This window comes from Janthinobacterium sp. YR213 (genome assembly GCF_900099875.1).
GTDB classification, from domain to species: Bacteria; Pseudomonadota; Gammaproteobacteria; order Burkholderiales; family Burkholderiaceae_D; genus Janthinobacterium; species Janthinobacterium lividum.
Map to the genome: position 1 here is coordinate 225,469 of NZ_FNDA01000007.1, position 45,124 is coordinate 270,592.

The following is a 45,124-nucleotide window of genomic DNA, read 5'->3' on the forward strand; positions in this document are numbered from 1 at the left end:
CGGCACCCCCACCATGGGCGGTGTGCTGATCCTCATCGCCATCGGCATTTCCACCTTGCTGTGGGCTGACCTGTCGAACCGCTTCATCTGGCCCGTGCTGATCGTCACCTTGGGCTTTGGCGCAGTCGGCTGGGCCGACGACTACCGCAAGGTGGTGCACCAGGATCCGGAAGGCATGCGCTCGCGCGAGAAATACTTCTGGCAGTCGCTGATCGGCATCGCCGCCGCGTTTTACCTGGCGTTTTCCGTCTCCATCTCCGAGCCCAATGCTGGCCAGGTATGGAATCTGATCTACGCCTGGGTGCAATCGGGCTTCGCCATGGACTTGCCGCCGAAGGCCGACCTGATCGTCCCGTTCTTCAAGACCATCAGCTATCCGCTGGGCGTATGGGGCTTTATCGCGCTGACCTATTGCGTCATCGTCGGCACCAGCAATGCCGTCAATTTCACCGATGGCCTTGACGGCCTGGCCATCATGCCGACCGTGATGGTGGGCACGGCCCTGGGCCTGTTCGCCTACCTGACGGGTAACGCCACGTATGCGCGCTACCTGTTCATCCCGCACATCCCGGGCGCCGGCGAACTGGTGATCTTCTGCGGCGCGCTGGCCGGGTCCGGCCTGGCCTTCCTCTGGTATAACACGCACCCCGCGAAAGTGTTCATGGGCGACGTGGGCGCGCTGGCACTGGGCGGCGCACTGGGCACCATCGCCGTCATCGTGCGCCAGGAAATCGTCCTGTTCATCATGGGCGGCATCTTCGTCGTCGAAACGCTGTCCGTGATCATCCAGGTCGTCTGGTTCAAGTACACCAAGAAGCGCTATGGCGCGGGCCGCCGCGTCTTCCTGATGGCGCCGTTGCATCACCATTTTGAACAAAAAGGCTGGAAGGAGACGCAGGTTGTCGTGCGTTTCTGGATCATCACCATGATGCTGGTGCTGCTCGGCCTGACCACCTTGAAGCTGCGCTGATGATGTACGACGCTAAAACCGCACTGGTACTGGGCCTCGGCGAGTCGGGGCTGGCCATGGCCCTGTGGCTGGCCCGCAGCGGTGCCTGCGTGCGCGTGGCCGATACGCGCCAGGCGCCCGAGCGCCTGGCAGCGTTGCAGGCCGCCGTGCCGCAGGCGCAGTTTATCGCCGGCGCCTTCACGGCCGAATTGCTCGATGGCGTCGATTTCGTCGCCGTCAGCCCTGGCCTGGCGCCGGGCCGCGAACTGGCGCAGATTTCGCCTGCCGCACTTGAGAAAAATATCCCCGTGTGGGGCGAGATCGAACTGTTCGCGCAGGCCCTGGCCGCGCTCAAGGCGGAACGCGGCTATGCGCCGAAAGTCATCGCCATCACGGGCACGAATGGCAAGACGACCGTCACCAGCCTGGTAGGTTTGCTGTGCGAACGCGCGGGCCTGGCCACGCGCGTGGCTGGCAATATCAGTCCCGCTGCGCTGGACGTGCTGCGCGAAGTGCTCGATGCGGAGCCTGCGCCGCAGCCTGTGGATGCGGAAGCTGAAGTGGCGGAACCCGTCGCCAGCACCCTGCCGCAGGCGTGGATCCTGGAATTGTCCAGCTTCCAGCTGCACACGACGTTCAGCCTGCAGGCCGACGCGGCCACGGTCCTGAATCTGTCGCAGGATCACCTCGACTGGCATGGCGACATGGCTGCCTACGCTGCCGACAAGGCGCGCATCTTCGGCGAGCAGACCGTGCGCATATTGAACCGCGACGATGCGGCCGTGATGCACATGGCCGACCCGCTGACCGAAACGATCACCTTCGGCACGGGCGAACCCGTGGAAGTGGATAGCTTTGGCCTGGTCAATGAACGGGGCATCTTCTGGCTGGCGCAAGCCGTGCCCAGCGAAGAAGTGATCGAGAAAAAACGCAGGAAGAATGATCCGGCGCCGGAACCGGTACCGACGATGGCCAAGAAACTGATGCCGGCCGACGCGCTGAAAATCCGCGGCCAGCACAATGCCTCGAATGCGCTGGCGGCGCTGGCCCTATGCCGCGCCATCGGCTTGCCGTTCGCGCCGCTGCTGCACGGCTTGCGCGAATACCAGGGCGAGCCGCACCGCGTGGAATTGATCACGGCCGTCAATGAAGTCGAGTACTACGACGACAGCAAGGGCACGAATGTGGGTGCGACGGTAGCCGCCCTGTTCGGCCTGGGCAAGGCGTTCGGCGGCGCGGAACAGCGCCTGGTGCTGATCGCCGGCGGCGACGGCAAGGGGCAGGATTTCTCGCCGCTGGCCGAACCCGTGTCGCGCTATGTGCGCGCCGTGGTGCTGATCGGCCGCGATGCGCCGGCCTTGCGCGCGGCGCTCGAGCCGGCCGGCGTGGATATCATCGATTGCGCCACCTTGCCGGAAGCCGTCAAGCGCGCCAGCGGCCTGGCGCTGGCCGGCGATGCCGTGCTGTTGTCGCCTGCGTGCGCCAGCCTGGACATGTTCAAGAACTATGCGCACCGCGCGCAGGTGTTTGTCGGCGCCGTGCGCGACATCGCCCTGGAAAACGGACAGGATATCTGATGGCCTTCCAACTGCCCTTCAGCTTTGGTTCCGGCTCGGCTGCCAAGCCGCTGGATAGCCGCGCGCGGCAGTCGAAGATGATGGACTATGACAAGCCGCTGGTGTGGGTCGTCCTGCTGCTCATGTTGCTGGGCATGGTGATGGTGTATTCGGCGTCGATCTCGCTGTCGGATGCGCGCAAGTTCGCCGCCTACACGAACAATTATTTTGTCGTGCGCCAGGCGCTGTTCATCGGTATTTCGATCGTCGTTGGCGCGCTGGTATTTCGCATCCCCGTCGCCACCTGGCAAAAGATGGCGCCGTGGCTGTTCATTGGCACCCTGGTGCTGCTGGTGATGGTCTTGATACCGGGCCTGGGCGTGTCGGTCAATGGCGGCCGCCGCTGGCTGAACCTGCCGGGCCTGCGGCCGCAGCCGTCCGAGCTGATGAAGGTGGTGATGGTGCTGTACGCGGCCGATTACACGGTGCGCAAGCAGGAGTACATGCACAAGCTGACCAAGGGCTTCATGCCGATGGCGCTGGCTGTCAGCTTCGTCGGCTTGCTGCTGCTGATGGAGCCCGATCTTGGCGCCTTCGGCGTGATCGTCTGCATCGCCATGGGCATCCTGTTTTTGGGCGGCGTGAACGCCATCTGGTTCGGCGGCATCGGCGCCATGCTGACGGCGATCTTCGTCACCATCATCGCCTTGTCGAAATTCCGCCGCGAGCGGTTTTTTGCGTATCTCGATCCGTGGCAGGAAGACAATGCGCTGAACAAGGCTTACCAGCTGACGCATTCGCTGATCGCCTTCGGACGCGGTGAACTGTTTGGCGTGGGACTGGGCGGCAGCGTGGAAAAACTGCATTATCTGCCCGAAGCGCATACGGACTTTTTGCTGGCCGTGATCGGCGAGGAGCTGGGCCTGGTGGGCGTGCTGATCGTGATCGGCATGTTCTATTGGATTATCAAGCGGGCATTTGACATCGGCCGCCAGGCGATCGCCATCGACCAGACCTTTGCCGGCCTGACGGCGAAAGGCATCGCCATCTGGATCGGCGTGCAGACCTTCATCAACATGGGCGTGAACCTGGGCCTGCTGCCGACCAAGGGCCTGACCTTGCCCTTGATGAGTTATGGCGGCACGGGCGTACTGATTAACTGTATCGGCCTGGCGATTTTGCTGCGCATCGATTATGAAAACCGGATCCTGATGCGGGGAGGCCGGCTATGAACAGCGTGACGAACTTGAAAACGACGAAAAGACTGATGATCATGGCGGCCGGCACCGGCGGCCATATTTTCCCGGGCCTGGCGATTGCGCAGACCATGCGCGCGCGTGGCTGGGAAGTGAGCTGGCTGGGCACGACCCACGGCATGGAGCAGGAACTGGTGCCGAAAAGCGGCATTCCCATGGATGCCATCGCGTTCTCCGGCATGCGCGGCAAGGGCCTGGCGCACACGGTCAAAGGCGGCTTCAAGATGCTGGCCAGCTTTTTTGCCATCCGCCGTTTCATCGCCAGCCGCAAGCCGGACGTGGTGATGGGCATGGGCGGCTACGTCACCGTGCCGGGCGGCCTGATGGCGCGCCTGAAGGGCGTGCCGCTGGTGCTGGTCAATGCCGACGCGGCGCTGCTGCTGTCGAACAAGACCCTGGTGCCGCTGGCGCAGCAGGTGTGCTTCGGCTTTCCCGCCGATTTCGGCAGCGCCGCCGGCAAGGCCGTCGTCACGGGCAATCCCGTGCGCGCCGAGATCCTCGCCATGGCGCCGCCAGCCACGCGTTTCGCGGGCCGCAGCGGACCGTTGCGCATCCTGGTGGTGGGCGGCAGCCTGGGCGCGAAAGCGCTGAACGACAATCTGCCCGCCGCGCTGGCGCTGATGCCGGAGGGCGAACGCCCGCTGGTGACGCACCAGTCGGGCAAGAAGAATATCGACGCCCTGCATGCCGCATATGCGCAGGCGGGCGTGCAAGCCAATGTGGTCGACTTCATCGACGACATGGCCAGGGCGTATACCGAGGCCGATCTGGTGATTTGCCGTGCGGGCGCCATCACCCTGTCGGAATTGACGGCGGCCGGCGTGGCCAGTGTGCTCGTGCCGCTGGTGGCGTCGACCACCAGCCATCAGCGCGACAACGCGCAATGGATGGCAAAACAAGGCGCGGCGATTCATCTGCCGCAGACGGAAATGAGTGCGGTGTCGCTGAGCACTCTGCTGGCATCGCTGAGCCGCGATACCTGCCAGCATATGGCGCAAGCGGCACTGGCAGCAGGCAAGCGCGACGCCAATGAGGCGATCGCACACGTATTGGAAAAACTGGCATGAGGTTAGCTCTGTGAAGCATAAAGTAAACAATATCCACTTTGTCGGCATTGGCGGCAGCGGCATGAGCGGCATCGCCGAAGTGCTGGTCAACCTCGGCTACAAGGTGTCGGGCTCCGACCTGGGCAGCAATGCGGCGACGCAGCGCCTGGCGAGCCTGGGCGCGACCGTCATGCTGGGCCACGCGGCCGAGAACATCGGCGACGCCGATGCGGTGGTGACGTCGGGCGCCGTCCCGCAAGACAATCCTGAAGTGGCGGCCGCGCGCGCGCGCAAGATTCCGCTGGTGCCGCGCGCCGTGATGCTCGGTGAATTGATGCGCCTGAAGCGCGGTATCGCCATCGCCGGCACGCACGGCAAGACGACGACCACCAGCCTGGTCGCTTCCGTGCTGGCGCAGGGCGGTCTCGATCCGACTTTCGTTATCGGCGGCCGCCTGACCAGCGCCGGCGCGAACGCCAAGCTGGGCTCGGGCGACTACCTGGTAGCCGAAGCCGATGAATCGGATGCCTCGTTCCTGAACCTGACGCCGATGATCGAAGTGATCACGAATATCGACGCCGATCACATGGACACCTACGAGCACGATTTTGAAAAGCTCAAGCAGGCTTTCGTGCAGTTCACGCACCGCTTGCCTTTCTATGGCCGCGCCATGCTGTGCATCGACGATCCGCACGTGCGCGCCATCATCCCGTCCGTCACCAAGCCCGTCACCACCTACGGTTTCGCGGAAGACGCGCAAGTGCGCGCCATCAACGCGCGCGCCGTGGGCCTGGAAATGCATTTCACCGTGCTGCAGGAAGGCTATCCGGATCTGGACGTGGTGCTGAATCAGCCCGGCATGCACAATGTGCAGAATGCCTGCTCGGCGATCGCCATCGCGCGCGAAATCGGCATCGCCGACAGCGCCACGCAGCAGGGCCTGGCCGAGTTTTCCGGCGTGGGCCGGCGTTTCACGCGTTACGGCGACGTGGCGCTGCCGAACGGCGGCACTTTTGCGCTGGTCGACGATTTTGGCCACCATCCGGTGGAAACGGAAGTGACCCTGGCCGCCGCGCGCGCCGCCTATCCTGGCCGCCGCCTGGTGCTGGCATTCCAGCCGCACCGCTACAGCCGCACGCGCGATCTGTTCGAGGATTTCGTGAAAGTGCTGGGCGCGCCCGACGTGCTGCTGCTGTCCGAAGTGTATGCGGCGGGCGAAGCGCCCATCGTCGCCGCCGACGGCCGCGCACTGGCGCATGCGCTGCGCGCGCGCGGCAAGATCGAACCGATTTTCGTCGAGTCCATGAAAGACATGGCCGACACCATCATGAGCGTGGCGCGCGACGGCGACGTCGTGCTGACCATGGGTGCCGGCTCGATCAGCGGCATCCCGCAACAACTGACAACGTATCCATCCAACACTGTAAAGGCCTGATGTGAACCAAGCTTCAGCTATCGACGTAAAACAATTGGGCAAGGTCGGCGTCCTGTTCGGCGGCAGCTCGGCCGAGCGCGAAGTGTCGCTGATGTCCGGCACGGGCGTGCTGGCCGCTTTGACAAGCCGCGGCGTGGACGCGCACGCGTTCGACACGGGCGAACGCAGCCTGGCCGAACTGGCCGCTGAACAATTCGACCGCGTCTTCATCGCGCTGCACGGCCGCTTCGGCGAAGACGGCAGCCTGCAGGGCGCGCTGGAGCAGCTGGGCATTCCCTACACGGGCAGCGGCGTGATGGCCTGTGCGGTGGGCATGGACAAGGTTTACACCAAGATGATCTGGCTGATGCACCAGCTGCCAACGCCAAAGTACGCGGTGCTCGATGACAGCTCTGACCTGGCCAAGGTCGCCGCGGAACTGGGCTTGCCGCTGATCGTCAAGCCGCCGCATGAAGGCTCGAGCATCGGCATCACGACGGTCAACCAAGCATCGGCCTTCCAGGCGGCCTACGACATCGCCGCCGGCCTCGATGATTCGGTGCTGGCCGAGGAGTTCATCAAGGGCCGCGAGTTCACCGTCGCGATACTGGGCAAGGGCGCCACTGCGCGCGCGCTGCCGCCGATCGAGATCGTCGCGCCGCAAGGCAATTACGATTACCAGAACAAGTACTTCACGGACGATACGCAGTATTTCTGCCCGCCGCAGCTGGACCCGGCGATCGTGGCGGAGATGGAGCGCATCGCCGTGGCAGCCTACCGCGCCCTCGGCTGCGAAGGCTGGGGACGTGTGGACGTGCTGATGCGCGCGGCCGACAGCAAGCTGTTTTTGCTGGAAGTGAATACCTCGCCCGGCATGACGGGCCACTCGCTCGTGCCGATGGCGGCGCGCGCGGTGGGCATCAGCTATGAAGACCTGTGCCTGGAAATCGTCGCTGGCGCGCGTCTGAAAATGCACAAGGGACAGCGCTGATATGTGGCATGACGCTAAAAGCCTCAATACGACTGCCAACGGCTTGCTGGCCGCGGTTCTGGTCGTGTGCGTGGCCGCCGGCGTCTGGTGGGTGTCGCAGCGTCCCATGTTCGACCTGCGCACGATCAAGGTGGAAAGCGCGGACGACAAGGGCCTGCGCCACGTGAATTACCTGACCCTGCGTAGCGGCACTTTGGGCCGCATCAAGGGCAATTTCTTCACGACCAACCTGGAAAGCGTGCGCGGCGTGTTCGAATCGGTGCCCTGGGTACGCCGTGCCAGCGTGCGGCGCGAGTGGCCGAACCAGCTGATCGTGGCGCTGGAAGAACACGAAGCGCTGGGCACCTGGGGCGAGGATGGACGCCTGCTGTCGGTCAAGGGCGACGTGTTTACGGCGAATGTGGCCGAAGCCGAAGACGACCATGAGTTGCCTGCGTTTGCCGGCCCCGATGGCAGCGAAAAAGAAGTACTGGCTACCTACGTGCAGCTGGCAAAGTGGTTTGCGCCGCTGAAGATGGTGCCGGAAACCCTGTCGCTGTCGAGCCGCTATGCGTGGACGGTGAAACTGGATAACGGCATGAGCGTGGCACTGGGACGCGAACAGAATCACACGACGCTGAAGGCGCGGGTCGACCGGCTGGTGGGTATTTATCCGCAGCTGGCGAGCCGGCTGGAAAATATCGACACGATCGATATGCGCTACCAGAATGGCCTGGCGCTCAGTTCCGCCGGCCTGGTGATACCGGCCGAAGGCAAGGATGGAAAGCCAGTCATGAAGAAGAAAAACAGCAGTCCGATTAAAAAACCGACTTAACCCAATAATTTTAATTTATAGCCCATACAGTAGGCGACAGAAATGACAAAAGACGCGAAAAACCTGATCGTCGGCCTCGACATCGGCACCTCGAAAGTGGTGGCGGTGGTAGCCGAAGTGATGTCCGACGGGCGCCACGAAGTGATCGGGCTGGGCCAGCACGAATCGAAGGGCCTGAAAAAAGGCGTGGTGGTCAATATCGAGGCCACGGTGGAGTCCATCCAGCGCGCGCTGGAAGAGGCCGAGCTGATGGCCGACTGCAAGATCCGCAATGTGTACGCGGGCATTGCGGGCAGCCATATCCGCAGCTTCAATTCCAGCGGCATGGTGGCCATCAAGGACAAGGAAGTGACGGCGACCGACGTGGCGCGCGTCATCGAGACGGCAAAAGCGGTTAACATTCCGACCGATCAGCAATTGCTGCACACGGTGCCGCAAGAGTTCATCGTCGACAGCCAGGAAGATGTGCGCGAGCCTATCGGCATGAGCGGCATCCGCCTGGAGGTGAAGGTGCATATCGTCACCGGTGCCGTGTCGGCGGTGCAGAACATCGTCAAGTGCGTGCGCCGCTGCGGCCTGGAAGTGTCGGACCTGATCCTGCAGCCGATGGCGTCCGCCGATGCGGTGCTTACGCCCGACGAGAAGGAACTGGGCGTGGTACTGATCGACATCGGTGGCGGCACGACCGATGTGGCGGTATTTTCCGATGGCGCGATCCGCCATACGGCAGTCATCCCCATCGCCGGCGACCAGATCACCAACGACATCGCCATGGCCTTGCGCACCCCGACCGCGGAAGCGGAAGAAATCAAGATCCGCTATGGCGTGGCCAAGCAGGTCCTGGCCGACCCCGGCGAATCGCTGGAAGTGCCTGGCCTGGGAGACCGCGGCCCGCGCAACCTGTCGCGCCAGGCGCTGGCGGCAGTGATCGAGCCGCGCGTCGAGGAGTTGTTCGCCATGGTGCACCAGGTGGTGCGCGAATCCGGTTACGAAGGCGTGCTGTCGTCGGGCATCGTGCTCACGGGCGGCACCTCCATCATGCCCGGCATGGTGGAAATGGCGGAAGATATTTTCCTGAAACCGGCGCGCCTGGGCACGCCCGAGTATCGGGGACAGCTGGCCGACGTGGTGCGCAGTCCGCGCTATGCCACGGTGTTGGGCCTGCTGCTGGAAGCGAAGAAGCAATACCTGCGCGGCCACATCGTGACGCGTCAGGACGGCTCGGTGAAGGCAGTCTGGCAGCGCATGAAGGAATGGTTTTTAGGGAATTTTTAAGGGCGTACTTCAGGCCCGGCAGGACAGGTTTTTTGGCAGCATCGCAGGTACACACATAACTTTATTTTATATTTAACCGCAGTTTTCAATCTCCAGTTCTCCTACCAATATGAGGCCTGGCGCTTGGAAACCGCATCTGATAGGAGCACATCATGGAGTTCGATATGGTCGATAACACAGCTTTAGGTACCGTCATCAAGGTCGTCGGCGTCGGCGGTGCGGGTGGCAATGCAGTCCAACACATGATCAACAAAGGCATGTCGGGCGTGGAGTTCATTGCCGCCAACACCGACGCACAGGCCCTGTCGACATCGAAGGCCCACAACATCATCCAGATCGGCGATACCGGTCTGGGCGCCGGCATGAAGCCTGCCGTCGGCCGCCAACTGGCGGAAGAATCGCGCGCGCGCATCGCCGATTCGCTGCGCGGCGCGCACATGGTCTTCATCGCTGCCGGCATGGGCGGCGGTACGGGCACGGGCGCCGCTCCTATCGTGGCCGAAGTGGCCAAGGAACTGGGCGCGCTGACGGTGGCCGTGGTCTCCAAGCCATTCTCGTACGAAGGCCAGAAGTGCATGGACATCGCCGACGAAGGCCTGGAGCAGCTGTCCCTGCACGTCGATTCGCTGATCATCATCCTGAACGAAAAGCTGGAAGAGATCTACGAAGATGAAAGCATGCTGGAATGGATGCAGCACGCCGATGATGTGCTCAACAACGCGGTGGCCGGCATTGCCGAGATCATCAACGTGCCTGGCCATATCAACGTCGACTTCAACGACGTGAAAACCATCATGGGCGAGCAGGGCAAGGCCATGATGGGCACGGCGACGGCTTCCGGCGTCGACCGCGCGCGCATCGCCGCCGAACAGGCTGTCGCTTCGCCGCTGTTGGATGGCATCGATCTGTCCGGCGCGCGCGGCGTGCTGGTCAACGTCACGGCCAGCCGTGGCTTGAAAGGCAAGGAGATCAAGGAAGTCATGGCTGCCGTGCGCGCGTTTGCCGCGCCGGACGCGTCGATCGCGCAAGGTATCGCCTACGACGACGCCATGGGCGACGACATCCGCGTTACCGTGGTGGCCACGGGCCTGGGCCGCGCCAAGAAAAACATCCAGCTGGTACCGCAGCAAGTGCTGCGCACCGGCACCCACAACAGCCCGCTGACCCCGTCGGCTGCCATGGGTAGCGCGCAAGCGGCGACGACGACGGTTGGCGTGGCCACGCCGGCAGCCGGTTTCGACGGCATGAAGGCGCCGGCGGTATGGCGTCGCGAATCGGCTTCCGAGCAAGTGCGCGCGATGGAAAAGAATGGCATGGAGACGTATGACATTCCTGCCTTCCTGCGCAAACAGGCCGACTAATCACAGTGAAAAAAGCCCATGGGGGCGTTGCATAGCCTTGCCGTACAGTCGGTACTGTCTTCGGCCATGCGCCTTGCCCTGCGCATTTTTCATGTGATTAGGTGACCGGAGGTGATCTGATGTCAGCAAACATGACGGCGGCCTGAGGGCCGCCGTTTTTTTTTTGCCGGTTTTTGACTTTTGACTTTGCCTTTCCGGCCATTTTCTGCACAAATACGGCAAGTCAGGCATACTATCGCGCTGAGCCAGCATCATGCTAGCCGAACCAGAATACACGCGTTTTCCGCCCGGCCGGGCGGCGAGCGTTTTCCACCGACAGCACACAAGGAGTCAACATGACCATCAAGATCGGCGACACCCTGCCAGAAGGCACCCTGGCCGAATTCATCGAAAGCGAAACCGAAGGTTGCGCACTGGGCCCGAACACGTTCAACGTGCAAGACCTGGTCAAGGGCAAGAAGATCGCCATCTTCGGCCTGCCAGGCGCGTACACCCCGACCTGCTCCGCACAGCACGTGCCAGGCTACGTCAAGCACGCTGCCGACCTGAAAGCCAAGGGCGTCGATGAAATCTGGTGTATCTCCGTCAACGACGCGTTCGTGATGGGTGCCTGGGGCCGTGACCAGAAAGCTACCGGCGTGGTACGCATGATGGCTGACGGCAACGCCGCCTACAGCAAGGCCCTGGGCCTGGACGCCGATTTTTCCAAGCATGGCATGGGCACGCGCTCGCAGCGCTACTCGATGCTGGTCGACAATGGCGTCGTGACGCAATTGAACATCGAGCAAGGCGGCAAGTTTGAAGTGTCGAATGCCGAGACGCTGCTGGGCCAGCTGGCTTAAGCGCTTCCTGTCCGCATGAAAACGGCGCCATCGGCGCCGTTTTTACGTTTACTGTACTGAGGGTTTCGTCGCCTCGAACATGGCCGCATCGATGCTGAACGAATAATCGTCCTGCAGCGCGAAATACCGGCGCGCTTCCTCTGGAGCGCCATCGAACAGGTTGCGGATGGCCGCCACTCTTTCGATCGGCGTGCGCATGCGCGCCACCCACTCGTCGAACTGCATCGTCAGTTTCCACACGCTGCGCAAGCTGTGCGTAAAGCCCGCGTTATCGAACTTGGCGCCCCATTCGCAGGTGCGGTAGTCGCGTACGTGCGAAGCGTCGCGCAGCATTTCCACCGCCTGCAGCGTGCTGTCGTACAGGGCCGTTTTCGGCGCGACGATGTCGACCACTAATAAGGTGCCGTTCGGGCGCAGCACGCGCCACGCTTCGGCCAGGGCTCCCGCCACATCGTTCCAGTGATGCGCGGAAAAGCGCGTGACGACCATGTCGAAGCTGGCGTCGGCAAACGGCAGGCGGGCCACATCGCCCTGCTGCGTGCTAATGTTGTGCAAGCCGCGCTGCGCCCTGGCGTGCTCGACCACGTCGAGCATGGGCTGCGCCAGGTCGTAGGCGACGACGGAAGCTGCCACGGGGGCGACGGCAAAGCTGGCGTGGCCTGCGCCGCAGCCCAGGTCCAGGACGACGGGCTTGCCGTGGCGGCGCGCGCATTCCTGCATCAGCACCAGGTCGGCGCCTTGCGCATGTACGGCGCTGCTCAGGTAGGCATTGGCCGTCTTGCCAAACTGTTCGGTAACGACATCGTGCTGCTGCATGGTTTTCTCCTGTGGATGGGTGAGTTCCTGCAGAATAGGGATAAAATTATCCTGTAACAAGACCATAACTTATACTGGTATATCTACTACCATGCATCGCTGTCATGTCGAACAAACTTGCTGAATTCATCCGCGCCCGGCGCGAAGCCGTCACCCCCGCCATGGCTGGCTTGCCCGGCGGCGGGCGGCGGCGCACGCCGGGATTGCGGCGCGAAGAGCTGGCACAGCTGTGCGATGTCAGTCCCACCTGGCTGACGTGGCTGGAGCAGGGGCGGCCCGTGTCGGCATCGGCCAGGATGCTGGCCCGCCTGGCGCAGGTGCTGCAGCTGAGCACGGCCGAGCGCGCCTATCTGTTCGAGGTGGCCGACAAGCATGACCCCAGCCACGGGACGGGCGAAGGCAGTGGTCCTGCGGTCGCCGAGCTGGCCGCCATCGTTGCCGCCATCGACGCGCCCGCGTACATCCTCGACCGCGCATGGAATGCCGTGGCGTGGAACGGGGCGGCATCCACCTTGTTTGCCGGCTGGCTGCACGACGATGCATCCGCACCGAACCAGCTGCGCTTCATGTTCCTGGACGCGGGGGCGCGCGACCTGGTCATCGGCTGGCCCGAACGGGCGCAGCGCCTGGTGGCGGAGTTCCGCGCCGATATCGGCCGGCAGGCGGACCAGGTGCCGCTGGCCGGCCTGATCGCGGAACTGGCTGACGCCAGCTTTGAATTTCGCCTATGGTGGGGCGCGCAGCAGGTGCAGGGCCGCGATGGCGGCTTGCGCCAGTTCCAGCATGCGCAACTGGGACTGCTGGCGTTCAATCAGGTGACCCTGCACCTGGCGCGCCAGCATGAACTGAAACTGGTGATGCTGTTGCCTGTGTCATAAGGTAAAACGGCCGCGCTTGTTATAATCTGGCTGACCGCCTGGCCCTGCCTTTCCAGACCATGCTGTCCTGGCTCCGGCCGTCGCCATGATGACGGTCCCGCTCTTTCGCCAGGAGTCTGTCCTGATACCCCGCAATCAAAACCTGCGCAGCATCTATGTGATGCTGATCGCCGTCGCCATGTTTTCCCTGATGGACACGGCCATGAAGCTGTTGTCCGCCCATTATCCTCCCATGCAGGTGACGGCCTTGCGCGCCCTGTCGTCGTTGCCGCTCGTCTGCCTGTACCTGCTGTACCGCGGCGCCTTCAAGAACGTGCTGAAGGTGCGCTGGCCGCTGCACTTGCTGCGCGGCGCCCTGGGTGTGCTGATGATCACGCTGTTCGCCTACGGCTTGAAGCGCATGTCGCTGGCCGAGACATATGCGCTGTTTTTTGTTGCCCCCTTGTTCATCACCGTCCTGTCGGTGTTTATCCTCAAGGAAAAAGTCGACTTCGCGCGCTGGTGCGCCATCGCCGTGGGCCTGCTGGGCGTGCTGGTGGCGCTGCGCCCCGACGGTTCGGGATTCTTTTCGCTGGCCGGGCTGGCCGTGCTGGGCTCGGCCGCCTGTTACGCCATTTCCGCCGTGACGGGACGCATCCTGAGCCGCACGGACGCCAGCGAAAGCATGGTCTTCTGGCTGATGGTGATGATGGCCCTCGGCGGCGTGGCCCTGTCGGCGCATGAGTGGGTGGGTATCCGCCGCGAAGACTGGTGGCTGCTGGCGGGCTTGTCACTGAGTGGCTTCCTGGGCCAGCTGGCCATCACGGAAGCATTTCGCCATGGCAAGGCGTCCAGCGTGGCGCCGTTCGAATACTCGGCCCTGGCATGGGGCATGGCCTTGGACTGGATGCTGTGGCGTGCCTTGCCCGACGAATACACCTTGATCGGCGCGGCCATCATCATCGGCAGCGGCATTTATCTGGTACGCCGCGAAGCCGTGCATGCGGAAAGCGAACATCCGTGATGAGCCGTTGTGGTATTTCTGGCGTGGGCCATGCCGCGCCGCAACGAAAATCCGGCAAATAGATATAATCGACAGATGTTAAAACAACGCACTATCAAACAACAGGTCCGCACCATCGGTGTCGGTTTGCACTCTGGCACCAAGGTCGAGCTGATCTTGCGTCCTGCCGCGATCGATACGGGCATCGTGTTTCGCCGCATCGACCTCGATCCCATCGTCGAGTTTCCCGCCAGCGCCATGGCCGTGGGCGATACGCGCATGGCTTCCGTGCTGATCAAGGATGGCGCCAGGGTTTCCACCGTGGAACATCTGATGTCGGCGGCGGCCGGCCTGGGTGTCGACAATATGTACATCGACGTGAATGCGGAAGAAATTCCCATTATGGACGGTTCCGCCTCGTCCTTCGTCTACCTGCTGCAGCAGGCGGGCGTGGAAGAGCAGCAGGCGCCAAAGAAATTCATCAAGGTCATCAAGCCCGTGGAAGTGCGTCACGGCAAGGGCGACGCGGAAAAATGGGCGCGCTTGTCGCCGTACGATGGCTTCAAGCTCGATTTCTTCATCGAATTCAACCATCCTGCCGTCGATGGCACGATGCAGCGCGCTTCCGTGGATTTTGGCGACGTGTCGTATGTGCACGACGTGGCGCGCGCGCGCACCTTCGGTTTCATGCAGGACGTGGAAAGCTTGCGCGGCATGGGCCTGGCCCGTGGGGGGTCGCTGGAAAACGCCATCGTCATGGACGAGTACCGCATCCTCAACGCCGATGGCTTGCGCTATGAAGACGAGTTCGTGCGCCACAAGATCCTCGACGCCATCGGCGACCTGTACCTGGTGGGCCATCCCCTGCTCGCGTACTACACGGCGCACAAGTCAGGCCACGCGCTGAACAATCAGCTGCTGCTGGCGCTGCTGGAGCAGCCGGAAGCGTATGAAATCGTGTCGTTCGCCACGAATGAGTCGGCGCCGCAATCCTACCTGCGCCAGATGGAACGCGAGTGGTCCTTGACTTGACGGCCGTTGCTGTTTTTAAATAATTTTAGGGCTAGGGAGCACCTGAAAAATGTTCAGGGCAAGGCGCATTGCCGCAGGCAGTACGAATAGTACGGCCAGGCAATGCAACGCCGCCATGGACTTTTTCTCAGGTGTTCCCAGGTTCGCGGTGGTGGCGGACCATATTGCGCAGCGCGGCGATCAATTGCTCGTTCTGTTTCGACGCGGGCAGGGCCGTGCTCAGCTCTTCCAGGGCCGACATGGCTTTTTCCGGCAAGACCAGCGCCCGCGTATGCACGATGGGCGCGATGCTCTTGATGACTTGCACTTTCAGCTTGATGCCTGAAATCTGCCAGCCCTTTCTTTCCAGTTCCCCTTGCAGTTTCGGCAATTGCTGCTTGAGCTTGGCCGCCAGCGCCGCGTTCGGCGTGGCCAGCACGAGCTGGCCGCCCTCGAATTGCAGGATGTCGCAATGCTCGAACATGGCCGGCAAGGCCTTGGCGCAATCTTTTTGCAGGGCGGCCAGGCGCGTGACGGTGGGCATCAGGGAGGCCATCGTTGCATTGCCGCGCAGAAAATCGGTTGCGCCCGTGACGGCCGGGCCTGAACGGGCAAAGCCGTAGCCGCGGCGCGGTGCCGGAGAATAAGTGGGAGTTCGCATGGCCGAAACATAGCACACTCGCCCGCGCATGACGAGTGCGGCGGCGGGTGCGGCGCAGGCGGGCGGGCCGTATTGCCTTACAGTATGGAAAATGTCCGCAATTTCTGCCATTTGTTTGTCATTAAGCTATTGTTATATGGCGCATTACCCCAACCATGTCGGGAACGCATGATAAAATCATCGTCTTTTGCCATAGTCGAACTCCGTGCGGTGACGCGATTACTACCTCGTTGTTCCCTACCGAGCTTTTTTTAACGGCGTTTTTTCAAGAATTCAAGCATGTCATTACTGACCCAGATTTTCGGTAGCCGCAACCAGCGGCTGCTCAAGCAATACCAAAAAACGGTACGCGAGATCAATGCGCTCGAGCCGGCCATCGAAAAGCTGTCGGATGCCGAGCTGCAAGCGAAGACGCCTGCCTTCAAGGAACGCATCGCCGCTGGCGAATCGCTCGATGCCTTGTTGCCGGAAGCATTTGCCGTCTGCCGCGAGGCCAGCAAGCGCGTCCTGCGCATGCGCCATTTCGATGTGCAGATGATCGGCGGCATGGTCTTGCATTTCGGTAAGATCGCGGAGATGGGCACGGGCGAGGGCAAGACCCTGATGGCAACCTTGCCAGCCTACCTGAATGCCTTGTCGGGCAAGGGCGTGCATATCGTCACCGTCAATGATTACCTGGCACAGCGCGATGCCGAGACCATGGGTCGCCTGTATGCATGGCTGGGCCTGTCGACGGGCGTGAACATGTCGCAGATGGAGCACAGCGCCAAGCAGCAGGCGTACAACTCCGACATCACGTATGGCACCAACAATGAATTCGGTTTCGACTTCTTGCGCGACAACATGGTCTACGAAGCGCGCGAGCGCGTGCAGCGCAGCCTGAACTTCGGCATCGTCGATGAAGTCGACTCGATCCTGATCGATGAAGCGCGTACGCCGCTGATCATTTCGGGCCAGGCCGAGAACCATACGGACCTGTATCACAAGATCAATGAAGTGCCTGCGCGCCTGACGTTGCAGATCGGCGAAGAAACGCCGGACGGCAAGGGCAAGGTTGACGTGCCGGGCGACTATACCAAGGATGAAAAAGCGCACCAGGTGCTGCTGACGGAAGCCGGCCATGAAAAGGCGGAAGGCATCCTGATGGAAATGGGCCTGCTGCCGGAAGGCGCTTCGCTGTACGATTCGGCGAACATCACCCTCGTGCACCACCTGTATGCGGCCCTGCGCGCGCATGCGCTGTACTTCAAGGATCAGCACTATGTGGTGCAGAACAATGAAGTGGTGATCGTCGATGAATTCACGGGCCGTCTGATGACGGGCCGCCGCTGGTCCGATGGCTTGCACCAGGCCGTCGAAGCGAAAGAAGGCGTCAAGATCCAGAACGAGAACCAGACCCTGGCCTCGATCACCTTCCAGAACTACTTCCGCATGTACGCCAAGCTGGCCGGCATGACCGGCACGGCCGATACCGAAGCATACGAATTCCAGGAAATCTACGGCCTGGAAACGGTCGTGATCCCGCAAAACCGTCCGCTGCAGCGCAAGGACCGCCAGGATCAGGTCTACAAATCGTCGGCGGAAAAATACAACGCGATGTTGAACGACATCCGCGACTGCTACGAGCGCGGCCAGCCCGTGCTGGTGGGCACGACCTCGATCGAGAACTCGGAACTGCTGTCGGGCATCCTGACCAAGGCCGGTTTGCCGCACAACGTGCTGAACGCGAAGCAGCATGCCCGCGAAGCGGAAATCATCGCCCAGGCAGGCCGTCCGAAAGCCATCACCATCGCCACCAACATGGCAGGTCGCGGTACCGATATCGTGTTGGGCGGTAACGTCGAAAACCAGATCAAGTTCATCGAAGCCAATGCTGAACTGAGCGATGCCGACAAGGCAGCCCAGTCGCAGACCTTGCGCGATGAATGGCAATCCCTGCACGACCACGTGGTCAATGCGGGCGGCTTGCACATCATCGGCACCGAACGCCACGAATCGCGCCGCGTCGACAATCAGCTGCGTGGCCGTGCCGGCCGCCAGGGTGATCCGGGTTCGTCGCGCTTCTACCTGTCGCTCGACGACGCGCTGCTGCGCATCTTCGCCGGCGACCGCGTGCGCGCCGTGATGGACCGTTTGAAAATGCCGGAGGGCGAACCGATCGAGGCAGGCATCGTCTCGCGTTCGATCGAATCGGCCCAGCGCAAGGTTGAAGCGCGCAACTTCGACATCCGCAAGCAATTGCTGGAATACGATGACGTCGCCAACGACCAGCGCAAGGTCATCTACCAGCAGCGTAACGAGCTGCTGGAAACGACCGACATCTCGGAAATGATCGGCTCGCTGCGCCACGGCGTGTTCACCGACCTCGTGCACGAGTACGTGCCGCACGAATCGGTGGAAGAGCAGTGGGATATCAAGGGCCTGGAAAACACCCTGGCCAGCGAATGGCAGCTCGACTTGCCGCTGCAGCAAATGCTGGAAGCCGATTCGACCCTGACGGACGACGAGATCCTGGAAAAAGTGCTGGCCGCGGCCGATGCCGTGTACCAGTCGAAGATCGATATCGTCGGCAAGGAATCGTTTGGCGGCTTCGAACGCAATGTCATGCTGCAAAGCGTGGACAGCCACTGGCGCGAACATCTGGCGGCGCTCGATCACCTGCGCCAGGGTATTCACCTGCGCGGTTATGCGCAGAAGAACCCGAAACAGGAATACAAGCGCGAAGCGTTTGAACTGTTTGGCCAGATGCTCGACATGATCAAGAACGACGTCACGAAACACGTGATGACGGTACGCATCCAGTCGCGCGAAGAAGTCGATGCAGCCGAACAGGCAATGCAGCAGTCGCACGTGGAAAACGTGCACTACCAGCACGCTGAATTCGACCCGAACGCTGCGCCGGAAGAGCTGCTGGCGCCTGTGGCCGGCGGCAACATGGACAACGTCGACGACATGAGCGTGAGCATGGGCGTCAAGGTTGGCCGTAACGACCCATGCCCTTGCGGCAGCGGCAAGAAGTACAAAGCCTGTCATGGAAAATTGGCGTAAAGCCGGTTTGACAGCTTGAACAAGAACGGAGACCACGGTCTCCGTTTTTTTATGCCCGGATGTCTTGCGCGGTCCCGGCTCAGGGAAAGGCCCAGTATTGCGGCGCCTGAGCTGGAATGCCTTTCAATCCGCCACGGTTCCTTGCCCGTTGCCCCGTCTTGATCATGGTGGCGATATCGGTCAGCAAGACGCGGTTGCTGGCGAAGTAATCGTGCCCCATGAAGTTCATGATGACGGCCGAGGCATCGACGAGCTCCATGCCGGGGATGCTGACGATGGGGCCGCGGATGTCGCCTATCCTGTCCCAGTCGGCAAAATTGTAGGAAGCGCGGATGGCCTTGTCGTTCGCGGAAGCGTACAGGGTGGCAGGGAGTTTGAGGCTGGCAAAACGGGGGGCGATCTGGTCGCGGAAGACATCGGCATTGATGTCCGGCGCTGCCAGCACCACCTGCTTGAACAGGGGCAGCAGTTCGGGGCGTTTTTCCAGCAGGTTGGCCAGGGCCACGGTCATCGGGCGGTTGCCCATGCTGTGGGCGATGAGGTAGATATCGGTGGCGGACGAGTGCGCCGCGAAGTCGGCCAGGAAGGCTTGCAGGTGCACCTGCGTCCATTCGGCCGAATTCTGGTCGTATTCATAGCCGGCCAAGGTGCCTTTCGATGGCCAGCTGTAGAACACGGGCAGGGCGCCGATATCGAGGTCGACCGCCATCTGCGCCGTGCGCCGCGCGGCGTCGTCAAAGGAGTTGCTGTAGCCATGGATGTAGATGAAGGCGGCGTGCCGTTCCGGGGCGGTCTGTATCCTGGCCTTGACGGTGGCGAGAAAATCCGCGCGCGACAGGCGCGTGGCTTCCTTGATCAGCACATATTTTTGCGCATTGTCGCCGGACAGGATGGCGTACCAGGGCGGCAGCGGCAGTTCGCCCGGCGCTCTTTTTTCCGGGATACTGACGAGGACGCTGCCGTAGCTCAGGTGGGGCGCGGCGCGGTTGGGCTGCCAGCCATAGCTGTGGCTGCTGGCCTGGTATTGCCTGTCGGTGGCGTAGTACACGGTGACGTGCACGGCGCCGGCCGGCGGTGGATCGTTGCCAGGCTTGGCCATGCCGCTACTGCCCGTGAGCATGCCGCTGCTGCCGGTCAGGTTACCCAGGTTGCCGACCAAGCCGCCGATGCCTGACCATGAGCTGCTCCATGGAAAGGTTGGCGGTGGCCGTCGCACCCCGGTCGTGGGTGGAAATTCTGCGACTGGCGGCGTTTCAGCGGCCGGCGGCGCTGTGGATGCCAGATCGGTGGCGTGGCCAATGGCATGATCGGCCGCTTCACCTGGCAGCGTACAGGCCGTCAACGAGGCCAGCAGGCAAAACAGGAAGCATAAACACCATAGACGTAACGGGCGTGCCGAGCCTGAATCGCTGCGATGCATGCGGTGGGGTTTTCCGTGCGCCATGACATCCCCTCCCCGGGCGCTTGTGCGAGACGCGTGATCGTCGGTTCTTACACCTTAGCGCCGCCAGGCGGCGGCGTTCTGATAAATCGCAAGCCTGGTCATGTTGCCGACCGGCTTCGCGACTGCCCTGGCCGCCGCGACGATTCCCTTGCCGCATGTTCACCCGAGCCGCGAAGGCGCTACAATAGCGCTTCCCTTTTCCCTCGCAGAAGAAATCACCATGGCCGTCAATTCTCCCAAGCCCGTCGCCGCCGACTTGAAAGCCGTCGCCGGCATTGAAATCGGTGTTGCCGAAGCCGGCATCAAGAAACCCAACCGCAAGGATTTGCTGGTATTGAAACTGGCGCCGACGGCCACCGTGGCTGGCGTGTTCACCTTGAACCGCTTCTGCGCCGCGCCCGTGCAAATCTCGAAAGCCAACCTGGCCGCCGTGACGGCTGGCGCCGCGCCGATCCGCGCGCTGCTGGTCAACACGGGCAACGCGAATGCGGGAACGGGCGAATCGGGCCTGGCCGACGCGCAGGCCAGCTGCGCCGCGCTGGCCGAGCTGCTGGGCTGCACGCCGCAGCAAATCCTGCCGTTTTCCACCGGCGTGATCCTCGAACCCTTGCCTGTGCAGCGCCTGGTCGCCGGCTTGCCGCAAGCCGTGGCCGCGCTGACATCGGACAACTGGTTCTCGGCCGCCGAAGCCATCATGACTACCGACACGCAGCCGAAAGCCGGTTCGCGCACGGTCACCATCGGTGGCCACGCGGTCACCCTGACGGGCATCAGCAAGGGCGCCGGCATGATCAAGCCGAACATGGCCACCATGCTGGGTTTTCTCGCGTTTGACGCCACCGTGGCGCAACCGGTGCTGGACCAGCTGGTGAAACAGGCGGCCGACAAATCGTTCAACTGCATCACCATCGACGGCGACACGTCCACCAATGACTCGTTCATGCTGGTTGCCACGGGCGCAGGCAGCCTGGTGATCGATTCCATCGATTCGCCGCACTATGCTGAACTGGCCGCTGCCGTGACCGAACTGTCTACTTTTCTCGCGCAAGCCATCGTGCGCGACGGCGAAGGCGCGACCAAGTTCATGACCGTGAAGGTGGAAGATGGCCGCAACGTGGAAGAGTGCCGCAAGATCGCCTATTCCATCGCCCATTCGCCGCTGGTGAAAACGGCCTTCTTCGCCTCCGACCCGAACCTGGGCCGGATCCTGGCCGCCATCGGCTATGCGGGCGTGGACGACCTGGACGTGGGCCAATTGAACCTGTACCTGGACGACGTGTGGGTGGCCAAGAATGGCGGCCGCAACCCGGACTACCAGGAGCAGGATGGCCAGCGCGTGATGCAGCAAAGCGAAATCACCATCCGCGTCAAGCTGGCACGCGGCGATGCCACGGCCACCCTGTGGACGTGCGACCTGTCGCATGATTACGTGTCGATCAACGCCGACTACCGCTCATGACCAGCCTCGATCAATTCCTGATCCGCGCCGAGCGGGTGCTGGCGCGCCTCGAGTCGATCTTGCCGCCGGCCTTGCCGGCCACCGACTGGAACAGCTTTGCCTTCCGCTGGCGCCGGCGCCAGGGCGCGGCCAGCCATCTGCAGGCAGTGGCGCACGTATCGTCCATCGCTCTGGATGACTTGCACAATATCGGCACGCAAAAGGCGCAGATCGAGCAGAACACGCGCCAGTTCGTGGCCAGCCGTCCGGCCAACAACGTGCTGCTGACGGGCGCGCGCGGCACGGGCAAGTCCTCGCTGATCAAGGCTTGTCTGAACCAGTTCGCCGACCAGGGCCTGCGCCTGATCGAGGTGGACAAGGCGGACCTGGCCGACCTGCCCGACATCGTCGACCTGGTGGCGGCGCGCCCCGAGCGCTTCATCATCTTTTGCGACGACCTGTCGTTCGAGGAGGGCGAGAGCGGCTACAAGGCGCTGAAAGTGGCGCTCGACGGCAGCATCGCCGCGCAATCGGACAATGTGCTGATCTACGCCACCTCGAACCGCCGTCACCTGATGCCGGAACGGATGTCGGACAACACCAGCTACAAGACGGACGATGATGGCGACCTGCATCCGGGCGAGACGGTGGAAGAGAAAATCTCGCTGTCCGAACGCTTCGGCCTGTGGCTGTCGTTCTACCCGTTCAAGCAGGACGATTATCTCGATATCGCGGCGCACTGGCTCGCTTCGTTCGGCTGCACGCCGGAACAGATCGCCGCGGCGCGCGGCGACGCCCTGCGCTGGGCATTGCAGCGCGGTTCCCGTTCAGGCCGGGTGGCGTGGCAATTCGCGCGCGACTATGCTGGGAAACTACCTGCGGGAAAGTTGCCGCAATGAGCGAAGTGAAAGTCACACCGGTGGACGTCGCCGTCGGTATCCTGATGAAGCCGAATGGCGACGTGCTGCTGGGCCAACGCCCGGCCGGCAAGCCGTATGACGGCTATTGGGAGTTTCCTGGCGGTAAAGTGGAACCGGGCGAAGCCATTTTTGATGCCTTGAAACGCGAGTTTGTCGAGGAGCTGGGCTTGCATATCGATACTGCCGAAGCCTGGTGCGGCGTCGAATATGTGTATCCGCACGCCCATGTGCGCTTGCATTTCTATATCAGCCGCGAGTGGCGGGGCGAGCCGCAAAGCCTGGAAGGACAGGCGTTCGCCTGGCAAGGCACGGTCGGCGTGGAACCCTTGCTGCCGGCCACCATTCCCCTGCTGGAATGGCTCGACGAGGTACGCCGCGAATCGCTGGCGCCTGCCTGATCCCAACTTGTGCCAGCAGGCAGCAGCATGCTGCGTGCTGGCGCAAGCTTTCCTGTTACTTTCCTTGTATCGCGCGCGCTTTGCGCTACAGTGCTTTCATCACGCATTGGGGAGTCTCGCATGCCGCTGACACTGACCTTTACCGATACCGATGAATTGCTGATTGCCGCCTTGCACAAGCGTGCCCGCGCGCATGGACGCAGCATCGAGGACGAGCATCGCGACATCCTGCGCAGCGCCTTGCGGCCGCTGCCGAAGCGCCCGCTCGACGATATTCTGCGCGGCATGCCCGACGTGGGGCATGATGCGGATTTCGAGCGCCGCCCTTGAGCCATGCCCGCCTACCTGGTCGATACGGATGTGATCGTTGCAGGGCGCAAGGGCAGCGCTGCGCCGGCGGGCGTGCTCGATTTTTTTGAACGGGTGGTGCCGGAAATGCGCTATGTACCGGTGCAGGTGATTGCGCAACTGCGCGCAGGCATACAGCGCAGCTGGCGGCGCGAGGCGGCGCTGGAAGCACTGGCGCTGGAAGGCTGGCTGGAAGCCGTGCTGGCAGAATATGCACCGCGGCTGCTGGAATTCGACCTCGATTGCGCGCTCGTGTGCGCGCGCCTGCATGCGCGCGGCCACGCGCACGGCGTCGATGGGCAGATCGCGGCGATGGGCATCGCCTATGGCTTGACGGTGGTCAGTGGCAGGCTCGACAGTTTCGTGGCGCAAGGGCTGCGCCTGGAAAATCCGTTTCGCTGAGAATTATTGCGGCTTGTTGTCTTCGTCCGCGAGCGGATCTTCGAATGGGTCGGCGGCGGGGATCGTGTATTTCTCTTCGGCCCAGGCACCCAGGTCGATCTGCTTGCAGCGTTCCGAGCAGAAGGGGCGGTATTTGTTGGCTTCAGTCCATTCGACTTTGGCGGCACAGGTAGGGCAATTAACGACGGTCATGATGGGGCAAATAAGTAACAATTAAAAATTACAGAGCGTGAGCTCGAACGGAACATCTTCTTCCAGCGGCTTGGGTTTCAAGTCGCCACCCTGGGTGGTAAAGCGCACCCACAGCATATATTTGTTGGCGGAAATTTCCGGGATGGCGCCGCTGTTTTCATCCAGGCTCAGGCGCAGCATCTGGTACACCTTGCCTTGCAGCATTTGCTGGTAGCTGCCGCCATTGGCGATCAGTTTAACGGGTCCGCCGGAATCGCGCAGCAGGCGCAATACGAGGGCCAGCGCATCGAACAGGGGCGCCAGCGGGGCAAACCACGCGTGGATATCGGTCAGGCGCTGCTCGGAGCTGCGTTTTTGCCAGGCAAAGTAGGACGGCAAGTCGAATTCGCAGGCGCCGCCCGGGATGATGGTGCGGCCGCGGATGCTCATCAGCCATTCATTGTCGCGGATATTCTGGCCCGTCTTGCCCTGCGCCGCCACCAGGGCGCCACTGACGCTGTCGAGTTCGCCCAAGATGGCATCGAGGGTTTCCGGCTCCACATTTGGATTGCTGCGGTAGCCGAGCAGGCTTTGGCGCTGGCGCTCGAGTTCCTGCAGCAGGTCGGACTTCAGGTCGGCGCGGCCGGCCACTTCGAGCATATCGAAAATAGTTGCCAAGGCAACATGATGCTGCATTGCATGCTCTTGCTGGATGAAGAACTTGAATTTGTCGTACAGGTCTTCCAGCCGCAACAAGGTACGTATGCGTTCGTTGAAAGGGTATTCGTAGACAATCAAAATAATTCCCTTAAGTAAGGACCTGCAAACAATCCCGTGATTTTGAACCAAGCGTCGACAAATTACAAACGTTGCGGCCCGATTCCGGCCATTCTTTTTGAAAATGCCAGATATAAATCGTGCAACTGGGCAATCTGCGGCGCCAGGGCGGCCAAATCGCCATTATTGTCGATCACATCGTCCGCCGCCGCCAGGCGCATGGCGCGCGTCGCCTGCGTGGCCATGATGGATTTGACTTGTTCTTCCGATAAGCCATTGCGCGCCATCACGCGCGACACTTGCAGGCTTTCCAGGCAATCGATGACGAGAACCCGGTTGACCCGCTCCACCCATCCGCCGGACTCGACGAGCAGGGGCACGGCAAAGATCACGTAGCTGCCTGTCGCTTCGGCGGCCGCCGCCAGGGTCGCCTGGCGGATGCGCGGATGCAGGATGGCTTCCAGTTTCGCCTTGGCGGCGGCATCGGAAAACACGAGGTTGCGCATTCTGGTGCGGTCGAGGGCACCGCGCGCATCGGCGTAGTCGGGGCCAAATTCCGCCACCAGGGCTGGCATGGCTGCGCCATTTTGCGCCGTCAGGCTGTGCGCGATCTGGTCGGTATCGACGATGGAGGCGCCGTGCGCGGCGAACAGGTCGGCCACCGTGCTCTTGCCGCAACCGATGCCGCCGGTGAGACCCACGCTGAAATAAGGGACGTTTTGTCTTTGCATGTATTTATCCATAGGGGGCAGTGCTGCGCCGGTCAGCCAATCAGGTCTAGCGTGAGGCGGGACAGGGGCGTACCATACAGCAAGGCGATCAGGCCTGCCGCAGCCAGGTAGGGGCCGAACGGAATCGGTTTGTCGCGCCCGCGCTTGGCAAACACGATCAGCCCGATGCCGACCACGGCGCCGACCAGCGATGACAATAAGATGATCGTCGGCAGCATCGTCCAGCCCAGCCACGCACCAAGCGCCGCCAGCAATTTGAAGTCACCATAGCCCATTCCCTCCTTGCCTGTCGCCAGTTTGAAGGCCCAGTACACGCCCCACAGGGCCAGGTAGCCGGCGGCCGCGCCGATGACGGCGTCTTGCAGGGGCACGAAAGTGCCATTGATATTGACCAGCAGGCCCGCCCACAGCAGGGGAAAGGTGAGATCGTCGGGCAGCATTTGCGTATCGGCGTCGATGAAGGTCATGGCGATCAGCAGCCAGGCAAACACGAGGGTGGCGAGACCCGTCCAGCCGCTGCCGAAGTGCCAGACCAGAAGGGCCGACAGGGCGCCCGTCAGCAGTTCGACCAGCGGATAGCGCACGGAGATCGGTGCCTGGCAGGCGCTGCATTTGCCGCGCAGCAGCAGGTAACTGATGACGGGGATGTTTTCCATGGCCGTGATGCGGTGGCCGCAAGCGGTGCAGTTCGAGTGCGGCAGCATCAGGTTGTAGCGGTCCGTGTGCGGCAAGGGCAAGCCGCTTTCTTCCGCCACGTAATTATCGGATTCGCGCTGCATCATTTTCGGCACGCGGTGGATCACCACGTTGAGGAAGCTACCGACGATCAGGCCGAACAGGGCGGCGACGAGGGCGACGGGCAGGTTGCCGGGCGCCGCGAACAGCAGGGTATCTGGAGGCATTATCTTTATCGCCAATGTGGCGTGGGCAAGCACAGGTTTATGGCTCGCGACGCTGGCCATGGCGGGGCCGGTGTCGCGAGCCAGGAGAGTATAGTGTATCTGCCATCTTACGCTGGACGAGCATGTCGGCGGCGCGGTTGACTACTCTTTCGTGACGGCGGCGGCATGGCTGTCCTGTTCGCGCGGCCGCGGTTTTTGCTGTTCGACCTGCAGTGCCAGCAGTTTGTTGCGCATGGATTCCGAAAGCATTTTTTCCAGGTAGCGATGTACTACGGCCGCGACCGAAATCGCCGTTACGGTGATCATGAAGATATAGCCCCATGAGTGCGTATGTGCTTCCATGTCCAGCTTGAGCATGGCCAGGCCGAAATAGTGATGGGTAATCGTATGGCTGAGGTACAGCGAGAAGGAAATCGAACCCAGCCACACCAGCCAGCGGGGGGCGGGGATCTTGACGGTCTTGCTGGCGATGGCCATGACGAGTACGGTCAATGCCAGCGGGCCACCCCATTTGCTAGGGCCGTGGAAATCCACTACGCGCGAGTAGCCGAGCCAGATGGTCAACGCGATGCTCAGTCCGAGTAGGTGATAGGCGATGGCGGGATTCCTGATCCTGGCCCAGTCCTGCAGGTACAACAATCCGATGGCGGCACCTGCCAGGAACTCGAAAATAATCGGATTGCTCATCAAATTGAAATAGACAAAGGAATAAGACAGGTTTCTGGTGGCATCATAGGCTGACAAGGCCGGATTGTGCAGCATGGGAATCAGCAATACGGTGGCGATCATCCAGGCGAACAGCGCGAGCCAGCGCCATTGTTTGAAACAGAGCGAGGCGCAGAAGATGGCATAAAAATACATCTCGAATTCCAGGGTCCAGCCCAAGGGCAATGCCGCGCCAAAATAGGGAGGATTGTCGATAGTGACAGGAATGAAGAAGATGCTTTTTAAAAATAGAATGACATTGTCATAGGAACTGAAATATGCGGTGACGTCTTGCGTTGCCGCTATCCACCAGAAGGTGATGATGGCGTAGACTGGCCACACGCGCGCAAAGCGCTTGATGGCGAAGGTTTTGGCGTAGGCCAGGCTGCCATCCGAATTGCGCGTTGAATACGCCATGATGAAGCCGCTGATGATGAAGAACAGATCGACGCCCATCGCGCCCGGCCTGAGTATTTCATCGGCCTTTTCCCAATTGGCCGTGTTGAGCATGAAGTAGCGGGCATGCGTCAGGACCACCAGGGTGGCAGCAATTCCCCTGAGCGCTTCAAGCCAGTCCAGTTTATTGTGATTTTTCATGAATTAAGACATGGCTCGTTCATTAACGGTGTGAGGTTGCGACGAAGTCTGACCCGGCAGGCAATACCTGTCAACGCGGTAATTTCTTTTTTCTGGCTAATGGGCGTTTTAAGGGAGGTGCTGGCTGTTGCCTAGATCACCGCGCCCAGCTTGAAAATCGGCAAATACAGGGCGATCACGAGGGAGCCTACCAGTACGCCCAGCACCACCATCAGCGCCGGCTCCAGCAGCGTGGAAAGGGTGGCGACCGTGGCGTCGATATCGGCCTCGATGATATCGGCCGCGCGCGACAGCATGGCGTCGAGCGCGCCCGATTCCTCGCCGATCAGGGCCAGCTGCGTCAGCAAGGGCGGGAACACGCCGCTGTGTTCCATGGCCAGGGCCAGGCTGCCGCCGGCGCGGATTTCGCGTTCGATGCGTGCCGTCGCTTCCTGGTACAGCGTGTGGCCGGAGGCGGCGCCCACCAGGCTGAGCGAGTCGAGCAGCGGCACGCCGGCGGCGAACATGGCAGCCAAGGTGCGCGTCCAGCGGGCGATTGCCGCCTTGCGCAGGAGAGGACCGAACACGGGCAGGCGCAAGGCCCGCAGTTGGATGTTGCGCCGCCACGCGGGATAGCGGCGCCAGGCCAGGTGCAGCAGCAGGCAGGCCAGCAGCAGCGCCGCCAGCAAGGCCAGCCAGTAGCGGACAACAAAGGCGGACAAGCCCATGACGACCAGGGTGGGCAGCGGCAAGGGCGCGCCAAAGCTGTCGAAGACCTGGCGGAAAGCGGGGACGACCACGCTCATGATGATGGCCGTGACGACGATGGCGACGAGCACGATGACCAGCGGATACATCAGTGCGCCGCGCACCTGCCGCCGCAGGGCGATGGCCTTTTCCTGGTGCGTGGCCAGGCGCGCCAGCAAATCCTGCACGATGCCGGCCTGTTCGCCTGCCGCCAGCAGGTTGCAGTACAGCTCGTCGAACAGCAGCGGGAACTGGCGGAATGCCTGCTGCAGGCTGCTGCCCGCTTCGATGTCGTGGCGCAAGTCGCGCATCAGCTCCGTGACCGCAGGTTTGGCGTGCCCCTTGCCGGCGATATCGAAGGCGTGCAGCAGCGGCACGCCGGCCGCCATCATGGTCGACAACTGGCGCGTGAACAGGGCGATATCCTTGCGCGTGATGGCCTTGCCGGGCGCGGCGCGTTCCGCCTGCACCCGGGTGGCCAGGATACCCTCGCGTCTCAGCGCGACCTTGGCGGCGCTGGCGTCGGCAGCGCGCAAGACGCCATCGACCGCCCTGCCATGGCGGTCCGTACCCTTCCACGCAAAGCGCCGCTCGGCCGCCATGTGCACCTCCTGCCGTCACGGTAGCAGGGCCGGGCAAAAGCACCAGCGGCGCTGGCGGCAAGCTTGATGTGGCTCAGCCTTTTGTGGTTTGCACTTCCGTCTGCACAACGGCCTGTGCCGTCACGTCGGCCGCATCCTCCTCGTCGCTGTCCAGCACGGTGTTGACGATCAGTACCTGGCGGTAGCCGAAGCGGGCCAGCACGCGCGCGGAAATGAATTTCATGCCCATGGCGGCCGCGGCCGACGGCATCATCAGCAAGCCCGATTGCCAGGCGGGCAAGCCCAGGCCCAGCTGGTACAGCAGCGGCAACAGGAAGGGCAGGCCGCCCACGCCCAGGCGCGTGACGAAGCCGCCCACCACGGAGACGCGGAAGGTGCGGATCTTGAACAGGGTCAGGCGCAGCAGCGGGTGCAGCACTTCGCTCGAATGCCAGACGTACGCGGCCAGCAGGCTGATGGAAATGAACAGCAGCACGGCAAACGAGGTGCCGTCGATGCGGTGTTCGCCGAAGATTTCCAGCAGCCACGACAGCAGCGCGATGCCCGTGCCGAACAGCACCAGGCCGATCAGGTCCAGCGGACGGGGCTTGTCGCCATAGTAATCGGGCATGTAGCGGTGCGCCAGGTACAGCGCCACCAGGCCGACAGGCACGTTGACGAAGAAAATCTCGCGCCACGACAGCCAGTGCACGATCAGCCCGCCCACCGTGGGCCCCAGCAGGGGACCGATCAGGGCCGGGATGATGACGAAATTCATGGCCGCCAGCAATTGCGATTTGGGAAAGGTGCGGATGATGGTGAGCCTGCCTACCGGCATCATCATGGCCGCACCCACCCCTTGCAGCAGGCGCGCAGCCACCAGCATGGGCGCATTCACGGACAGGCCGCACAGGATGGAGGCGATGGTAAAGATGGCGACAGCGGCGGAAAACACGCGCCGTGTGCCGAAGCGGTCGGCCATCCAGCCGCTGATGGGAATGCACACGGCCAGGCTCAGGATGTAGCTCGTGACGACGGCCTTCAGGCTCAGTGGCGTCACGTTGAGGCTGGCGGCCATGGAAGGGATGGCGGTGTTGACGATGGTGGAGTCAAGTTGCTCCATGAACAGGGCGGTGGCGACCACCCAGGGAAGGTAGCTTTTGATCGGGGAACTGGTCATGGATGTGAGCCTGAGGAGGAGAAACGGAGCCGACAGTACGGTGAATTGTCACATAAATGGCGCAGGCGTGCCGCCCGCGCCGTGCATTTTGGCAGCGTGCCGGGGGCATCGTCCATGGAACATTTGTTCCATGGCAATAGACAGCGGGCAAGGCTAGCATGTGTTTTCTGGCAGTTCCGGCCTCCTTTCCTCGAAAGTCACATCACATGAAAAATGCATTTACGTTCCTCGTCCTGGGCGCGGCCCTGTCCGCATGCGGTGGCGGCAGTGATGGCGGCGCGCCGGAAGCGCCCATCACGCCGCCTGTCGTCGTCACGCCCGCCGTCCCCCCCGCCGACAGCGTGACGGTGGCGTCCGCCGCCGTGGCCAAAGAGGCGGGCTTGAGCGTCATTGCCGGCGCCAGCGCCGATGAAAGCGTGTATGACGTGGCTGCCGATATCGGCGACACCTGGCGCATCACGTTTGACCATGTCAAGAAAACCTACGCCATCCGCGTGCTGTCGACGCAGTTCGGCTTGAGCGACCGCAGCGGCACGTTTACCGCATCCAGCAGCGGCAATCTCACTATTTACACGGCAACGGATTTCAGCGTCGCCGTCGATGCGCGGACGCGTCTCCTGTCGGGCAATATCAAATTGGGTAATATGGTCTCGACCGTCAGCGGCACCGGCTATGCGGTGGGTGACGTGGCCAAACTGGCCGGCAGCTATATTTTCCTGGGCGCCATGCGCAATGCCTCGAACGGCGGTGACCGTTTCAATCCGAAAGGCAGTCTCAAGATCTCCGCCGACGGCGCGGCCCAACTGTGCAATGGCGGCGTGTTCAGTGCGCAAGGCGTGTGCTCTGCGGTATCGCCGCAGCTGGAAGCGGAAAACGCCAGCCTGACCCTGGTCAAGGATGCGAAGAACGGCTTGCTCGTCGCCCGCCAGGGCGGCCAGGACTTCGGCATCGTGCACGTGCATGCGGGGGATCGGGGGCTGGCGCTGTTCATCGACCGCTACAGCCGCAACCAGGAAAATGTCCTGCGCGTGGGCACCATCGTCGCCGCCAAACAGCAGAAGATCGGCACGGAAATCAATGGCAGCTATGCCTGTGCGGCGCAGGGTGGCGCGACGGGCAAGATCGACATCGCCGGCAATGTGGCGACCATCACAAATAACGGCACGGGCAAGGTGCACGCGGAAAACGTGACCTTGAACAAGCTGGGCCTGGGTGCCCAGGCCGTCGATTTCGATGGCATCGCCGTGTTCAAGGATCCGGCCGACGTGCCGGCCGATTATTCGATGTTCATGCCGCTGTCGTCGAGCATGGCGGTCGAGTTTTCGACCGACCGCTCCTTCCTGACGACGTGTCTGAAAAAGTAAGGTCTAGCGCGGGAGCGCGTCGAGCGCGGCCAGCAGCGGAAGCGCCGCGTCGGCGATGCGCTCCAGGCTGGCCTCTCGCAGGGCGGCCGTGTCCACCGTGTGGCCGGAATCCAGCCCCGCCCAGCGCAGCAGCGCCGAACATGCGGCGGGTGTGTCGAACATGCCGTGCAAATAGCTGCCGAGGATTTGACCGTCGCCCGACACGGCCCCTTCCGGCCGCCCATCGATGACAAAGGCCGGCTGTGCCAGCGCCGCGCCATGCGAGACACCCATGTGGATTTCATAGCCTCCCACGGGCGCATCGGCCGCGCCGGCAAACGCGCAGTGGCCGCGCACCTGCTCCAGCCGCTTGTCGCTCGTCAGCTCCGTCACCATGTCGAGCAGGCCCAGTGCCTTTGACTCTCCCGCCGCACCTTCCACGCCCAGCGGATCGCACACGCTTTGCCCCAGCATTTGGAAGCCGCCGCAGATGCCGAGCATCTTGCCGCCATAGCGCAGGTGTTTCGCCAGGTAGGCGGGCCAGCCTTGCTGCTGCAGCCAGGCCAGGTCGCCACGCGTGTTCTTGCTGCCCGGCAGGATCACCAGGTCGGCCGCTGGAATCGGCTGCCCATGCTGGACGAATTGCAGGTCGATATCGGGGTGGACGCGCAGCGCGTCAAAGTCCGTGTGGTTGCTGATGCGCGGCAGTTGCGGCACCACCACCTTGAAGGCGCCGCGTTCCGCCTGCATCGCTTCGACGGCGTCCTCCGCATCGAGGAACAGGCCTTGCAGGTAGGGCAGCACGGCCAGCACGGGTTTGCCCGTCTGCTGTTCCAGCCATTCGATGCCGGGTTGTAGTAGCGAGATGTCGCCGCGGAAGCGGTTGATGACGAAGCCAAGGATGCGCGCCCGTTCGCTGTCGGACAGGCAGGCCAGGGTGCCGATGATGTGGGCGAAGACGCCGCCCCGGTCGATGTCGGCCACCAGGATCACGGGACAGTCGACGGCTTCCGCAAAGCCCATATTGGCGATGTCGCGCGCGCGCAGGTTGACTTCGGCGGGGCTGCCCGCGCCTTCGACGACGACGGCGTCGTATTGCTGGCGCAAGCGCGTGTAGGATTCCAGCACGGCGCCCATGGCGATGGTTTTATATTGCTGGTAGTCGCGCGCATCCATCTCGGCGCGCACCTTGCCGTGGATGATCACTTGCGCACCCGTGTTCGACGACGGTTTCAAGAGCACTGGGTTCATATCCGTGTGCGGCGCGATGCCGCAGGCCAGCGCTTGCAGGGCTTGCGCGCGGCCGATCTCGCCGCCGTCGCTCGTCACGGCGCTGTTCAAGGCCATGTTTTGCGGCTTGAACGGCGCCACCGTCACGCCACGGCGTTTCAACAATCGGCACAGGGCCGCGACGACGGTGCTCTTGCCCGCGTCGGACGTCGTGCCCTGCACCATCAGGGCGGGGAAGGGACTCTTCATGCCTGCTGCTCTTTCTGATTCTCCTGCCATTGCGCGATGATGTCGCTGATCTGGCGCAGTCCCTCCGTGATGGCGGCCGGACCGGGAGAAAGTATGTCGGGCGATTTGATCTCGAACAGCATGTCATTGCGTACTGCGGGAATCGCATCCCAGCCCGGACGTGCCGTCAGCTGCGCCGGCTGGAACTTCTTGCCGCACCAGGTGGCGATGATGATGTCGGGAGCGCGCCGCACCACGGTCAAAGGATCGGCGATGATGCGCTCTTTTGCACCCGGATGCGCGGACAACTCCGGGAAGGCGTCCGTGCCGCCGGCGATGCCGATCAATTCGGCCGCCCAGCCGATGCCGCTCATCAGGGGATCGTTCCACTCTTCAAAGTAGATCACGGGCTTGCGTGTCCAGGCTGCGGCGCGGGCCCGGGCGGCGGCGATGTCCGCGCGCAGGCTGGCGATCAGTGCGCGTCCCGCTTCCTCGCGCCGCACCAGTGCGGCCAGCACGGCGATCATGCGCAGGATGCCCTCCACCGTGCGCTGGTTAAACTGGTGCACTTCGATACCGGCCTTGACCAGGTCGCGGCAGATATCGGCCTGCATGTCGCAAAAACCGATCACGAGGTCGGGCTGGACGGCCAGGATGCGCTCCAGGCTCGAGGAGGAAAAGCCGCTGATTTTGGTTTTTTCCTCGCGCGCCCGTGGTGGGCGCACGGTAAAGCCGGAAATGCCCGCGATGACGTCTTCCGCGCCCAGCGCGTACAGTGTCTCCACGGCTTCCGTCGACAGGCACGCGATGCGCTGGTAGTGGCTCATGGCGTTGCCTTGGCTGCGGGAGCGTTGCGGCGCTGGCGGGCCGCTTCCAGCTGTTCGCACATGGCGGCCGTGCCTTCGATCATGCGCGGGCCGGCGCGGTTCAGCAGGTCGCCATTCAGGCGGAACAGGTTATTCCGGCGCACGGCCGTCATCGACGGGAAGGCGCGCCACATGGCCAGGCCGCCTTCGCTGCGCGGATCGCTTTTTTCGCTGGTGCCGAAGATGACTTCCGGATCTTCCTGCAGCACGCCTTCCGGGGTGACGACGGGCGCCACCACCTTCATCGCGGCAAAGACATTCTGGCCGCCGCACACGCGCATGGAATCGCTGATGATGCTCGCGCCGCTCAAGGTATACAAGGGTTTGTCCCATACCTGGTAAAACACGCGCACGGGCGGACGCTGCGCATACCGGGCCGTCAGGCTGGCCAGTTTGGCGCGCAGCTGCGCGGCGGCCGGTTTGGCGGTTTTTTCCGTGCCCATTAATTGCCCCAGGCGCTCCATGCTGTCGGGGATATCGGCCAGCTTGCGCGGTTCGCTGTGATAGATCGGCACCTTCAGCTGGCGCAGCATGGCGATCTGGCGCTCGGCGCTGCCGTGCATCCACACGACGATCAGGTCCGGCTTCATGGCGATGATGCGCTCCATGTCGTACTGGCGGTTGTCGCCCACTTGCGTGATCTTCTTTGCCGCTTCCGGGTAGTCGCTATAGCTGACGACACCGGCGATCTTCTCGCCGCCGCCGGCCGCGAACAGCAGTTCCGTCACGTGCGGCGCTAGCGCCAGGATGCGCTGTGCCGGTTTTTCCACGGTGACGGTATTCCCGTCATCGTCGCGCACGGTGATGGCGGCATGCGCCTGCAGCGAGACCAGTCCGGCCAGCAGCAGCGATATTTTCAGGATTTTCATGTGTGCTTCCATGCGGTGAGGGCCTGCTGCAGGCGCAGCCAGGCGTGTTCGTCGGGGGGCAGGCCCAGGCGGATGCCGTGGGCCGCGTTGCGGAACAGGCGTACCCAGATGCCTGATTCTGCCATGTGCTGCCAGAACGCTTCGGCGCGCGTGTCCGGCCACCATTGAAACAGCGCCGTGCCGCTGCTGGCGATGCCGTGCGCGGCCAATAGCTGTTGCAAACGGGCGCCTTCGCCGCGCAGACGCTCGCGCATCGCTTCCTGCCAGTGCGTGTCGTTCAAGGCGGCCAGCGCCACTTGCTGCGCCGGGCCGCTGACGGTCCACGGGCCCAGCATATCGGCCAGTTGTACCAGCAGTGCGGGATGGGCGGCGACAAAGCCCAGGCGCAGTCCCGCCAGGCCAAAGAATTTGCCGATGGAGCGCAGCACGATCAGGCCAGGCTGGCCCGAGTGCGGCCCCAGGCTGGCGTGTGTTTCCGTGTCGCCAAACGCTTCATCGACCACCAGCCAGCCGCCGCGCGCGGCCAATTTGCCAGCCCATTCCAGCAGCAGTGCGGGGGCGATGCGTTCGCCCGTGGGATTGTTCGGGTTGCAGATGACCAGCACGTCGCAGTGGTCGACGGCATCGGCCAGCCGCGCATATGGCACTTGGTGTAATGCGTGGCCGTGCTGGCGCCAGTGGTGCGCATGTTCCGCATACGACGGCGCGGCCACCACCACGCGCGACGGCGCGCGTAGCCGGGGCAGGGCCTGGATGGCGGCCTGCGTGCCGGCGACCGGCAGCATGGCGGGTGCGTTGTAATACGCGCAGGCGGCAGCGGCCAGCGCGGGATCGGCTTCCGGCAGCCGGTGCCAGGCGTTGGCGCCGGGTGCCGGCGCTGCATACCAGTGCGGATTGATGCCGGTCGACAGGTCGATCCAGTCGGCGATGGGCCGTCCGTACTCGCGCGCGGCGTCGCGCAGGTTGCCGCCATGTTCAAGCAAGGTATTTCCCCTTCAGGTAGAACAGGCCCGCCAGCAGCGCCACCCAGATCAGCCACAACACGGCCGTCTCGGCCACCAGGCGCCAGGCGCGGTCGATGTCGCGCGCTTCGGCGGGACGGCCGGCGCCCAGCGGCGGGCGGCGTTCCAGTTCGCCATCGTAGATGGCGTCGCCGCCGAGGGCCAGGCCCAGGGTGCCGGCGCCGCTGGCCATCACGGGACCCGCGTTCGGACTGCCCCAGTTTGGGGCCTGCGTGCGCCAGCACTGCCAGGCGCGCTTCTTGTCCGCCATGCTCTTGCCCAGCAAGACATAGGACAGGGCCGTCAGGCGCGCCGGCAGATAATTGAGGATGTCGTCGATGCGCGCGGCGCAGCAGCCGAACCAGTCGTAGCGTTCGTTGCGGTAGCCCCACATGGCGTCGAGGGTATTGGCCAGCCTGAATAGGACTGCGCCGGGGCCGCCCGCCACGGCAAACCAGAACAGGGTGCCGAAGACGGCATCGTTGCCGTTTTCCAGCAGGGATTCCGTGCTGGCCTTGGCCAGGCTGGCCGCATCGGCGTTGGCCGTGTCGCGGCTGACGATGCGCGCCGTCAGCAGGCGCGCGTTGTCCAGGTCATCGATGAGCAGGGCATCGGCAATCGGTTGATTGTGGTCGCGCAGGCTGCGCAGGCCCAGACATAGATACAGCAGGAAGACGTGGAGGGCGGCACCCGCCAGGCCGCACAGCCAGTAGGCGGCATAGCTGATGGGCAGCACGGCCAGCCACCATGCCAGCATGCCGCGCATAAAACGTGCGCGGCCCCGGTTCAGCAGGCGTTCCAGTGTGCTGGCGATGCGGCCAAAGCCGACCAGTGGATGCCAGCGGCGCGTTTCTCCCAGCAGCATGTCGAGCAGCACGCCGGCCGTCATCAAGGCGGCCAGCATGGGCAGCGACAAGCCGCTCAGCATGGGCCGCCTTTCAGGTACAGCGGCAGGCCGGCGGCGACAAAGACAGCCTTGTCGCACACGGCCGCCACGGCCTGGTTCAAGCGGCCCGCCTCGTCGGTGAAGCAGCGCGAGATGGCGCCATACGGCACGATGCTCATACCCACTTCGTTCGATACGAGAACGAGGTCGCAGTCGGTGTCGCCGATTTCGGCCAGCGCGTACAGCAGGTGCGCGCGCTCGCTGTGGAACATTTCGGGCAGGATGATATCGCCCACGTCCGGATATGTCTCGCCGCTGGAAAACATCAGATTCGTCAGCCACAGGGTCAGGCAGTCGACCAGCAGCAGACGGCCGGACCGTGCTTCCCGCAGGATGGCGTCGCCCAGGCGCAGCGGTTCTTCCAGGGTTGTCCACTCGGCCGGGCGCTGTGCGCGGTGATGCCTGACGCGCGTGGCCATTTCAGCATCGCCCGCCTGCGCGGTGGCGAGGTAGATCACTTCCTTGCCGGATTCGCGGGCCAGCATTTCCGCATGGGCGCTCTTGCCGGAACGGGCGCCGCCGAAGACCAGGGTGCGCGTCATGGCGCTGTTACCACTCGGTGCCGATTTGCGCGCCGATGCCGGCCGCATAAGCATGCTTGACGACGGCCATTTCGGTGACGGTGTCGGCGATCGCGATCAGTTCGTCCGGTGCGCCGCGGCCCGTGATGACCACGTGCTGCATCTGCGGACGTTCCAGCAGGTCGGCGATGATCTTGTGCACGTCGAGGTAGTTGTACTTGAGGGCGATATTGAGCTCGTCGAACAGCACCAGGCCGTAGCTTGGGTCAGCCAGGAAGGTCTTCGCCTGCTCCCATGCCAGTTCGGCCTTTTCGATGTCGCGCTCGCGGTTCTGCGTTTCCCAGGTATAGCCTTCGCCCATCGCATGAAAACTGATTTCATCGGGGAAGCGGCGCAGGAATTTTTCTTCGCCCGTCGACATGGCGCCCTTGATGAACTGCACCACGCCTACCTTCATGCCGTGGCCCATGGCGCGGATGGCCATGCCGAAGCCGCTCGAGCTCTTGCCCTTGCCGTTGCCCGTGTTGACGATGATGATGCCGATTTCCTTGTCGGCCTTGGCGATGGCCGCGTCGATGATGGCCTTTTTTCGTTCCATGCGCACGCGGTGGCGTTCGTTGATTGCGGCTGTTTCTACGTCGCTAGGTTTGTTGTCGCTCATGTCTGATCCTCTTTCGGTATGAATATCTTGCGTTTGCCGTGATCGATGATCTCGATCGGGTGGCCCAGGTAGTCGCTCAGGATGGATGCCTGCATCACATTGGCCACGGGACCGGCCAGCCAGCCGCCATCGCCCATCAGCAGCAGCGCATGGGTCGAGACGCTGTGCGCCAGGTTCAGGTCATGCCCCACCATCACCACGGTTTTATTCTGTTCGCGGCACAGTTTTGACAGCAGGCCCATGACGCTGACCTGGTGCGCCAGGTCCAGCGCATTGGCCGGTTCGTCCAGCAACAGCAAGGGCGTATCCTGCGCCAGCATGGCGGCAATCGCCACGCGCTGGCGTTCGCCGCCGGACAGGCTGCGCACGTCGCGTTCGGCCAGGTGCTCCACTTCCATCGAGGCCAACGCCGCCAGGGCGATGCGCTGGTCGTCGCTGCCTTCCCAGTAATGGTTGTCGTGGTACGGGTGGCGCGCCGACAGCACCGTTTCGATGACGCGGTAAGAGAACGCGTCGTGGCGCGCCTGCGCCAGGAAAGCCCGTTCGCGCGCCAGTTCGTCGAGCGGCCAGTCGATCAGGGCGCGGCCCTGTATCGTCACGTGGCCAGTATCCGGTTCGCGCAAGCCGGCCAGGGTGCGCAGCAAGGTGCTCTTGCCCGCGCCATTGCGGCCGATCACGCTCCAGCATTCGCCATCCCTGATGTGCCAGATGAGGTTTTCCACCAGGGAGCGCGTGCCTGCCTTCAGGCCGAGTTGGTAAGTACGTATCATGTGCGGCGCAAGCGGTGCAGTTGGTACAGGAAGACGGGCGCACCGATCATGGCTGTCACCACGCCGACGGGCAGCTGCAATGGCGCCAGCACGGTGCGCGCCAAGGTATCGGCCAGTACGAGGAAGGTGCCGCCGGCCAGCGCGGCGGCGGGAATCAACAGGCGATGATCGGGGCCGCAGGCGAAGCGCAGCGCATGCGGCACGATCAGGCCCACAAAACCCACGCTGCCGGCGCTGGTGACGGCGCTGGCGGTGAGCAGGCCGGAACAGAAGAACAGTCCCTTGCGCAGTGCGCCTACGCGCACGCCCAGGGTGCTGGCCGCTTCCGCGTGCAGCGCCATGACGTTCAGCGAACGCGCGCAGCGCAGCGCGAAGACCATGGCGCCAGCCAGGACCAGCCACGGCATCAGCCGCGCGGGCGCGCCGGACAGGTCGCCTATCATCCAGAACACCATGCTGCGCAAGCGGCTTTCCGGGGCGATGGAGAGCATCAGGGTGACGATGGCCATGCAGGCCGAAGCCAGTATCACGCCCGTCAGCAGCAAGAGCGAGGCGCCGCCTTCAGCGGCCGTGCCGCCGCGCAGGTCGCGGCGGGCAAAGAAATACAGCAGCATGGACACGCCGACGGCACCTGCAAAGGCGGCCGCGTCGACCACCCACAGCGCGCACATGAACAGCAGCGCGGCCAGCGCGCCGACGGAAGCACCGGCGGAAATGCCCAGCACATACGGGTCCGCCAGGGGATTGCGCAGCAGCGCCTGCATCATGACGCCGGCCAAGGACAGCGCCGCGCCGGTGACAAACGCGGTCAGCGCGCGGCCCAGGCGCAGGTCGAGCAGGGTGGCGGCGAGGGTATCGGTCTTGCCCTGCACGACATGGAACAGGGCGGAAGGCAGGTCGGCGAGCGGAATCGCGATCGAACCGATCATGCCGGAGAAAATCAGGCTGGCAACCGCGCACACGATCAGCACCGTGAGGATCACGGTGGCGCGGTGGCGCATGTTGCGGAAAAATGGGTGCATGTACTGCCTTAGGTGAAACGGGAGCGGTGCAAGTGGCTGCGGACTTCCTCAGATGCGTTGGTGGGGAGTATACGAAAAATGGCCCGCTTGCGATTGCGCGTACGGGCCATTGTAATCAACTCCTGGCCGCTTTAGAAATCGTAGCGTGCCGAGAGTTTCATCTGGCGGCCATTGCTAGGATAGATGCCGCCTTTGCAACTGAAGGCGTTGGTGAAGTACTGCTTGTCCGTCAGGTTCAAGGCATTCACCGCCACTTCCCAGGCGCCGAACTTGCGTGCATAGCGGGCATCGAACGTGGTGAACGATGGCACTTTGGCGTCGCAGGTATTGGCAAAATCGCTGCCGTAGCGCTGGCTGTCCACCCATTGCGCGCCGAAATCCGCGCTTTGACCATCTTTCGGTACCCACGACAAACGGGCCGACAGGGTGTTTTTCGGGATCAGGGTCAGTTCCTTGCCCGAATTGACGCCTTCGGTGAAGGTTGCTTTCACATGCTGGTAGTGGCCGCTGAGGCGCCAGTCAGCCGCGATATTGGCGCTGGCATCGAGTTCGAAACCTTGATGTTTGGTCGGATCCAGGTTGGTATTGGCACCAAAACCGAACGCACCTGCCGTTGGATCGTAGTAGATCTCGTTGGTCAGTTTGTGGCGGAAGACGCGTGCATCGAGCTTGACGATGCTGTTGTTGTAGGACGCGCCCAGTTCCAGGTCATGCGAAGTCTGGCCTTGCAGAGGTTTGTTTTCTACTGGCGTGTAGCCGTTTTCATCGGCATTTGCCACGCGATAGCTCTGGCCGGCCTTGGCATACAGGTTTACCTGCGGCACGACATCGAAGCTGCCTTGAACATCCCAGGCATTGAAGTTCTGCTTGATTTTGTAGGTAGCCGTAGTGAACGGTACCGGATCAACGGAGTCCTTGTCAAAAGTTTCATGGCGTACGCCGGCGGCGATACGGAAGTTTTGCGGGCCAGCGAATTTCAGTTCATCGCGCACATAGAGTGCCTGCGATTTCTGCTTTGCCTTGGCTTGGGAGTACGAAGCGTCGACTGCCAGGTCCCACTTGATGAAGTCGGCGCCAGCGACGATTTCATTGAGCATGCCGTCGAACTGGCCCAGGTGGCGCAGGCGTGGCGAAAACTGGTTTTGCTTGGTTTTGCGCTCCGACGCGGAAGGGCCGAAGCTGCTGAAATAGGTGGATTTTGCCGTCTTTTCGCGGTGCGACAGTTCTGCGGCCAGATCTACGGTACCCAGGCGGCCTTCGGCGAAGGCTGTATAGCGGTCGCTGTCGACCGAACCGAAATCTTTCAGTGTTTTCGCCTGGCGCGGATTGTCTTCAAACTGAGCCAGTGTTATCGAGCCAGGGAAGCGGCTATCCTGGCGCGTGCTGTCGATGCGCACACCTGCACGGACATTCTTGTCCTGCCATTGCGCGCCGCCGCCGAAGTTGGTCTGCTTGTATTCGTTATTGTCACGATAGTTGTCGGTTTCTTGCTTGCCGACAGCGGCGTCGAGGGTGACGTTATTCCAGGTCTGGGCTACGGAGCCGCGCACTTCGCGCTGGCCCAGTTGGCCCACTTCGGCGAAGACCGTACCACGGACAGCCTGCTTGCCTGGACGTTTGGTGACGATGTTGATCACACCGCCCGTGGCGCCGTCGCCATACAGGACGCTGCTGCCGCCGCGCGTGATTTCGATGCGTTCGACGCTGTCGATGGGGATGCTGGCCAGGACTGGATCGGTCAGTTCATTTTCCGACAGGCGCACGCCATCGAGGACCACGACCGTGTTCTGGCTGGCGGTGGCGCCGAAGCCACGCAGGTCGAGGGTAAAGTCAGGACTGCCGGTCAGGCTTTGACGGCCATAGACGCCGCCGATCTTGCGGATGGCCTGGTTCACGTCGCTGATGCCCGCGCGGCGGATTTCATCTGCCGTGATGACGGTGGCGCCGATCGGTTGCAATGCCGGGTCGCTGTTGAAGCGGGAGCCGGTGACAACGATCTGGTCCAGCGTGTTGTTCGCGGTTTGCGCGAATGCTGGAGCGGCGGCGATGAAGCACAGGGAAATGGCGGAAACCAGGGCGCGCGGCGCCATTGCCGGCGCGCGGCGGTGTAATACGGGAGCAGTCATGATATCGTTTTCTTCGGAAAAAGCACCCGGCTCGCGTCCCCGCAAGCCAGATTCAACGGAAGGCGCGGCGCCCGGCAAGGCCCGCACTTCCACCTGTCCTGGCCGGTATCCGGGCTGGCAAGTAGGGCTATCCCACCTTCCCATGCTCGATGATTGCAAGCACAGTGGTTGTCAGAGATAGCTTGTCGCCCGCTTCCTGTAGAGAGGGGCGACACTTGCTTACCGTTGCGGGGGCAGCACACGTTCGCCGCGATCGCGGCATCGTGTTTCCCGTTTAACTGCGCTCATGGACATGAGCGCGGGCACCAAAACCCCGCCATTATACGTGCAGCAGGCGTGGACTGAAATGGCTGGCTGGGCGATTCGATATCAGAAATCGACGACGGCCGTCGCACCATAGGCGATTTTATGGGCGGAATGGGCGGCCAGCAGGGCGGTTTCTTCCAATGGCAGCCGGGCTTGCAGTGCCGACAGCAGGCGGATGGTGCCCGCATGGCAGATGATGACGACCGTTTCGTGTTGTTCGCGCAACAGATCGCCTAAAAACGCATCGACGCGGGCAGCCATCGCCAGCACATTCTCGCCCCCGCCGGGGCGATACCAGGCCACGTCGGCCGCCCAGGCATCGATTTCCGCGCGCGCGATCGCGTGCCAGGGCTGCATTTCCCATGCTCCGAAATCCATCTCCGCCAGCCGCGCGTCAAGGCGCAGGGCGCTGGAAGGCAAGTCTTGCGCCAATGCTGTCGCCAGGCCGGCGCAGCGGCGCAGCGGACTGGAATAGAGCGGCACGCCGGCTGGCAAAGTCGCTTGCAGGCTGGCGCGCACCGTGGCCAGTTCGTGCGGCGCCACCACCACGTCGCTGCGGCCATAGCAGGTGCCGCTGGTTACCTGCGGCGTGGGGTGGCGAACGAGGATCAGGCGCATGCTTGTTTAATAGAAGCGCAGGGGAGGCTGGAAGTTGGAGAGGATGGCCAGGTAGACAGCCACTTCCGCCACTTGCTGCACTGCGCCCAGGCAGTCGCCCGTGTAGCCTTGCAGGCGGCGCTGGCACTTGCGGCCCAGCCAGAATGCGGCCGCGGCCACCGCCACGACGGCGAAGACCAGCGTGGCCCAGTAAAAGATTCCCAGGGTGCCGCACACGACGGCCGGCAGCAGGCCGCAGATGGCTGCGATGAGGAATTCAGCGGTATTCATCTCCTGCGCCATCGGCTTGGCCTTGCCTTCGTCGCGCGCATAGTCCATGAACCGGATCAGCGAGACGGCGGCCAGGCGCGAGAGCGGATGGGCGATGCACAGCGTCGCCACGATGACGGCGGGCGGCAGTGAGGCCAGCGCCGTGCACTTGATGGCCAGCAGGCAGAGGATGCCGATGGCGCCATACGCGCCGATGCGCGAATCCTTCATGATTTCCAATACCCGCTCGCGCGTCATGCCGCCGCCAAAGCCATCGCACATGTCGGCGAAGCCGTCTTCATGAAAGGCGCCCGTCAGATAGATGCCGGCGGCGACGGCCAGCAGCACGGCTACCGCCGACGGCAGGAGCCAGCTGGCCAGCAGATACACGGCGCCACTGATGGCCGCCACTACCACGCCGACCAGCGGGAAGTAGCGCGAGGCATGCTGTAGCCAGGCCGGTTCGAAACCCACCCAACGGGGGATGGGCAGGCGCGTGAAAAACTGCAGCGCGATGAAGAAGAGGCGGCACTGATGGACTGCGGCGGAAACGGGATTGGCCATGGTCTTAATCTGGCGTGGATTTTTCGCTGACCTGGGCCGAGGCAAACGTCGCCATCTCGCGCATGAAGTTGACGGCTGCGTGCAGTAGCGGCAAGGCCAGCGCCGAACCCGTCCCTTCACCCAGGCGCAAATCGAGGTGCAGCAGCGGACGCGCACCCAGGCTGGCCAGCAGCTGGCGATGACCGTTTTCATCGGAGCAGTGCGAAAACACGCAGTAATCGAGGATGGCCGGCTGCAGACGGGCCGCCACCAGCAGGGCGCTGCTGACGATGAATCCATCGATCAGCAGTATCATGCGCCGTTCGGCCGCCTTGAGCATGGCGCCGGCCATCATGGCGATTTCGAAGCCGCCGAAGGTGGCCAGCACGTCGAGCGGCGTGGTGACCGCCGCATGATGGGCGACGGCCGCTTCGATGACCTGCTGTTTGTGCAATATGCCTTCCTTCGACAGGCCGGTGCCGGCGCCCACGCAGTCGGCGACCGGTGTTTGCGTCAGCTTGTGCATCAGCGCTGCGGCAGCGGTAGTGTTGCCGATGCCCATTTCGCCAAAGCCCAGCACATTGCCGTCCAATGTGGAGACCAGGCCCATTCCCGCCTGCATGGCGGCCAGGCATTGCTCCTGGCTCATGGCGGGTTCCTTGGCAAAGTTGCGGGTGGCGGGACCCTGCTTGCGGTCGAGCAAGCCGTCGCGCGGTCCGAAGTCATGGTTCACGCCGGCGTCTACTATATAGAGGGCGCAATCTGACTGGCGGGCGAAAACGTTGATGGCGGCGCCGTTGCCGAGGAAATTCTCCACCATTTGCCACGTCACGCTTTGTGGGTAAGCGGAAATGCCTTCGGCGACGACCCCATGGTCGGCCGCGAAAACGATGATGGCAGGCTGCTGCAATGTCAGCTGCGTGCTTTGCTGGATCAGGCCGATCTGATGGGCCAGGGTTTCCAGCAGCCCCAGGCTGCCCAGCGGCTTGGTCTTGCTGTTGATGGCATGTTCGAGTGCGCTGGACAGGGCGGAATTGGCGGTAGGGCTGATGTGTGGGATAGGCATGGGAATCTATATGGATGAGGCAAGGTATGGTCGGCGCTACGATATCACACAGCAATATTTGCCCAGATGCAAATTAGTGCTTGCGGGGCGTGCGGGGCAAGGCTATAATTCGCCCCCTCGCTGAACGACGCATACAAATGTCGAGTGAAGCAGGGTGAAAAAGAAGGTTGACGAAATGCTGCAAACGCTTCATACTCTTCCTTCTTCGCAGCTGACAAACACAACGCTTTGTCGATAGCGCGAAAGCAGTGCCGAATACAGTTCTTTAACAATTAACAGTCGATAAGTGTGGGCATTTGATGTAAGTGCAGCAGTGATCTTCGGATCGCTGTAAAACTTAAAATATCAAATGTTCACAAGAAATAATGAAATAGGATACTTCTTCGGAAGTAGCCTGTCAGTTTTTTGAGTGAGCGACCCGTCGCAAGACGGTGCCAATAAAATGGCAAAGTAACAGAGATTAAACTGAAGAGTTTGATCCTGGCTCAGATTGAACGCTGGCGGCATGCCTTACACATGCAAGTCGAACGGCAGCACGG

General features: G+C 62.7%; 42 protein-coding genes, 1 rRNA gene, 1 pseudogene and 1 riboswitch (1 of these 45 cut by a window edge). Of the genes and pseudogenes, 21 read left to right on the forward strand and 23 right to left on the reverse strand.

Features of this window, described 5'->3' with window-relative positions; translation table 11 throughout:
• The 10 genes from mraY to BLT98_RS26365 all read left to right on the forward strand — a co-directional run.
• Positions 1 to 970: the 3' portion of a phospho-N-acetylmuramoyl-pentapeptide-transferase gene (mraY, locus tag BLT98_RS26320; protein WP_034784967.1), read on the forward strand. It extends 206 nt beyond the left edge of the window; the window shows 970 of its 1,176 coding nt (coding positions 207-1,176); its start codon lies beyond the left edge, outside the window; the stop codon is at positions 968 to 970.
• A complete protein-coding gene (murD, locus tag BLT98_RS26325; protein ID WP_092612968.1) occupies positions 970 to 2,526 on the forward strand; it encodes a UDP-N-acetylmuramoyl-L-alanine--D-glutamate ligase in 1,557 nt (518 codons plus the stop codon). Before mraY ends, murD begins: the two co-directional genes overlap by 1 nt.
• Positions 2,526 to 3,737, forward strand: coding sequence for a putative lipid II flippase FtsW (gene ftsW, locus BLT98_RS26330; RefSeq protein WP_034784970.1), 1,212 nt, complete (start codon positions 2,526 to 2,528; stop codon positions 3,735 to 3,737). Before murD ends, ftsW begins: the two co-directional genes overlap by 1 nt.
• Positions 3,734 to 4,828 (forward strand): undecaprenyldiphospho-muramoylpentapeptide beta-N-acetylglucosaminyltransferase, encoded by a 1,095-nt coding sequence (murG, locus tag BLT98_RS26335; protein ID WP_092612970.1) that lies wholly within the window; start codon positions 3,734 to 3,736, stop codon positions 4,826 to 4,828. Before ftsW ends, murG begins: the two co-directional genes overlap by 4 nt.
• A gap of 10 nt (positions 4,829 to 4,838) precedes the next feature.
• Complete coding sequence (murC, locus tag BLT98_RS26340) at positions 4,839 to 6,242, forward strand: UDP-N-acetylmuramate--L-alanine ligase (RefSeq protein ID WP_034784971.1); 1,404 nt, start codon at positions 4,839 to 4,841, stop codon at positions 6,240 to 6,242.
• 1 nt (position 6,243) lies between these two features.
• Positions 6,244 to 7,212, forward strand: coding sequence for a D-alanine--D-alanine ligase (locus BLT98_RS26345; RefSeq protein WP_052140373.1), 969 nt, complete (start codon positions 6,244 to 6,246; stop codon positions 7,210 to 7,212).
• Between the two features lies 1 nt (position 7,213).
• Positions 7,214 to 8,026, forward strand: a complete 813-nt coding sequence (locus BLT98_RS26350; protein ID WP_034784973.1) for a cell division protein FtsQ/DivIB — start codon at positions 7,214 to 7,216, stop codon at positions 8,024 to 8,026.
• A 42-nt stretch (positions 8,027 to 8,068) separates the two neighbouring features.
• Complete coding sequence (ftsA, locus tag BLT98_RS26355; RefSeq protein WP_010394955.1) at positions 8,069 to 9,301, forward strand: cell division protein FtsA; 1,233 nt, start codon at positions 8,069 to 8,071, stop codon at positions 9,299 to 9,301.
• Positions 9,302 to 9,453: 152 nt separating this feature from the next.
• A complete protein-coding gene (ftsZ, locus tag BLT98_RS26360; RefSeq protein ID WP_034784974.1) occupies positions 9,454 to 10,662 on the forward strand; it encodes a cell division protein FtsZ in 1,209 nt (402 codons plus the stop codon).
• 335 nt (positions 10,663 to 10,997) lie between these two features.
• Entirely contained in the window at positions 10,998 to 11,504 is a 507-nt protein-coding gene (locus tag BLT98_RS26365; protein WP_070290164.1) for a peroxiredoxin, read from the forward strand.
• A 48-nt stretch (positions 11,505 to 11,552) separates the two neighbouring features.
• Here BLT98_RS26365 and BLT98_RS26370 read toward each other — a convergent pair whose 3' ends face one another.
• The gene (locus BLT98_RS26370) at positions 11,553 to 12,320 is read right to left on the reverse strand and encodes a class I SAM-dependent methyltransferase (protein WP_092612973.1); all 768 of its coding nucleotides are present in this window, start codon (positions 12,318 to 12,320) and stop codon (positions 11,553 to 11,555) included.
• Positions 12,321 to 12,424: 104 nt separating this feature from the next.
• Between BLT98_RS26370 and BLT98_RS26375 the strand changes: the two genes are divergently transcribed.
• The 3 genes from BLT98_RS26375 (at position 12,425) to lpxC (ending at position 15,212) form a co-directional block, all read left to right on the forward strand.
• The gene (locus BLT98_RS26375) at positions 12,425 to 13,198 is read left to right on the forward strand and encodes a helix-turn-helix transcriptional regulator (RefSeq protein ID WP_092612976.1); all 774 of its coding nucleotides are present in this window, start codon (positions 12,425 to 12,427) and stop codon (positions 13,196 to 13,198) included.
• Positions 13,199 to 13,358: 160 nt separating this feature from the next.
• Entirely contained in the window at positions 13,359 to 14,201 is an 843-nt protein-coding gene (locus tag BLT98_RS26380; protein ID WP_092613109.1) for a DMT family transporter, read from the forward strand.
• A 75-nt stretch (positions 14,202 to 14,276) separates the two neighbouring features.
• On the forward strand, positions 14,277 to 15,212 hold the full coding sequence (gene lpxC / locus BLT98_RS26385) for a UDP-3-O-acyl-N-acetylglucosamine deacetylase (RefSeq protein ID WP_092612979.1): 936 nt from the start codon (positions 14,277 to 14,279) through the stop codon (positions 15,210 to 15,212).
• Positions 15,213 to 15,339: 127 nt separating this feature from the next.
• Here lpxC and BLT98_RS26390 read toward each other — a convergent pair whose 3' ends face one another.
• Entirely contained in the window at positions 15,340 to 15,852 is a 513-nt protein-coding gene (locus BLT98_RS26390; protein ID WP_092612982.1) for a DciA family protein, read from the reverse strand.
• A 279-nt stretch (positions 15,853 to 16,131) separates the two neighbouring features.
• On the opposite strand from BLT98_RS26390, the gene secA reads away from it, so the two are divergent.
• Complete coding sequence (secA, locus tag BLT98_RS26395) at positions 16,132 to 18,900, forward strand: preprotein translocase subunit SecA (protein WP_092612985.1); 2,769 nt, start codon at positions 16,132 to 16,134, stop codon at positions 18,898 to 18,900.
• 79 nt (positions 18,901 to 18,979) lie between these two features.
• Here secA and BLT98_RS26400 read toward each other — a convergent pair whose 3' ends face one another.
• On the reverse strand, positions 18,980 to 20,059 hold the full coding sequence (locus tag BLT98_RS26400) for an alpha/beta hydrolase (protein WP_170846505.1): 1,080 nt from the start codon (positions 20,057 to 20,059) through the stop codon (positions 18,980 to 18,982).
• A 505-nt stretch (positions 20,060 to 20,564) separates the two neighbouring features.
• On the opposite strand from BLT98_RS26400, the gene argJ reads away from it, so the two are divergent.
• The 5 genes from argJ (at position 20,565) to BLT98_RS26425 (ending at position 23,850) form a co-directional block, all read left to right on the forward strand.
• Positions 20,565 to 21,803 carry a bifunctional glutamate N-acetyltransferase/amino-acid acetyltransferase ArgJ gene (argJ, locus tag BLT98_RS26405; protein WP_092612991.1) on the forward strand — a complete coding sequence of 413 codons (1,239 nt, stop codon included), beginning with the start codon at positions 20,565 to 20,567 and terminating at the stop codon, positions 21,801 to 21,803.
• Positions 21,800 to 22,681: an ATP-binding protein gene (locus BLT98_RS26410; protein WP_092612994.1), complete on the forward strand. Its 882-nt coding sequence runs from the start codon at positions 21,800 to 21,802 to the stop codon at positions 22,679 to 22,681. The genes argJ and BLT98_RS26410 overlap by 4 nt, the downstream gene beginning before the upstream one ends.
• Positions 22,678 to 23,100, forward strand: coding sequence for an NUDIX domain-containing protein (locus BLT98_RS26415; protein WP_034784991.1), 423 nt, complete (start codon positions 22,678 to 22,680; stop codon positions 23,098 to 23,100). The genes BLT98_RS26410 and BLT98_RS26415 overlap by 4 nt, the downstream gene beginning before the upstream one ends.
• Positions 23,101 to 23,220: 120 nt before the next feature.
• Positions 23,221 to 23,430 (forward strand): FitA-like ribbon-helix-helix domain-containing protein, encoded by a 210-nt coding sequence (locus BLT98_RS26420; RefSeq protein ID WP_034784992.1) that lies wholly within the window; start codon positions 23,221 to 23,223, stop codon positions 23,428 to 23,430.
• A gap of 3 nt (positions 23,431 to 23,433) precedes the next feature.
• Positions 23,434 to 23,850 carry a PIN domain-containing protein gene (locus tag BLT98_RS26425; RefSeq protein WP_092612997.1) on the forward strand — a complete coding sequence of 139 codons (417 nt, stop codon included), beginning with the start codon at positions 23,434 to 23,436 and terminating at the stop codon, positions 23,848 to 23,850.
• Between the two features lie 3 nt (positions 23,851 to 23,853).
• Here BLT98_RS26425 and yacG read toward each other — a convergent pair whose 3' ends face one another.
• The 7 genes and pseudogenes from yacG to BLT98_RS26460 form a co-directional block, all read right to left on the reverse strand.
• Positions 23,854 to 24,045 (reverse strand): DNA gyrase inhibitor YacG, encoded by a 192-nt coding sequence (gene yacG / locus BLT98_RS26430; RefSeq protein ID WP_034785391.1) that lies wholly within the window; start codon positions 24,043 to 24,045, stop codon positions 23,854 to 23,856.
• An 18-nt stretch (positions 24,046 to 24,063) separates the two neighbouring features.
• Complete coding sequence (zapD, locus tag BLT98_RS26435; protein ID WP_034748811.1) at positions 24,064 to 24,819, reverse strand: cell division protein ZapD; 756 nt, start codon at positions 24,817 to 24,819, stop codon at positions 24,064 to 24,066.
• 62 nt (positions 24,820 to 24,881) lie between these two features.
• Complete coding sequence (gene coaE / locus BLT98_RS26440) at positions 24,882 to 25,529, reverse strand: dephospho-CoA kinase (RefSeq protein WP_092613000.1); 648 nt, start codon at positions 25,527 to 25,529, stop codon at positions 24,882 to 24,884.
• A 32-nt stretch (positions 25,530 to 25,561) separates the two neighbouring features.
• Positions 25,562 to 26,431, reverse strand: a complete 870-nt coding sequence (locus BLT98_RS26445; RefSeq protein ID WP_092613003.1) for a prepilin peptidase — start codon at positions 26,429 to 26,431, stop codon at positions 25,562 to 25,564.
• A gap of 141 nt (positions 26,432 to 26,572) precedes the next feature.
• Positions 26,573 to 27,733 carry an acyltransferase family protein gene (locus BLT98_RS26450; protein WP_092613006.1) on the reverse strand — a complete coding sequence of 387 codons (1,161 nt, stop codon included), beginning with the start codon at positions 27,731 to 27,733 and terminating at the stop codon, positions 26,573 to 26,575.
• Positions 27,734 to 27,864: 131 nt separating this feature from the next.
• Complete coding sequence (locus BLT98_RS26455; RefSeq protein ID WP_092613009.1) at positions 27,865 to 29,061, reverse strand: type II secretion system F family protein; 1,197 nt, start codon at positions 29,059 to 29,061, stop codon at positions 27,865 to 27,867.
• Positions 29,062 to 29,212: 151 nt separating this feature from the next.
• Positions 29,213 to 30,220 (reverse strand): annotated as a pseudogene (locus BLT98_RS26460) (MFS transporter); the annotation flags it as partial.
• Between the two features lie 206 nt (positions 30,221 to 30,426).
• Here BLT98_RS26460 and BLT98_RS26465 point away from each other — a divergent pair.
• Positions 30,427 to 31,584, forward strand: a complete 1,158-nt coding sequence (locus BLT98_RS26465) for a hypothetical protein (RefSeq protein ID WP_092613012.1) — start codon at positions 30,427 to 30,429, stop codon at positions 31,582 to 31,584.
• A gap of 3 nt (positions 31,585 to 31,587) precedes the next feature.
• Here the strand turns inward: BLT98_RS26465 and BLT98_RS26470 are convergent, their stop codons facing one another.
• From BLT98_RS26470 to cobT, 13 genes are all read right to left on the reverse strand, one after another.
• The gene (locus BLT98_RS26470; protein WP_244517718.1) at positions 31,588 to 33,042 is read right to left on the reverse strand and encodes a cobyric acid synthase; all 1,455 of its coding nucleotides are present in this window, start codon (positions 33,040 to 33,042) and stop codon (positions 31,588 to 31,590) included.
• Positions 33,039 to 33,848, reverse strand: coding sequence for an ABC transporter substrate-binding protein (locus BLT98_RS26475; protein WP_092613015.1), 810 nt, complete (start codon positions 33,846 to 33,848; stop codon positions 33,039 to 33,041). The genes BLT98_RS26470 and BLT98_RS26475 overlap by 4 nt, the downstream gene beginning before the upstream one ends.
• The gene (locus tag BLT98_RS26480; RefSeq protein ID WP_070258891.1) at positions 33,845 to 34,756 is read right to left on the reverse strand and encodes a cobalamin-binding protein; all 912 of its coding nucleotides are present in this window, start codon (positions 34,754 to 34,756) and stop codon (positions 33,845 to 33,847) included. Before BLT98_RS26480 ends, BLT98_RS26475 begins: the two co-directional genes overlap by 4 nt.
• Positions 34,753 to 35,739, reverse strand: a complete 987-nt coding sequence (gene cobD / locus BLT98_RS26485) for a threonine-phosphate decarboxylase CobD (protein ID WP_092613017.1) — start codon at positions 35,737 to 35,739, stop codon at positions 34,753 to 34,755. Before cobD ends, BLT98_RS26480 begins: the two co-directional genes overlap by 4 nt.
• Entirely contained in the window at positions 35,732 to 36,685 is a 954-nt protein-coding gene (cbiB, locus tag BLT98_RS26490) for an adenosylcobinamide-phosphate synthase CbiB (protein WP_092613020.1), read from the reverse strand. Before cbiB ends, cobD begins: the two co-directional genes overlap by 8 nt.
• Positions 36,679 to 37,245, reverse strand: a complete 567-nt coding sequence (gene cobU, locus BLT98_RS26495) for a bifunctional adenosylcobinamide kinase/adenosylcobinamide-phosphate guanylyltransferase (protein WP_092613023.1) — start codon at positions 37,243 to 37,245, stop codon at positions 36,679 to 36,681. The genes cbiB and cobU overlap by 7 nt, the downstream gene beginning before the upstream one ends.
• Positions 37,246 to 37,252: 7 nt before the next feature.
• Positions 37,253 to 37,885, reverse strand: a complete 633-nt coding sequence (gene cobO / locus BLT98_RS26500; protein WP_092613026.1) for a cob(I)yrinic acid a,c-diamide adenosyltransferase — start codon at positions 37,883 to 37,885, stop codon at positions 37,253 to 37,255.
• Positions 37,882 to 38,655 (reverse strand): ABC transporter ATP-binding protein, encoded by a 774-nt coding sequence (locus tag BLT98_RS26505; RefSeq protein WP_092613029.1) that lies wholly within the window; start codon positions 38,653 to 38,655, stop codon positions 37,882 to 37,884. Before BLT98_RS26505 ends, cobO begins: the two co-directional genes overlap by 4 nt.
• Positions 38,652 to 39,677 (reverse strand): FecCD family ABC transporter permease, encoded by a 1,026-nt coding sequence (locus BLT98_RS26510; RefSeq protein WP_034785028.1) that lies wholly within the window; start codon positions 39,675 to 39,677, stop codon positions 38,652 to 38,654. The genes BLT98_RS26505 and BLT98_RS26510 overlap by 4 nt, the downstream gene beginning before the upstream one ends.
• A gap of 131 nt (positions 39,678 to 39,808) precedes the next feature.
• Positions 39,809 to 41,803, reverse strand: a complete 1,995-nt coding sequence (locus BLT98_RS26515; RefSeq protein WP_170846506.1) for a TonB-dependent receptor — start codon at positions 41,801 to 41,803, stop codon at positions 39,809 to 39,811.
• 82 nt (positions 41,804 to 41,885) lie between these two features.
• Positions 41,886 to 42,128, reverse strand: a riboswitch (cobalamin riboswitch).
• A 44-nt stretch (positions 42,129 to 42,172) separates the two neighbouring features.
• A complete protein-coding gene (locus BLT98_RS26520) occupies positions 42,173 to 42,727 on the reverse strand; it encodes a histidine phosphatase family protein (protein ID WP_092613035.1) in 555 nt (184 codons plus the stop codon).
• Positions 42,728 to 42,733: 6 nt separating this feature from the next.
• Positions 42,734 to 43,540 carry an adenosylcobinamide-GDP ribazoletransferase gene (locus BLT98_RS26525; RefSeq protein ID WP_092613038.1) on the reverse strand — a complete coding sequence of 269 codons (807 nt, stop codon included), beginning with the start codon at positions 43,538 to 43,540 and terminating at the stop codon, positions 42,734 to 42,736.
• Positions 43,541 to 43,544: 4 nt separating this feature from the next.
• A complete protein-coding gene (cobT, locus tag BLT98_RS26530; protein ID WP_092613041.1) occupies positions 43,545 to 44,585 on the reverse strand; it encodes a nicotinate-nucleotide--dimethylbenzimidazole phosphoribosyltransferase in 1,041 nt (346 codons plus the stop codon).
• Between the two features lie 462 nt (positions 44,586 to 45,047).
• Here cobT and BLT98_RS26535 point away from each other — a divergent pair.
• Positions 45,048 to 45,124: ribosomal RNA gene (locus BLT98_RS26535) — 16S ribosomal RNA — on the forward strand; the annotation flags it as partial.

What these genes read in the sequence shown, in the direction of transcription:
- murD (WP_092612968.1), top strand. Translation starts at nt 970, where the DNA reads ATGATGTACGACGCTAAAACCGCACTGGTACTGGGCCTCGGCGAGTCG.
- ftsW (WP_034784970.1), top strand. Translation starts at nt 2,526, where the DNA reads ATGGCCTTCCAACTGCCCTTCAGCTTTGGTTCCGGCTCGGCTGCCAAG.
- murG (WP_092612970.1), top strand. Translation starts at nt 3,734, where the DNA reads ATGAACAGCGTGACGAACTTGAAAACGACGAAAAGACTGATGATCATG.
- BLT98_RS26350 (WP_034784973.1), top strand. Translation starts at nt 7,214, where the DNA reads ATGTGGCATGACGCTAAAAGCCTCAATACGACTGCCAACGGCTTGCTG.
- ftsA (WP_010394955.1), top strand. Translation starts at nt 8,069, where the DNA reads ATGACAAAAGACGCGAAAAACCTGATCGTCGGCCTCGACATCGGCACC.
- ftsZ (WP_034784974.1), top strand. Translation starts at nt 9,454, where the DNA reads ATGGAGTTCGATATGGTCGATAACACAGCTTTAGGTACCGTCATCAAG.
- BLT98_RS26365 (WP_070290164.1), top strand. Translation starts at nt 10,998, where the DNA reads ATGACCATCAAGATCGGCGACACCCTGCCAGAAGGCACCCTGGCCGAA.
- BLT98_RS26370 (WP_092612973.1), bottom strand. Translation starts at nt 12,320, where the DNA reads ATGCAGCAGCACGATGTCGTTACCGAACAGTTTGGCAAGACGGCCAAT.
- BLT98_RS26375 (WP_092612976.1), top strand. Translation starts at nt 12,425, where the DNA reads ATGTCGAACAAACTTGCTGAATTCATCCGCGCCCGGCGCGAAGCCGTC.
- BLT98_RS26380 (WP_092613109.1), top strand. Translation starts at nt 13,359, where the DNA reads ATGCTGATCGCCGTCGCCATGTTTTCCCTGATGGACACGGCCATGAAG.
- lpxC (WP_092612979.1), top strand. Translation starts at nt 14,277, where the DNA reads ATGTTAAAACAACGCACTATCAAACAACAGGTCCGCACCATCGGTGTC.
- BLT98_RS26390 (WP_092612982.1), bottom strand. Translation starts at nt 15,852, where the DNA reads ATGCGAACTCCCACTTATTCTCCGGCACCGCGCCGCGGCTACGGCTTT.
- secA (WP_092612985.1), top strand. Translation starts at nt 16,132, where the DNA reads ATGTCATTACTGACCCAGATTTTCGGTAGCCGCAACCAGCGGCTGCTC.
- argJ (WP_092612991.1), top strand. Translation starts at nt 20,565, where the DNA reads ATGGCCGTCAATTCTCCCAAGCCCGTCGCCGCCGACTTGAAAGCCGTC.
- BLT98_RS26410 (WP_092612994.1), top strand. Translation starts at nt 21,800, where the DNA reads ATGACCAGCCTCGATCAATTCCTGATCCGCGCCGAGCGGGTGCTGGCG.
- BLT98_RS26415 (WP_034784991.1), top strand. Translation starts at nt 22,678, where the DNA reads ATGAGCGAAGTGAAAGTCACACCGGTGGACGTCGCCGTCGGTATCCTG.
- BLT98_RS26420 (WP_034784992.1), top strand. Translation starts at nt 23,221, where the DNA reads ATGCCGCTGACACTGACCTTTACCGATACCGATGAATTGCTGATTGCC.
- BLT98_RS26425 (WP_092612997.1), top strand. Translation starts at nt 23,434, where the DNA reads ATGCCCGCCTACCTGGTCGATACGGATGTGATCGTTGCAGGGCGCAAG.
- coaE (WP_092613000.1), bottom strand. Translation starts at nt 25,529, where the DNA reads ATGCAAAGACAAAACGTCCCTTATTTCAGCGTGGGTCTCACCGGCGGC.
- BLT98_RS26445 (WP_092613003.1), bottom strand. Translation starts at nt 26,431, where the DNA reads ATGCCTCCAGATACCCTGCTGTTCGCGGCGCCCGGCAACCTGCCCGTC.
- BLT98_RS26450 (WP_092613006.1), bottom strand. Translation starts at nt 27,733, where the DNA reads ATGAAAAATCACAATAAACTGGACTGGCTTGAAGCGCTCAGGGGAATT.
- BLT98_RS26455 (WP_092613009.1), bottom strand. Translation starts at nt 29,061, where the DNA reads ATGGCGGCCGAGCGGCGCTTTGCGTGGAAGGGTACGGACCGCCATGGC.
- BLT98_RS26465 (WP_092613012.1), top strand. Translation starts at nt 30,427, where the DNA reads ATGAAAAATGCATTTACGTTCCTCGTCCTGGGCGCGGCCCTGTCCGCA.
- BLT98_RS26470 (WP_244517718.1), bottom strand. Translation starts at nt 33,042, where the DNA reads ATGAAGAGTCCCTTCCCCGCCCTGATGGTGCAGGGCACGACGTCCGAC.
- BLT98_RS26475 (WP_092613015.1), bottom strand. Translation starts at nt 33,848, where the DNA reads ATGAGCCACTACCAGCGCATCGCGTGCCTGTCGACGGAAGCCGTGGAG.
- BLT98_RS26480 (WP_070258891.1), bottom strand. Translation starts at nt 34,756, where the DNA reads ATGAAAATCCTGAAAATATCGCTGCTGCTGGCCGGACTGGTCTCGCTG.
- cbiB (WP_092613020.1), bottom strand. Translation starts at nt 36,685, where the DNA reads ATGCTGAGCGGCTTGTCGCTGCCCATGCTGGCCGCCTTGATGACGGCC.
- cobU (WP_092613023.1), bottom strand. Translation starts at nt 37,245, where the DNA reads ATGACGCGCACCCTGGTCTTCGGCGGCGCCCGTTCCGGCAAGAGCGCC.
- cobO (WP_092613026.1), bottom strand. Translation starts at nt 37,885, where the DNA reads ATGAGCGACAACAAACCTAGCGACGTAGAAACAGCCGCAATCAACGAA.
- BLT98_RS26505 (WP_092613029.1), bottom strand. Translation starts at nt 38,655, where the DNA reads ATGATACGTACTTACCAACTCGGCCTGAAGGCAGGCACGCGCTCCCTG.
- BLT98_RS26510 (WP_034785028.1), bottom strand. Translation starts at nt 39,677, where the DNA reads ATGCACCCATTTTTCCGCAACATGCGCCACCGCGCCACCGTGATCCTC.
- BLT98_RS26515 (WP_170846506.1), bottom strand. Translation starts at nt 41,803, where the DNA reads ATGACTGCTCCCGTATTACACCGCCGCGCGCCGGCAATGGCGCCGCGC.
- BLT98_RS26520 (WP_092613035.1), bottom strand. Translation starts at nt 42,727, where the DNA reads ATGCGCCTGATCCTCGTTCGCCACCCCACGCCGCAGGTAACCAGCGGC.
- BLT98_RS26525 (WP_092613038.1), bottom strand. Translation starts at nt 43,540, where the DNA reads ATGGCCAATCCCGTTTCCGCCGCAGTCCATCAGTGCCGCCTCTTCTTC.
- cobT (WP_092613041.1), bottom strand. Translation starts at nt 44,585, where the DNA reads ATGCCTATCCCACACATCAGCCCTACCGCCAATTCCGCCCTGTCCAGC.